General features: G+C 71.1%; 51 protein-coding genes, 1 tRNA gene and 2 pseudogenes (1 of these 54 running past the window's edge). 19 read left to right on the top strand and 35 right to left on the bottom strand.

Annotation, left to right across the window (positions count from 1 at the left end; all coding sequences use genetic code 11):
* Positions 1-551 carry the 5' portion of a helix-turn-helix domain-containing protein gene (locus tag ACWEQO_RS17885; RefSeq protein WP_452984094.1) on the bottom strand. The gene continues 301 nt to the left of window position 1, outside the view, so only the first 551 of its 852 coding nucleotides appear in the window; it begins with the start codon at positions 549-551; its stop codon lies off the left edge, out of view.
* Positions 552-776: 225 nt separating this feature from the next.
* Here ACWEQO_RS17885 and ACWEQO_RS17880 point away from each other — a divergent pair, with 225 nt between their 5' ends.
* On the top strand, positions 777-1,226 hold the full coding sequence (locus tag ACWEQO_RS17880; RefSeq protein ID WP_452984092.1) for an ATP-binding protein: 450 nt from the start codon (positions 777-779) through the stop codon (positions 1,224-1,226).
* Here the strand turns inward: ACWEQO_RS17880 and ACWEQO_RS17875 are convergent.
* The 9 genes from ACWEQO_RS17875 to ACWEQO_RS17835 form a co-directional block, all read right to left on the bottom strand.
* Positions 1,196-1,861, bottom strand: a complete 666-nt coding sequence (locus ACWEQO_RS17875; protein WP_361454742.1) for a response regulator transcription factor — start codon at positions 1,859-1,861, stop codon at positions 1,196-1,198. The two genes, ACWEQO_RS17880 and ACWEQO_RS17875, sit on opposite strands and share 31 nt — an antisense overlap.
* On the bottom strand, positions 1,858-3,222 hold the full coding sequence (locus ACWEQO_RS17870; RefSeq protein WP_452984090.1) for a sensor histidine kinase: 1,365 nt from the start codon (positions 3,220-3,222) through the stop codon (positions 1,858-1,860). The genes ACWEQO_RS17875 and ACWEQO_RS17870 overlap by 4 nt, the downstream gene beginning before the upstream one ends.
* 137 nt (positions 3,223-3,359) lie before the next feature.
* Positions 3,360-4,022, bottom strand: a complete 663-nt coding sequence (locus tag ACWEQO_RS17865) for a response regulator transcription factor (RefSeq protein WP_361454736.1) — start codon at positions 4,020-4,022, stop codon at positions 3,360-3,362.
* Positions 4,019-5,401, bottom strand: a complete 1,383-nt coding sequence (locus tag ACWEQO_RS17860) for a sensor histidine kinase (RefSeq protein WP_452984088.1) — start codon at positions 5,399-5,401, stop codon at positions 4,019-4,021. Before ACWEQO_RS17860 ends, ACWEQO_RS17865 begins: the two co-directional genes overlap by 4 nt.
* A 10-nt stretch (positions 5,402-5,411) precedes the next feature.
* On the bottom strand, positions 5,412-6,650 hold the full coding sequence (locus ACWEQO_RS17855) for an acyltransferase family protein (RefSeq protein ID WP_452984086.1): 1,239 nt from the start codon (positions 6,648-6,650) through the stop codon (positions 5,412-5,414).
* The gene (locus ACWEQO_RS17850) at positions 6,643-7,599 is read right to left on the bottom strand and encodes an alpha/beta hydrolase (protein ID WP_452984084.1); all 957 of its coding nucleotides are present in this window, start codon (positions 7,597-7,599) and stop codon (positions 6,643-6,645) included. Before ACWEQO_RS17850 ends, ACWEQO_RS17855 begins: the two co-directional genes overlap by 8 nt.
* A gap of 271 nt (positions 7,600-7,870) precedes the next feature.
* Positions 7,871-8,740 carry an alpha/beta hydrolase gene (locus tag ACWEQO_RS17845; RefSeq protein WP_452984082.1) on the bottom strand — a complete coding sequence of 290 codons (870 nt, stop codon included), beginning with the start codon at positions 8,738-8,740 and terminating at the stop codon, positions 7,871-7,873.
* Between the two features lie 224 nt (positions 8,741-8,964).
* Entirely contained in the window at positions 8,965-10,239 is a 1,275-nt protein-coding gene (gene kynU / locus ACWEQO_RS17840; RefSeq protein WP_452984080.1) for a kynureninase, read from the bottom strand.
* Entirely contained in the window at positions 10,232-11,062 is an 831-nt protein-coding gene (locus ACWEQO_RS17835; RefSeq protein WP_452984078.1) for a tryptophan 2,3-dioxygenase family protein, read from the bottom strand. Before ACWEQO_RS17835 ends, kynU begins: the two co-directional genes overlap by 8 nt.
* 170 nt (positions 11,063-11,232) lie before the next feature.
* On the opposite strand from ACWEQO_RS17835, the gene ACWEQO_RS17830 reads away from it, so the two are divergent.
* Positions 11,233-12,408, top strand: a complete 1,176-nt coding sequence (locus tag ACWEQO_RS17830; protein WP_452984076.1) for a PP2C family protein-serine/threonine phosphatase — start codon at positions 11,233-11,235, stop codon at positions 12,406-12,408.
* 16 nt (positions 12,409-12,424) lie between these two features.
* Positions 12,425-12,847 carry a DUF3151 domain-containing protein gene (locus tag ACWEQO_RS17825; RefSeq protein ID WP_452984074.1) on the top strand — a complete coding sequence of 141 codons (423 nt, stop codon included), beginning with the start codon at positions 12,425-12,427 and terminating at the stop codon, positions 12,845-12,847.
* Between the two features lie 20 nt (positions 12,848-12,867).
* Here ACWEQO_RS17825 and ACWEQO_RS17820 read toward each other — a convergent pair whose 3' ends face one another.
* The 7 genes from ACWEQO_RS17820 to ACWEQO_RS17790 all read right to left on the bottom strand — a co-directional run bounded on the left by ACWEQO_RS17820 (position 12,868) and on the right by ACWEQO_RS17790 (position 20,305).
* Positions 12,868-14,400 (bottom strand): MFS transporter, encoded by a 1,533-nt coding sequence (locus ACWEQO_RS17820; RefSeq protein ID WP_452984072.1) that lies wholly within the window; start codon positions 14,398-14,400, stop codon positions 12,868-12,870.
* 63 nt (positions 14,401-14,463) lie between these two features.
* The gene (fbaA, locus tag ACWEQO_RS17815) at positions 14,464-15,495 is read right to left on the bottom strand and encodes a class II fructose-bisphosphate aldolase (protein ID WP_361454707.1); all 1,032 of its coding nucleotides are present in this window, start codon (positions 15,493-15,495) and stop codon (positions 14,464-14,466) included.
* Positions 15,496-15,674: 179 nt separating this feature from the next.
* Entirely contained in the window at positions 15,675-16,223 is a 549-nt protein-coding gene (gene pyrE, locus ACWEQO_RS17810) for an orotate phosphoribosyltransferase (RefSeq protein ID WP_452984070.1), read from the bottom strand.
* 20 nt (positions 16,224-16,243) lie between these two features.
* Positions 16,244-17,059: an aldose epimerase family protein gene (locus ACWEQO_RS17805; RefSeq protein WP_452984068.1), complete on the bottom strand. Its 816-nt coding sequence runs from the start codon at positions 17,057-17,059 to the stop codon at positions 16,244-16,246.
* Positions 17,060-17,129: 70 nt separating this feature from the next.
* On the bottom strand, positions 17,130-18,014 hold the full coding sequence (locus tag ACWEQO_RS17800; protein WP_452984066.1) for an SRPBCC domain-containing protein: 885 nt from the start codon (positions 18,012-18,014) through the stop codon (positions 17,130-17,132).
* A gap of 60 nt (positions 18,015-18,074) precedes the next feature.
* Positions 18,075-19,685, bottom strand: coding sequence for a polyamine aminopropyltransferase (locus ACWEQO_RS17795; RefSeq protein ID WP_452984064.1), 1,611 nt, complete (start codon positions 19,683-19,685; stop codon positions 18,075-18,077).
* 101 nt (positions 19,686-19,786) lie between these two features.
* Positions 19,787-20,305 carry a DUF2617 family protein gene (locus tag ACWEQO_RS17790; RefSeq protein ID WP_361454692.1) on the bottom strand — a complete coding sequence of 173 codons (519 nt, stop codon included), beginning with the start codon at positions 20,303-20,305 and terminating at the stop codon, positions 19,787-19,789.
* A 788-nt stretch (positions 20,306-21,093) separates the two neighbouring features.
* Between ACWEQO_RS17790 and ACWEQO_RS17785 the strand changes: the two genes are divergently transcribed.
* Positions 21,094-22,284: a pyridoxal phosphate-dependent aminotransferase gene (locus ACWEQO_RS17785; protein ID WP_452984062.1), complete on the top strand. Its 1,191-nt coding sequence runs from the start codon at positions 21,094-21,096 to the stop codon at positions 22,282-22,284.
* Positions 22,285-22,380: 96 nt separating this feature from the next.
* On the opposite strand, the gene ACWEQO_RS17780 is transcribed toward ACWEQO_RS17785, so the two are convergent.
* Positions 22,381-22,761 (bottom strand): peptidase inhibitor family I36 protein, encoded by a 381-nt coding sequence (locus ACWEQO_RS17780; RefSeq protein ID WP_361454686.1) that lies wholly within the window; start codon positions 22,759-22,761, stop codon positions 22,381-22,383.
* 1,060 nt (positions 22,762-23,821) lie between these two features.
* Between ACWEQO_RS17780 and ACWEQO_RS17775 the strand changes: the two genes are divergently transcribed.
* Positions 23,822-25,000, top strand: coding sequence for a serine hydrolase domain-containing protein (locus ACWEQO_RS17775; RefSeq protein WP_452984060.1), 1,179 nt, complete (start codon positions 23,822-23,824; stop codon positions 24,998-25,000).
* Between the two features lie 118 nt (positions 25,001-25,118).
* On the opposite strand, the gene ACWEQO_RS17770 is transcribed toward ACWEQO_RS17775, so the two are convergent.
* Positions 25,119-25,646 carry a type III secretion system chaperone family protein gene (locus ACWEQO_RS17770; protein ID WP_384206977.1) on the bottom strand — a complete coding sequence of 176 codons (528 nt, stop codon included), beginning with the start codon at positions 25,644-25,646 and terminating at the stop codon, positions 25,119-25,121.
* Positions 25,647-25,832: 186 nt separating this feature from the next.
* Positions 25,833-28,430 carry an ATP-dependent chaperone ClpB gene (gene clpB, locus ACWEQO_RS17765; RefSeq protein WP_452984057.1) on the bottom strand — a complete coding sequence of 866 codons (2,598 nt, stop codon included), beginning with the start codon at positions 28,428-28,430 and terminating at the stop codon, positions 25,833-25,835.
* Between the two features lie 150 nt (positions 28,431-28,580).
* On the opposite strand from clpB, the gene ACWEQO_RS17760 reads away from it, so the two are divergent.
* Positions 28,581-28,997, top strand: coding sequence for a pyridoxamine 5'-phosphate oxidase family protein (locus ACWEQO_RS17760; RefSeq protein ID WP_452984055.1), 417 nt, complete (start codon positions 28,581-28,583; stop codon positions 28,995-28,997).
* A 186-nt stretch (positions 28,998-29,183) separates the two neighbouring features.
* Here the strand turns inward: ACWEQO_RS17760 and ACWEQO_RS17755 are convergent, their stop codons facing one another.
* Both ACWEQO_RS17755 and ACWEQO_RS17750 read right to left on the bottom strand, forming a co-directional pair.
* Positions 29,184-29,519 carry a hypothetical protein gene (locus tag ACWEQO_RS17755; RefSeq protein ID WP_279334803.1) on the bottom strand — a complete coding sequence of 112 codons (336 nt, stop codon included), beginning with the start codon at positions 29,517-29,519 and terminating at the stop codon, positions 29,184-29,186.
* Between the two features lies 1 nt (position 29,520).
* On the bottom strand, positions 29,521-29,700 hold the full coding sequence (locus tag ACWEQO_RS17750; protein ID WP_452984053.1) for a hypothetical protein: 180 nt from the start codon (positions 29,698-29,700) through the stop codon (positions 29,521-29,523).
* 158 nt (positions 29,701-29,858) lie between these two features.
* On the opposite strand from ACWEQO_RS17750, the gene ACWEQO_RS17745 reads away from it, so the two are divergent.
* Together ACWEQO_RS17745 and ACWEQO_RS17740 are read left to right on the top strand one after the other, a co-directional pair.
* On the top strand, positions 29,859-30,848 hold the full coding sequence (locus ACWEQO_RS17745; RefSeq protein WP_452984051.1) for a helix-turn-helix transcriptional regulator: 990 nt from the start codon (positions 29,859-29,861) through the stop codon (positions 30,846-30,848).
* The gene (locus ACWEQO_RS17740; protein WP_452984049.1) at positions 30,845-31,840 is read left to right on the top strand and encodes a helix-turn-helix transcriptional regulator; all 996 of its coding nucleotides are present in this window, start codon (positions 30,845-30,847) and stop codon (positions 31,838-31,840) included. The genes ACWEQO_RS17745 and ACWEQO_RS17740 overlap by 4 nt, the downstream gene beginning before the upstream one ends.
* Here the strand turns inward: ACWEQO_RS17740 and ACWEQO_RS17735 are convergent.
* From ACWEQO_RS17735 to dnaK, 6 genes are all read right to left on the bottom strand, one after another.
* On the bottom strand, positions 31,803-32,834 hold the full coding sequence (locus tag ACWEQO_RS17735) for a LuxR C-terminal-related transcriptional regulator (protein ID WP_452984047.1): 1,032 nt from the start codon (positions 32,832-32,834) through the stop codon (positions 31,803-31,805). The two genes, ACWEQO_RS17740 and ACWEQO_RS17735, sit on opposite strands and share 38 nt — an antisense overlap.
* 217 nt (positions 32,835-33,051) lie before the next feature.
* On the bottom strand, positions 33,052-34,170 hold the full coding sequence (locus ACWEQO_RS17730; protein WP_361454660.1) for a sugar ABC transporter substrate-binding protein: 1,119 nt from the start codon (positions 34,168-34,170) through the stop codon (positions 33,052-33,054).
* 365 nt (positions 34,171-34,535) lie between these two features.
* Positions 34,536-34,988, bottom strand: a complete 453-nt coding sequence (locus ACWEQO_RS17725; protein WP_361454657.1) for a heat shock protein transcriptional repressor HspR — start codon at positions 34,986-34,988, stop codon at positions 34,536-34,538.
* 5 nt (positions 34,989-34,993) lie between these two features.
* On the bottom strand, positions 34,994-36,172 hold the full coding sequence (gene dnaJ / locus ACWEQO_RS17720; RefSeq protein WP_452984044.1) for a molecular chaperone DnaJ: 1,179 nt from the start codon (positions 36,170-36,172) through the stop codon (positions 34,994-34,996).
* A 90-nt stretch (positions 36,173-36,262) separates the two neighbouring features.
* Complete coding sequence (gene grpE / locus ACWEQO_RS17715; RefSeq protein ID WP_452984042.1) at positions 36,263-36,934, bottom strand: nucleotide exchange factor GrpE; 672 nt, start codon at positions 36,932-36,934, stop codon at positions 36,263-36,265.
* Entirely contained in the window at positions 36,931-38,775 is a 1,845-nt protein-coding gene (dnaK, locus tag ACWEQO_RS17710) for a molecular chaperone DnaK (RefSeq protein WP_361454648.1), read from the bottom strand. The genes grpE and dnaK overlap by 4 nt, the downstream gene beginning before the upstream one ends.
* Positions 38,776-39,226: 451 nt before the next feature.
* On the opposite strand from dnaK, the gene ACWEQO_RS17705 reads away from it, so the two are divergent.
* Positions 39,227-41,509, top strand: coding sequence for a heterodisulfide reductase-related iron-sulfur binding cluster (locus tag ACWEQO_RS17705; RefSeq protein ID WP_452984040.1), 2,283 nt, complete (start codon positions 39,227-39,229; stop codon positions 41,507-41,509).
* Positions 41,510-41,647: 138 nt separating this feature from the next.
* On the top strand, positions 41,648-42,739 hold the full coding sequence (locus tag ACWEQO_RS17700) for a Yip1 family protein (protein WP_361454642.1): 1,092 nt from the start codon (positions 41,648-41,650) through the stop codon (positions 42,737-42,739).
* 228 nt (positions 42,740-42,967) lie between these two features.
* Here ACWEQO_RS17700 and ACWEQO_RS17695 read toward each other — a convergent pair whose 3' ends face one another.
* Together ACWEQO_RS17695 and dcd are read right to left on the bottom strand one after the other, a co-directional pair.
* On the bottom strand, positions 42,968-43,492 hold the full coding sequence (locus tag ACWEQO_RS17695; RefSeq protein WP_452984037.1) for a phosphoribosyltransferase: 525 nt from the start codon (positions 43,490-43,492) through the stop codon (positions 42,968-42,970).
* A gap of 2 nt (positions 43,493-43,494) precedes the next feature.
* Complete coding sequence (gene dcd, locus ACWEQO_RS17690) at positions 43,495-44,070, bottom strand: dCTP deaminase (protein WP_109377139.1); 576 nt, start codon at positions 44,068-44,070, stop codon at positions 43,495-43,497.
* Positions 44,071-44,602: 532 nt separating this feature from the next.
* Between dcd and ACWEQO_RS17685 the strand changes: the two genes are divergently transcribed.
* Positions 44,603-44,676 (top strand) — tRNA-Gly (locus ACWEQO_RS17685).
* A 132-nt stretch (positions 44,677-44,808) separates the two neighbouring features.
* Here the strand turns inward: ACWEQO_RS17685 and ACWEQO_RS17680 are convergent.
* The 3 genes from ACWEQO_RS17680 to ACWEQO_RS17670 all read right to left on the bottom strand — a co-directional run bounded on the left by ACWEQO_RS17680 (position 44,809) and on the right by ACWEQO_RS17670 (position 47,145).
* The gene (locus ACWEQO_RS17680) at positions 44,809-45,147 is read right to left on the bottom strand and encodes an XRE family transcriptional regulator (protein WP_452984035.1); all 339 of its coding nucleotides are present in this window, start codon (positions 45,145-45,147) and stop codon (positions 44,809-44,811) included.
* Positions 45,144-45,530, bottom strand: a complete 387-nt coding sequence (locus ACWEQO_RS17675; protein ID WP_452984033.1) for a type II toxin-antitoxin system RelE/ParE family toxin — start codon at positions 45,528-45,530, stop codon at positions 45,144-45,146. Before ACWEQO_RS17675 ends, ACWEQO_RS17680 begins: the two co-directional genes overlap by 4 nt.
* A gap of 412 nt (positions 45,531-45,942) precedes the next feature.
* Positions 45,943-47,145: an HsdM family class I SAM-dependent methyltransferase gene (locus tag ACWEQO_RS17670; RefSeq protein WP_452984207.1), complete on the bottom strand. Its 1,203-nt coding sequence runs from the start codon at positions 47,143-47,145 to the stop codon at positions 45,943-45,945.
* A 183-nt stretch (positions 47,146-47,328) separates the two neighbouring features.
* Here ACWEQO_RS17670 and ACWEQO_RS17665 point away from each other — a divergent pair, with 183 nt between their 5' ends.
* The 3 genes and pseudogenes from ACWEQO_RS17665 to ACWEQO_RS17655 form a co-directional block, all read left to right on the top strand.
* The gene (locus tag ACWEQO_RS17665; RefSeq protein WP_452984031.1) at positions 47,329-47,682 is read left to right on the top strand and encodes a hypothetical protein; all 354 of its coding nucleotides are present in this window, start codon (positions 47,329-47,331) and stop codon (positions 47,680-47,682) included.
* Between the two features lie 288 nt (positions 47,683-47,970).
* Complete coding sequence (locus ACWEQO_RS17660) at positions 47,971-48,804, top strand: PIG-L family deacetylase (RefSeq protein WP_452984029.1); 834 nt, start codon at positions 47,971-47,973, stop codon at positions 48,802-48,804.
* Positions 48,805-48,852: 48 nt separating this feature from the next.
* A pseudogene (locus tag ACWEQO_RS17655) lies at positions 48,853-48,993 on the top strand (phosphorothioated DNA-binding restriction endonuclease); the annotation flags it as partial.
* 65 nt (positions 48,994-49,058) lie between these two features.
* On the opposite strand, the gene ACWEQO_RS17650 reads toward ACWEQO_RS17655, so the two are convergent.
* Entirely contained in the window at positions 49,059-50,027 is a 969-nt protein-coding gene (locus tag ACWEQO_RS17650) for a LysR family transcriptional regulator (RefSeq protein ID WP_361454630.1), read from the bottom strand.
* Positions 50,028-50,719: 692 nt separating this feature from the next.
* On the opposite strand from ACWEQO_RS17650, the gene ACWEQO_RS17645 reads away from it, so the two are divergent.
* Both ACWEQO_RS17645 and ACWEQO_RS17640 read left to right on the top strand, forming a co-directional pair.
* Positions 50,720-51,649 carry a serine hydrolase gene (locus ACWEQO_RS17645; protein ID WP_452984027.1) on the top strand — a complete coding sequence of 310 codons (930 nt, stop codon included), beginning with the start codon at positions 50,720-50,722 and terminating at the stop codon, positions 51,647-51,649.
* 83 nt (positions 51,650-51,732) lie between these two features.
* Positions 51,733-52,755 (top strand): MBL fold metallo-hydrolase, encoded by a 1,023-nt coding sequence (locus tag ACWEQO_RS17640; RefSeq protein WP_452984025.1) that lies wholly within the window; start codon positions 51,733-51,735, stop codon positions 52,753-52,755.
* 478 nt (positions 52,756-53,233) lie between these two features.
* Here the strand turns inward: ACWEQO_RS17640 and ACWEQO_RS17635 are convergent.
* Positions 53,234-53,479, bottom strand: a pseudogene (locus ACWEQO_RS17635) (ATP-binding protein); the annotation flags it as partial.
* Positions 53,480-53,720: 241 nt separating this feature from the next.
* Here ACWEQO_RS17635 and ACWEQO_RS17630 point away from each other — a divergent pair.
* The 3 genes from ACWEQO_RS17630 to ACWEQO_RS17620 form a co-directional block, all read left to right on the top strand.
* Entirely contained in the window at positions 53,721-54,008 is a 288-nt protein-coding gene (locus tag ACWEQO_RS17630) for an anti-sigma factor family protein (RefSeq protein WP_452984023.1), read from the top strand.
* Positions 54,009-54,630: 622 nt separating this feature from the next.
* Entirely contained in the window at positions 54,631-55,131 is a 501-nt protein-coding gene (locus ACWEQO_RS17625) for a hypothetical protein (protein WP_452984021.1), read from the top strand.
* A 506-nt stretch (positions 55,132-55,637) separates the two neighbouring features.
* Positions 55,638-56,048 (top strand): hypothetical protein (locus tag ACWEQO_RS17620; RefSeq protein WP_452984019.1); only part of this gene is annotated, 411 nt, incomplete at its 3' end.

Raw genomic sequence — 56,048 nt, 5'->3', positions numbered from 1 at the left:
CGATCGACCACATGAACGCGCAGGGCGAATTCATGGATGACCGTTTCGTACGGCGTCGGGCTGTCACGCTCGATGATCACGCGTCGGTTCATCCGGTGCTCCACGCGCGCAGCCACCTCGCTCTCGGAGAGTTCTGGGCGCATGTAGCTGAAGACGGCACGCGCATAGTCCGCGGTCTGCAACAGACCGGGCACGTGCATGACCACCACTTCGCGCAGGTATGTCGCGTGGTGCTCGGCTTCGGCCGTGTCCAGGAACGCCGGCGGCAGGATCCCTCGGTACTCCTCCCACCAACCGCGCGTACGGTCAGTCGCCATGGCCACGAGTGCGTCGATCAACTCGTTGTCCATGCAGGCGCAATGGGCGGCCAAGCGGCGAACGCGCTCCGCGCTGACAGCCGCGATGCCGAGCTCTACGTGACTCATCTGACCCGAGGTCGAGTTCAGTAACGCTGCCACCTCCCGGGCCTTCAGACCGGCAGCCTCGCGCAGCCTGCGCAGTTCTGTTCCCAGGCGCACCTGTCGCGCAGTGGGATTCCTCCTCGGCGGCACGCGCCCTCCCGCTCAACGTCCCTGTAATGGCCCCACATTCGGGTGTCAGGCTACGCCAACCAGTTGCACTGGCACCAATTAGTGCCATACCGTCAGTGACGCGACGCACACGCTGTGGAACGCCGGGGTGCCGGAAGTGCACCGCTTCGTCCTGTCATGACGGCTGCGGCAATGACACCGCCCGGTGGCTGCGACGCCCCTCACCTCACCGAACGGAGTTGCCGCATGCCCGAGGACGAGCCCTGGGAGTACTCCCTGTACATCCCGAACGACCCGCGCGCCGTCACCATCAGTCGCCGTACCCTCCGGCTCGTCCTCACGATGCACGGCCTGATCCGCCTGGTCGACGTCGCCGAACTGCTGGCGACGGAGCTGGTCACCAACGCCGTGACGCACACCAAGGGGCCCGCCGCGCTGCGGGTGCGGTGGGCGGCCGGCGTGCTGCGGATCGGGGCGTGGGACACGGACCCCGAACCGCCGCTCGCTCCCGCCGGGTGGGACGGTGGCGTCACCGAGGAGGACGGCCGAGGGCTCGCCCTCGTCAGGGCCTGCTCCGACCTGTGGGGCTGGCATCCGCTCTCCCGGTTCGGCAACCGGGGCAAGTACGTGTGGTGCGAGCTCTCCGGGCAGCACGATCAGCCCGGTCAGCCCGGTGTCACCAGTCGGGCCTCGTAGGCGAAGACGGCTGCCTGGGTGCGGTCGCGGAGGCCCAGTTTCACCAGGATGCGGCTCACATGGGTCTTGATCGTCGATTCGGCGACCACCAGTCGTCCGGCGATCTCCGCGTTCGACAGGCCCTGCGCGATGAGCACCAGGACCTCCGTCTCCCGCTCGGTCAGGTCGCCGTAGGCCGCGTGCGCGGACGGCATCAGGCGCGGGGCCTCGGAGAGTTTGGAGAACTCGGTGATCAGGCGTTTGGTCACCGTGGGGGCGAGCAGCGCCTCTCCGGACGCGACGATCCTCACCCCGTCGGCGAGTTGGCGGGCCGAGGCGTCCTTGAGGAGGAAGCCGGAGGCGCCCGCGCGCAGCGCCTGGTAGACGTACTCGTCGAGGTCGAAGGTGGTCAGCACCAGCACCTTCGCGGCGCCGTCGGCGGCGACGATCTCGCGGGTCGCCTCGATGCCGTTCAGCTCGGGCATGCGGATGTCCATCAGGACGACGTCGGGGGCGAGTTCGCGGACCCGGTCCACCGCTTCCCGGCCGTTGACGGCCTCGCCGACGACCTCGATGCCCGGCATCGCGTTCAGCAGCACCGAGAAGCCCTCGCGCACCATCATCTGGTCGTCCGCGATCAGGACGCGAATGGTCATGCGTCACCTTCGTTCTCGTTCACCGAGGCGACCGGCAGGAACACCGCGACCTCGTAGCCGCCGTCGTCGGTCGGGCCGGCCGTCATCTCGCCGTTCAGCATGGAGACCCGCTCGCGCATGCCGGTGACGCCGTGCCCGGCGCCGGGCGAGGGCTTCACCAGGTTCGGTGAGGGGGCCGGGCCGTTGACCACACGCAGACCGAGGCCGCCGAGGACGTACCCGATCTCGACCCGGGCGCTCGCTCCCGGCGCGTGCCGCAGGCTGTTGCTCAGCGCCTCCTGCACGATCCTGTACGCCGACAGCTCCACGCCCTGCGGCAGCTCGCGCACCGCGCCGGTCACCACCTTCTCCACGTCCAGACCGGTGTCCCGCACGTTGGCGAGCAGGGCGTCCAGGTCGGCGAGGGTGGGCTGCGGGGCGTCGGGAGCCTCGTAGTCCTCGGCGCGGACCACGCCCAGGACCCGGCGCAGCTCGGTGAGGGCGGCCACCGCGTTCTCGCGGATGGTGGCGAAGGCGCGTTCCAGCTCGGGCGGCGGGTTCTCCACCCGGTAGGGGGCGGCCTCGGCCTGGATGGCGACCACCGACATGTGGTGCGCCACCACGTCGTGCAGCTCGCGGGCGATGGTGGTGCGCTCCTCGAGGAGCGTGCGCCGGGAGCGTTCGTGCGCGGTGACCGTTTGCTGGGCGGTCACCTCCTCCTCGGCCGTCCGTCGGATGTGCCAGACGGAGACCACGAGCAGGGCGATGGCGGAGGTCACCGTCATGGGCGCGCTGTTCGTGTAGTAGTACGGGTCGCTGAACACGACGTCCGAGAGGAAGGCGTACAGGGCGGTCAGGACCCACATCCAGGCGGCGGTGCGGGGCCGGGTGCGGAGCGCCACGACGACCAGCACCACCAGGTGGCCGATGAACGCGCCGGGCATCCACGGCCAGTCGCCCCAGCCGCCGCTCAGTACCGCGGTCACGGGGGTCGCCGCCATCGACAGCCAGAACGCTCCGACCGGCCGGATCAGGGTGGCCAGCACGGGAAGCGCGCAGATCAGGCCGGTCAGCAGGGCCAGCGGACCGCTGTCGGTACCGCCGCCCGCCGCACCGACCCACAGGACGAACAGGGCGGCCAGGGCCACCACCGTGTGCGGAAGCTGCTCCGCGGCGGACCGCAGCCGGCCGGGCAGTCGGCGGGCGATCGGCCCGGAAGCGTCCGTGCGCGGCAGCGGACGATAGGCGAAGGCATCGTGGAACAGGTCCTGGCGCAGCCCGCCCAGGGCTTTCTGGGCCAGCCGGTACTCCGGGCTGCGCGATGTCCCGGCCCCGCCCCCGGGCGGCGCGGACGGTGGCTTCAGGTGAGTCGTCTCGGTCACGCTCACACGGTAGGCCGCCCGGGTGACCGCGGTCGTCCCCGCTGAGACGGGTCCCCGGGCGTCCGTCTCAGGTACTACGCGGGCCGCGCGGACGGCCTGCCGGCCCTCTTTCGGAGGGTCAGTACCCGGATGGAGGGTCAGTACCCGGAGGGGCGGACCAGCCCCGACTCGTACGCGAAGACCGCCGCCTGGGTGCGGTCGCGCAGGCCCAGTTTCACCAGGATGCGGCCGACGTGCGTCTTCACGGTCTGTTCGGCGACCACCAGCCGCAGGGCGATCTCCGCGTTCGACAGGCCCTGCGCGATCAGCGACAGCACCTCCGTCTCGCGTTCGGTGAGGTCGCCCACGCGGTCCCTGAGCGGGGGGCGGGGCCGGGTGTCCAGCCGGGAGAACTCGGCTATCAGGCGGCGGGTGATGCCGGGCGCGAGCAGCGCGTCTCCGGATGCCACCACCCGTACCGCCTCGGCGAGTTGGTCAGAGGAGGCGTCCTTCAGCAGGAAGCCGGAGGCGCCGGCCCGCAGTGCCTCGTACACGTACTCGTCGAGGTCGAAGGTGGTCAGCACCAGCACCCGGATGTGCGGGGTGGCCGTGGTGATGCGGCGGGTGGCCTCGATGCCGCCGAGTTCGGGCATGCGGATGTCCATCAGGACGACGTCCGGGGCGAGTTCGGCGACCTGGGCGACCGCGTCCAGCCCGTCGACCGCCTGGCCGACCACCTCGATGTCGGGGTAGGTGTTCAGCAGCACGGTGAAGCCCTGCCGGACCATCTGCTGGTCGTCGGCGACGAGTACGCGGATCATGCGGGGCCGTTCTGTGGAGGGGGGTCGGAAGCGTGCGGGGCGGAGACCGGGAGGTGGGCCTCGACCTTGTAGCCGTGGCCGGTCCGGGGGCCGGCGGTGAGGGTACCGCCGAGCATCGCGGCCCGTTCCCGCATCCCGAGCAGTCCGTGCCCGGCTCCCGAGGACAGCGGTGCCTCGCGGGTGGGGCGGCTGTTGAGGACCTCGATCCGCAGCCCGTCCCGGTCGTAGGCGAGGCGGACCTGGGCGGTGGCGCCGGGTGCGTGCCGCAGGACGTTGCTCAGCGCCTCCTGCACGATCCTGTACGCCGACAGTTCCACGCCGGGCGGCAGCGGGCGCCGCTCGCCGGTGATCTCGGTGGTGACGGTGAGTCCGGCGGCGCGGGTGTTCTCCACCAGCGCCCCCAGCCGGGCCAGGGTGGGCTGCGGGGCGTGGGGAGCGTGGGGCGCGGTGGCGGAGCCGTCCGGGTGCGGGCCGGGCACGCCCTCGCGATCGCCGGTGCCGCCGGGGTGTTCGGAGCGCAGGACGCCCAGGACGCGGCGGAGTTCGGTCAGCGCGTCGACGGCGTTCTGCCGGATGCCGGCCAGGTTCTCCTTCAGCTCCTCGGACGGGTTCTCCACCAGGTGCGGGGCAACCTGGGCCTGGATGGAGATGACCGACATGTGGTGGGCCACCACGTCGTGCAGTTCGCGGGCGATCCGGCTGCGTTCCTCCAGCAGGGTGCGCCGGGAGCGTTCCTCTGCGGTGAGCGTGGTCTGCTCCACGAGTTCGGCGCGGGCCTCGCGACGGCCGCGCAGGGCGATGCCGAGCACGACCACGACGGTGGACAGGGAGGCGGCGAGCATGCCGGTGGACAAGTAGTCCGGGCCGCCCCAGAGTGCCTGGAAGACATAGGTGAACAGCAAGGTGAGCACCAGGGCCTCGACCGAGACGCGGGTCCGCACGCGCAGCGTGAGCAGCAGCAGGACCAGCAGATGGGCGACGATGCCGGCAGCGGTCCAGGGCCACTGGAAGCCGGCCGCCGGGCCGTGGAGCAGGTGATGGACCGCGACCGCCCCCAGCACCGTGGACCCCAGCGACATCCACCAGGCGGTGATCGGCCGCCACAGCCCGACGATCACGGCGCCGCCCTGTCCGACCGCGACCGCGGTCGCGAAGCCGATCTCCACGTGCCCGTGGTCCCGGAGCTGGGCGAAGCCACCCCCGAAAATCCCGAGTCCGGCCAGACACAACACCCCGTGCGGCAGCCAACGCAGCCACTTGAACGGCGGCAGCGGGTCCGCCCGCGCGGTGCACAGGTCATCGCGCAGCACACGCAGCCAACGCACCACCCGGCCCGCCACCACCCGTCCGAACACCCGCGCGACCCCCGATTCCGTCATCCGCGCCAGCCTAGACACGCCGTACTCCCTCCACCGCGCCCCGGTCCGTCAACTGCTGCTGTGTGCACACGACTTGGGGTCGCGCCCGGCCAGACGTCCGGGGCCCTCCGCACCCCCGCCCGCCCTGCTGCTCCCAGGACCGGAACGCGGCCCAGCACACAGCGAGGGCTCCGGCGAGCACCGGCAGCCAGGCCAGCCGGGCGGCGATCCAGCCGAGGTCGTCGGGGAGGGTGTGCAGGCCGGGCAGGCGGCCGAGGAGGAGTCCGGTGGCGGTGGTCGCCATCAGGGCCGTCTGGTGCCAGAGGAAGATCGTCATCGCGGAGAGGTTGACCAGTGCCACCGCCGCCCACGCGACCGGCCGCCGCATCGCGTCCCGCAGCCGCTCCCGCAGCAGCAGCGCCAGTCCGCACTGGGCGAGGCCGAAGGTGACGGCGGCCAGGGTCGGCGGGTCGAGGTTGGAGACGGCGGCGCCCGGGACGCCGACCATCGAGGCCGGGTAGCCGGCCCAGGCGACGAGCGCGGCCGTGACCGCCGTACCGCCGACGAGCAGGAGCAGGCCGGAGCGGTGGCGTTCCAGCTCGCCCCGGGTCCAGGCGGCGCCCAGGGTGTAGGGGACCAGCCAGCCGGCCGCGAGGTTGATCCAGCCGAGCCAGGCGGGGCCGTCGAGACCGAAACGCACCACGTCCACGGGGAGGACGGCGGCGAGCGGCCACAGCGGGTGGAGCCGGGCCAGCAGCGGGGTCGCGGCGGTGAGGGCGGCGAAGACCAGCAGGAACCAGAGCGGGGACAGGGCGAGTTTCACCAGCGTGCGGACGGTCGCGTACTCGGTTCCGGAGAGCAGGAGCGCGACCGCGACGGCCGTCCACAGGCTGAGGACGGCGGCGACCGGCTTGAACAGCCGGGTCAGCCGGTCCCGCAGCCAGCGGTGGTACGGGACGCCCCGGGCGCGGGCCGAGGCGTACCCGCGGGTCGCCACATGGCCGCCGACCAGGAAGAACACGGCGAGGGTCTGGAACAGCCAGGAGACGGGCGCCAGCCAGGGCAGGTGCTGGAGGGGACTGGCCGTGCGCAGGGTGCCGCCGTCCGCGACGAGGGCGGTGACCAGCCAGTGGCCGAGGACGACACCGAGGACGGCGAGGGCGCGCAGGGCGTCCACGGCGCGGTCGCGGTGGGCGGGGGTGGCGGCGTCGACGCGGTCGGCAGCCTGCCGCAGGGCGTCGCGTACGGCGTTCGGGCTCAGGTCAGTCACGGGTCACCGCCGCGGTCCGGCCGAGGACGATCCGGGTCAGGTTGGCCAGGGAGGGGGAGCCGGGGTCGAAGTAGTCGCTGTGGCCGCCGTCGCCGGCCGCGAAGACCCGGGCGCCGAACTCCGGCGTGACGGGGTCGGCGCCGAAGCCGACGGTGGTGCCGAACAGATCGGCGCTGAGGTGCGGGACGTTCGCCACCCAGTCGTCGGCGCCCCGAGCCGCCCAGATCCGGGCCCGGGTGCGCAGCGCGGCGGCGGTGTCGACGCCGGTTCCCGGACTGCCGACGAGGACGATGTCGCCGACGTCCAGGTCGGCGGCGGCACCGGCGCACACGACCGAGCCGTAGGAGTGGCAGATCAGGGAGATGCGGGCGCGCGGACCGGAGACGGCGCGCACGTCGTCGACGAGGGAACGTAGTTCGGGGGCGGCCCGGTCGGCCCGGTCGGTGGTGGCGACGGCGACGTCGACCGTGCCGGGCGTCTCGTAGCCGAGCCAGGCGACGACCGCCGTCCGGGTGCCCGCCGGGGCCTCCCGGGTGAGCCGCGCGTGCAGGGCCTCGGCGGCGGCGCGGAACCGGCCGTAGGTGTCGATGCCGGTGTCGGAACCGGGGACCAGGACGGCGATCCGGTCGGCGTGCGCGAGGTCGCCGAGCACCTCGGTCACCAGCCCGGAGCCGCGGCCGTCGAAGGCGAGCAGTTGCCGGTCGGGGTCTGCCAGGGCGCGGTCGGCCGCCGCGCGCCGCCGGTCGCCGTGGTCGGCGGCCATCCGCGCCGCCGCCTCGGCGTCGGCGCGGTGGGCGGCGTAGGCGGCGTCGAGGGTGGCCGCGGTCGGCGGGGCGAGCCCGGCGGGGGCCGGAGCGGGGACCTGGGGCCGGGCCGCGCCGGCCACGGGCAGGGTCACGGCCGAGGCGATGAGAACGGCGAGTGCGGTACGGCGCCACCGGAGCCCCATGATGTTCTTCCCCCCTGTTCGCCCGGGTCATCGGGCTTGTCAGGGAAGGAAGTTACGGATCGGCGCGGGTAGTCCGCGTCCCACCAGGGGACTCACCCGGGAGGTAGCTCTCAGGTATGACGGGGCCGACGGGCACGACCGGGTACCCAGCGGCCCAGCGACCCGGCGGCCCGGCGGCCCGGTAGCCCAGCGGCCCGGTAGCCCGGCGGCCCGGTGACCCGGTGACCCGGTGACCCAGTAGCCCGGCGGCCCGGTGACCCGGTGGCCCGGTTCACCAGGCGAGTTGGGCGATCTCCTCCGCCACCACCGCGCAGGCGTCCGCCGCCGGGTCGATCAGCGGGAAGTGGCCGGCGTCCGCCAGCAGTGTCAGCCCGACCACCTCGCCGGCCTTCGCCGCCGCCTCCGCGTAGGACTCGGCGACCGCCTGCGGGACGTCGATGTCGTCCCGGCCCTGGACGAGGACCGTGGCGATGCCGGTGGGCAGCAGCAGCGCCGGGTCGGCGTAGGGCCGGCGTTCGGCGAAGTGCTCGTCGCCGCCCAGGAACTGGCGGGTCGCGCCGCCGCAGACGTCCAGCTTGTCGGCGACCTCGAAGTCGGCGGCCGGGGCGAGCGCGACGACCCCGCGCAGCGGGGCGGGGCGGTCGGTGCGCCACGGCGCGTCGGCGGGCAGGACGTGCCGGGCGGCGGCCCACAGCGCCAGATGGCCGCCGGCCGAGTGGCCGGTGAGCACCGTGCGGCGCGGGTCGGCCGTCGGCAGGTGCTGCCGGACCAGCTCGGGCAGGGCGTCCAGCGCGGCGGCGACGTCGTCGAAGGTGTCGGGCCACCGGCCCGCGACCGGGTCCCCGCCGGTCTCCGGCTCCGCACCGCGCCGGTATTCGACGCTGGCCACGGCGAAGCCCCGCCCGGCCAGGAACGCGGCGAACGGGCTGATGTGCCGCCGGTCGTAGGGGGCGCGCCAGGCGCCGCCGTGCAGGACGGCGACGACCGGCGCGGGGCCGCCCGTGCCGCGCGGCGCGTAGAAGTCGATCAGCTGGTCCGGGTGGTCGCCGTAGGCCGCGGTGGCGTCGGGGGCGACGGGCGGGTGGGAGAAGGCCGACTCCTCCTCGGCGGCGGCCCGGGCGGCTGCGGAGTCGTCCGACATGCTCCAACCTCTCAGCGATGAAACGTACTTGGCGGACGGGAGAAGACGTCGGCCGTTGGCCGGGACGGTATCAGCCCGACGACGGGCATGGACATGGGGATATCACGCTCGGTGAACACCCTGCGGAGCGGTTCGACAGCAGACCGTGCCGCACCGGCCTCCGCTCCCGTCCACACCCCGTCCACACCCGCACCGCGCGGGCACCGTCCCGGCCGGGCCGTCTCCTAGGCCCCGGTCCCCGCGGAGGCGTCCGTCGAGGTCTCCGCCAGGACGTCCGCCAGGAGCCGCGCCGCCCGCTCCACGTCCGCGAAGCCGACGTACAGCGGGGTGAAGCCGAAGCGGAGCACGTCCGGGCGGCGGAAGTCGCCGACGACCCCGCGCTCGATCAGCCGCTTCATCACGTCACCGGCGTCCGGGCAGCTCAGGGCGATCTGGCTGCCCCGCTCCCGGTGCGCGCGCGGGGTCACGCACGCGACCCTGTCCTCGGAGACGTACGCCTCGACGCACTCCAGGAAGAAGTCCGTCAGCGCGAGGGACTTGGCCCGCACCGCCTCGACCGTGACGCCGTCCCAGACCTCCAGCGCCGCCTCCAGGGCGAGCATGGAGAGGATGTCCGGGGTGCCGACCCGCCCGCGCAGCGCGCCCGGCGCCGGTTCGTACTCCGGGCGCATCCCGAAGGGCTCCGCGTGGGAGTTCCAGCCGGGCAGCGGGGAGTCGAAGAGGTGCTGCAGGTCCTCGCGCACGTACAGGAACGCCGGGGCGCCGGGGCCGCCGTTCAGGTACTTGTAGGTGCAACCGACCGCCAGGTCCACACGGTGCTCGTCCAGTCCGACCGGCAGCGCGCCCGCGCTGTGGCACAGGTCCCACACGACGTACGCCCCCGCCGCGTGCACGGCGGCCGTGAGCGAGGGGAGGTCGTGCAGCCTGCCGGTGCGGTAGTCGACGTGGTTGAGCAGCACGGCGGCGGTACGGGCGCCGAGCGCGCCCGCCACCTCGGACGGCGGTGCCGGACGCAGGGTGCAGCCGGTCATCCGGGCCGCCGACTCGGCGATGTAGCCGTCCGTGGGGAACGTGGTCGCGTCGACCACGATCTCGTCCCGCCCCGGATCCGTCCGCCGCGCCATCCGCACCGCGGCCACCAGCGCCTTGAACACGTTGACGCTGGTGGAGTCGCCGACCACGATCTGCCCGGCCGCCGCGCCGACCAGCGGCGCGATGCGGTCGCCGATCCGCTCGGGCGCCGTCCACCAGCCTTCTTCCGTCCAGGACCGGATGCGCAGCTCGCCCCACTCCCGGCGGACCACGTCCTCGATCCGGCCGGGGACGGCGGCGGGCAGCGCGCCCAGCGAGTTGCCGTCGAGGTAGACGGTCTCGCCGTCCTCCTCCAGCACGAACGCGGCCCGATGGACGGCCAGTTCGTCGGCCGCGTCCAATTTCAGGGCTTCCTCGGCCTTTACAGCTTTCACGGCTTCCTCGGCTTTCCCGACCGGTTCAGACATGGGATCGCGCCGTCCACAGCTCGGGGAACACGTTCTTCTGCGCCCGCTTCTCCAGCCAGGCCACCCCGGCGGAGCCTCCGGTGCCCGCCTTGGCGCCCATCGCGCGGCGGGTGGCGACCAGGTGGTCGTTGCGCCAGCGCCACACTAGTTCGGCGACATCGGTCAGCGCCTCGCCGAGGCGGGCCGTCTCGTCCCGCTCGTCACCCGAGTAGACGGCCGTCCAGACCGCCTCCACCTCCGGTGACGGCTCGTACCGCCGGGACACGTCGCGCCGCAGCACGTCCTCGGGGATCGCGTGCCCGCGCCGAGCGAGGAAGCGCAGCACCTCGTCGTACAGGCTCGGCTCGTGCAGCGCCTTCTCCAGCTCGGCGTGCGCCCGGGGCGCGCCCCGGTGCGGGACCAGCATGGACGCGGACTTGTCGCCGAGCAGGAACTCCAGGCGCCGGTACATCGCCGACTGGAAGCCGGAGCCCTCGCCGAGCGCGCCGCGGTAGGCGTTGAACTGGGCGGGAGTGAGCTGTCCGAGTGGTTTCCAGGAGGCGTTCAGCGCCTCCAGTTCCCGCACGGACCGCTTCAGCGCGTCGATCGCGGTCGGTACGTCGTCACCCCGCAGCGCGTTCGCCGCCGTCTCCCACTCGTGCACGATGACGGTGAACCACAGCTCCATCACCTGGGTCGTGACCAGGAAGACCATCTCTCCGGGATCGTCGGAGAGGGTGTGCTGGAGGTGGGTGAGGACATCCGCCCTGACGTAGTCCTCGTAGGGGGTCGTGCCCTCGAAGTCGAGATGCGGGGTCTCCGGCTCAAAAGCCTCGTGGGACATCGCTGTCTCCTGAAATGTACTCCGGGTAGCGGTCCGCCCCTGCCGTTACCGACACGGGGGCCCCGGTCCCCACGGTGCATCCTGCTCATGGTCACCCACGACCGCAAGGTCCGCCCGGTGTGAACATCGCCGGGCCTGCCGGGGGCCCGATTCCCTGAGACGATCGGGTCATGGGCCGCGGAGCGCGCAACGGCCGCAAGGAGTCGAGCGGCCACGAGGAGCCGACGGGAAGGGGGCGTCGGCTGCGCGGGCTGCCCGCCGCGATCATCGTGGCCGCACTCGTCCTCAGCTTCTTCACCCGAGGGGGTCTCAACACGTTCCCCCTGCTCGTGGCAGCCCCGGTGGCGGCCGCGCCGCTTCTCTCCCTGCGCGGGACGATCGCCACCGGCGTGGCGGCGAACCTCGTGGGGCTCGGCCTCGTGTTCCTGAGAAGAGAGCCGACCCCCGACGAGCTCGTCCCGTTCAGCAGCCTGGTCGTTCTCACCGTCGTCGCGGCGTTCCTCAACGTGCTGCTGACCCGCGACCGGGCGGACCTGAGAACGAGCCGCGAGGTGGCGGCCGTGCTGCAGCGGGCGGTGCTCCCGGACCTGCCCGACCGGGTGGGGCGGCTGGCCGTGGCCACCCGGTACGAGGTCGCCCACAAGGAGGCCTCCATCGGCGGTGACCTCTTCGCGGTCCACGAGACGCCCCACGGCATCCGGATGCTCATCGCCGACGTGCGCGGCAAGGGGGTCGAGGCGGCCCGTACCGTCAACGCCCTGCTCGGCTCGTTCCACGAGGCCAGCGACCACCGACCGGATCTGCCGGGCGTCGTCCGGCAGCTGGAGGACCGGATGCAGTCGGGCATCAGACACGCGAGCGGAGCGGAAGCCGAGTCGTTCGCCACGGCCGTCGTCGCGGAGCTTCCCCCCGACTACTCCGTGCTCCGCGTCGCCAACCGGGGCCACGAGGCGCCCCTGCTGGTCCACGAGGGCAAGGCGCTCCTGCTGGAACCGACCGCGCCGGCGCTGCCCCTGGGCCTCGACCTCCTCGACGCCGACGACGAGATCCCGGTCGACCTGTTCGACCTGCCCGTCGGGGCCACCCTGGTGCTGTACACCGACGGCATCAACGAGGCCCGCGACGCGGACGGGACCTTCTTCGACCCCGTTCCGGCACTCTCCCGGCACTTTCCGCCCGACCCGGACGCGGTACTCGACGCCGTCCTCTCCGCCGTCTCCCGGCACACCGGGGGGAATCTCCAGGACGACGCCGCCCTCCTCGCCGTCACCCTGGACCCGCCCGCGTCGACCGCCTCGGACACGTCGGGCGCCACCGCACGGCCCCGGGAGGGCGCCTCGCCGTAGATGGCAGACTGGCGGCATGACCACTCAGAAGAACCTGCTCGGTGGCCCGGACCCCACGCACCTGCCGGAGAACGAGGAGGCGTACCGCCTGCTCGCCGAGGACTCCCTGCCTCCGGCCGAGGTGGTGGCGAAGTTCCCCACGTTCTCGCTGGCCTGGGCCATGCTCGCCGACGACGCCTTCGAGGCGGGGCGAGTGGTGGAGTCGTACGCGTACGCCCGGACGGGTTACCACCGGGGGCTCGACGCGCTGCGCCGGGCCGGCTGGAAGGGCCACGGCCCGATCCCCTGGAGCCACCGCGCCAACCGCGGCTTCCTGCGCTGCCTCGCCGCCCTCGCCCGCGCCGCCGAGGCGATCGAGGAGAAGGACGAGGCGGAGCGGTGCCGCCAGTTCCTCCAGGACAGCAGCGCCGAGGCGTACGAGGAGCTGAAGCGGGCTTAGAGTCCCGGACTCCCGGGCACCTAGGTTCCGGGCATCCGGGGCCCGGGCGGCGGTGGTGTTTCACGTGAAACACCACCTTTCCGCCCCGTCCCGGGCTCGAGTTCGGTCTCGGCCTCCAGCGGGGGCACGGCCACGCTGCCGTGGGTACGGCATTCGGGGCGCCGGCAGCCCGGCGCGGGACGCCGTACGGTCGCGAAGGCGAGGGCCGAGCCGACCACCAGGACCCCGGCGCACAGCACCATCGCCTGCCGGAACGCCTCGTTGAAGGCGTCCGGCTCCCGGTACGCCTCCGGCCCCATCCCGACCAGCAGCGGCAGCGCGGCCACCGCCACCAGGCCGGCCGCGCGGGCCGCCGCGTTGTTGATGCCGCTGGCCAGGCCCGCTCGCGCGGTCTCCACGGCGGCGAGGACGGTCGCGGTCAGCGGCGCCACCAGGGTGACCATGCCGAGGCCCAGCACCAGCAGCGCCGGCAGCACATCGGTGAGGTACGAGGCGCCCGGCCCGACCCGCGTCATCAGCAGCATCCCGGCGGCACACAGCAGCGGTCCGACGGTGAGCGGGATGCGCGGCCCGATGCGGTCGCCGAGCTCGCCGGAGCGGGCCGAGAGCAGCAGCATCATCGCGGTCGTGGGCAGCAGGGCCGTGCCGGCGGCGAGCGCGGACCAGCCGACGGCGACCTGGAGCTGGAGCGCGGCGAGGAAGAAGAAACCGCCGAAGGCCGCGTACACGCACAGCGTGACGACGTTGACCGCCGTGAACTGGCGGGAGGCGAAGACGTCCAGCGGCATCATCGGGTGCTCGCGGTGTTTCTCCACGGCCACGAAGGCGACGGCGGCGGCCAGTCCGGCGACGGCGGCGACCGCGACCACCGGAGAGCCCCCACCGGCCTCGATCAGCGCGTACGTCACCAGGGCGAGGGCGAGCGCGCCGAGGACCGCGCCGAGCACGTCGAAGCGGCCGGTGGCCTGCTGCCCGCCGTCCGACTCCGGTACGTGGCGCACGGCGATCGGGGCGCACACCACGGCCAGCGGCACATTGATCAGGAACACCCAGCGCCAGCCCGGCCCGTCCACCAGCCAGCCGCCGAGGAACGGGCCGACCGCCGCGCCGATCCCGCCGAAGCCGGACCACAGGCCCACCGCCCGGCCCCGGTCGTCGGGATGGAAGGACGCCTGGATCAGGGCGAGCGAGCCGGGCGTGAGCAGCGCGCCGCCGACGCCCTGCAGGGCGCGGGCGGCGATCAGCACACCGGCGTTCGGGGCGATACCGCACAGCAGGGAGGCCGTCGCGAACCACAGCACCCCGACGACGAACACCTTCCGGCGGCCGAACCGGTCCCCCAGCGCCCCGCCCAGCAGGATCAGCCCGGCCAGCGTGACCATGTACGCGTTGACCGTCCACTGCAGGGCGGCGAGGTCCGCGTCGAGGTCGCGGCCGATGCGCGGGAGGGCGACGTTGACGACGGTGGAGTCCAGCAGGGCCATGCTGGAACCGAGCACCGTGGTCAGCAGGATCCACTTGCCCTGCGGGGAGGCCAGCCGGACATCGGGCATACGGGGAGCATACGGAAGAGCCCGGCACCTGGGCAGGTGCCGGGCTCGACGCGTACGAGCGGGTTACTTGATCCGGGTGCCCGTGGAGCGCAGGTTCCGGCAGGCCTCGACGATGCGCGCGGACATCGACGCCTCGGCCAGCTTGCCCCAGGTGCGCGGGTCGTAGGTCTTCTTGGAGCCGACCTCGCCGTCGACCTTCAGGACACCGTCGTAGTTCTTGAACATGTGGTCGACGACCGGACGCGTGAAGGCGTACTGCGTGTCCGTGTCGATGTTCATCTTGACCACGCCGTTCTCCAGGGCGGTCAGGATCTCCTGCTCGCTGGAGCCCGAGCCGCCGTGGAAGACGAAGTCGAACGGCTGCGAGCCGGCCGGCTTGCCGTACTTGGCGGCGGTGCCCTCGTTGAGCTCCTTCAGCAGCTCGGGACGGAGGACCACGTTGCCCGGCTTGTACACGCCGTGCACGTTGCCGAAGGACGCGGCCAGCAGGTAGCGGCCCTTCTCGCCGAGGCCGAGCGCCTCCGCCGTGCGGATCGCGTCGTCGACCGTGGTGTAGAGGGAGTCGTTGATCTCGTGCGAGACGCCGTCCTCCTCACCGCCGGTCGGGGTGATCTCGACCTCGAGGATGATCTTCGCGGCGCGGGCGCGCTCCAGCAGCTCCTGGGCGATGCTCAGGTTGTCGGCGAGCGTCTCGGCGGAGCCGTCCCACATGTGGGACTGGAACAGCGGGTTGCGGCCGGCCTTGACCCGCTCCTCCGAGACGGCGAGCAGCGGACGGACGTACCCGTCGAGCTTGTCCTTCGGGCAGTGGTCCGTGTGCAGGGCGATGTTGACGTCGTACTTCTCGGCGACGATGTGCGCGAACTCGGCCAGGGCGACCGCGCCGGTCACCATCTCCTTCTTGTGCTGGCCGCCCAGGAACTCGGCGCCGCCCGTGGAGATCTGGACGATGCCGTCGCTCTCCGCCTCGGCGAAGCCGCGCAGTGCCGCGTGCAGGGTCTGGGACGAGGTGACGTTGATGGCCGGGTAGGCGAACTTTCCTGCCTTCGCCCGGTCCAGCATCTCGTTGTAGACCTCGGGAGTTGCGATGGGCATCTGTCCGCTCCTTATGCGTGCGGTGTGGCGTACTGGGTGCTGTCGGCCCTGACCTGGAACCTTGGATGCGACGTCATTGTCGGCCCCATCCTCCCAGACGTGCCCGGCTGGTCGACGGCGCAGGTCAAGTCGTTATGTCGGAGCTTGTCGGACGGAGGACCGGCCGGTCGGCCGCGATCTCAGTCCAGACCGAGCTGGTCCTTGCCGAAGGCGAACAGGTACGGCACCCCGGCGCCCTCCTGGATCTTCTCGGCGGCGCCGGTCGCCCGGTCGACGATGGTCGCGACGGCCACCACCTCGGCGCCGGCCTCGCGCACGGCCTCGACGGCGGTGAGCGGGGAGCCGCCGGTGGTGGAGGTGTCCTCGACGACCAGGACCCGGCGGCCCTTGACGTCCGGGCCCTCCACGCGCCGCTGCAGGCCGTGCGCCTTGGCCGCCTTGCGGACCACGAAGGCGTCCAGCCTCCGGCCGCGCGCGGCGGCGGCGTGCAGCATGGCGGCGGCCACCGGGTCGGCGCCCATGGTCAGCCCGCCGACCGCGTCGAACTCCAGCCCGTCGGTGAGGTCCAGCAGCACCTGGCCGACCAGCGGGGCGGCCTCGCCGTCCAGGGTGACGCGGCGCAGATCGACGTAGTAGTCGGCCTCGAGACCCGAGGAGAGGGTCACCTTGCCGTGCACCACGGCCTTGTCCTTGATCTGCTGCAGCAGCGCGCTGCGTACCTCGCTCATGGCAGCCAGGGTAGACGGCCTCAGAGCCCGCGCCAGGTCCAGGTGGTCGTGGCCTCCAGCGGTTCCAGTGGGGTGACCAGGCGCGGGTGGCTGTTCAGCCCGTCGGGCGGACCGGTCTGTGGCTCCACGCAGACGGCCTCGCGCTGCTCGTCGTAGACCACCACCCACTCCTCGCGGCTGGTCACCTTCAGCTCCAGCCGCCCCGGCCAGGTGAGGGTGACGTCGACGCCGCCCGGCATGCCGAAGCAGTCGTCCCAGGGGCCCGGCCTCGGGTCGATCCGCCGGCCGGTGGGCAGGTGGTCGTCGCCGCGCTCCTCCTGCCACGCGGGCGTGAAGTCGATGCGTACGTCCGCTGCGTCTGCTGCGCCTGCCGTGTCCGTGCCGTCGAGGGCGCGGTTGAACCAGGGGTGCCAGCCGACCTGCGCGGGGAAGGAGGACTCGTACGTCTCGACGGCCATGGCCAGGGTCAGCGAGTCCGCACCGAGCGTGATCACCTGCGTCACCCGCCCGGAGTACGGCCAGGGCTCCCCGAGGTCGTACGTGATCACGGCCTCGTCCCGGCTCGCCCGGGCGGTACGCCAGACGGCGTCGCGGGCGGTGCCGTGGATGGCGTTCGGCGGGGCGTTCAGCGGCATCCGGTGGACGGTGGCGCCGTTCCGGAACCGGCCGTCCCGGATCCGCCCGCACCAGGGAACCATCGGGAAGCACCCGTAGCGGTCGCCCTGGCGCAGCAGCTCGACGCCCCCGACCCGCAGTCCCGAGACCCGCCCGCCGTTTTCCGGCCGCACGGTGACCTCCGCGTCGCCCGCGGTCAGAGTGATGTCCTTGTTGCTCACGGGACGACCCTACTGGGGTGATCAAGAGGGCATCCCGGGTTTCGGGCCGGGCCCGCGCCCCGGATCGGGGTCAGCGGCGTCTGCGCAGTGCCCGCACGGCGACGATCGCCGAGGCCACCGCCAGGGCGGCCGCCGGGGCGGCCCAGCGCAGGGGGGTGACCGTGGAGACGGTCTGCGGGGCGGGGACGGGTGCGTAACGGCCCCGGGGCGGGGCGTGGTCCACCTCCTCGGCACTGCGGCCGATCATCGTGCGCCGCGCGTGCGCCGCCTCGGCGACGGTGTCGTCGGCGCCGTCAAGGTCGTCGAGGTCGTCGAGGTCGTCGACACCGTCGATGCCGTCGATGCCGTCGAACGCATCCACATCGTCCGTGACGTCCGCGAGATCCGTGTCGTCCACATCGCCTGTGAAATCTGCAGCGTCCACGTCACCCCCGATGTCGTCCTCGGTCTCCTCCCGGGGCGCGGGGTCGAGGGGCGGCGGGGGGACGGCCTCCGGGTCGAAGACGGGGGCCGGTGCGGGGGCCGGAGGCTCGTCCGCCGCCGTTCCCAGGTTCTCCGCGAAACGGTTCAGGAGGCGGGCCACCGCCGACGCCACCGCGTCCGCCGGGAGCTCCGTGACCCGGCCGTCGGCCGTCGCCGTGCCGTCGACGGTGAGCGTGGCGCCGCCCTCCGCGGCCAGCGGGCGCAGCCGCAGCGCCAGTTTCACCGCACCGGTGCCGCGCGTCTCGACGGCGTCGCCCTCGACGGCGTAGGAACCGTCCTCGTGCCGGGAGAGCCGTACGGAGCCCCGGTAGGTGATGGAGTGGCTGCCGACGCGGAACTTCAGCCGGCCGGCGACCGGATCCGTCCCGGCGTCGTGCTGGAGCCCCGGCACCGCGCGGGCGACCCGCGCGGGGTCGTCCAGCGCCTCCCTGAGCCGCTCCACCGGAACCGGAACAAACACCTCGTGCTCCATGACTGCGGAGCCTACCCACGGCGGCGCCGGGCTGTATCCCCGTCGGCGCGAAAGAGCGGCTCAGCGGGCGTACCTGGGGTGCAGCAGCGTCGACGGCGGCAGGTCGGGGACCCGGGTGCGCGCGGCGGCTCGCGCACCGGCCGCGAGGGAGCCGTCGGTGAGGGTGCGCGGACGGGGACCGGACGGGTCCAGGCGCAGCTCGGGGACGGAGCGGGCGGCCAGGACGAAGCCCCGGTCGCCCCTGCTGTACGGGCGGGTGCGGAAGCCGGCCGAGCGGACCGTCGACTCCACCGTCCAGAACGTCCGGGGCCGGGACACCACCGGCCCGGCGTGCACCACGAGCCGCCCGCCGGGCGCCAGGACGCGCCGGGCCAGACCGTAGAACTCCTGCGAGTACAGCTTGGTGCTCTCGGTGGCCTCCGGGCGCGGCAGGTCGGAGACCACCACGTCGTACGTCGCCGGGGGTGCCCGGCGCAGCCAGTCGAAGGCGTCCGCGGTGCTGACGCGGACGCGCGGGTCGTCCAGGGCGTGGTCGTTCAGCTCGGACAGGGCCGGGTCGCGGCGGGCCAGCCGCACGACGCCCGCGTCGAGCGCGACGACGTCGACCCGCCGCACACCGCGGTGGCGCAGCACCTCGCGGGCGGCCAGTCCGTCACCGCCGCCGAGGACGAGCACGCGCGCCTGCGGGCCGGTCATCGCGGGGTGCGCGAGCGCCTCGTGGTAGCGGAGTTCGTCCCGGCTGCCGGCCCGCAGCCGGCCGTCCAGGAACAGGTCCAGGGGCCGGCCGTCGAGGCCGCCGGTGAGCACCACTTCCTGCGCGTCGGTCTGCAGGGCGACCCGGACGTCCGAGCCGTACATGGCGTGGCGGGCGGCCCGCTCGAAGTCGTCGGCGAGCAGGACGGCCGAGCCGAGGACGGCCAGCACGCAGAGGTTGGCGATCAGCAGCAGCCGGCGGGCACGGCGGGTCAGGTCCTGCCGGAAGAGGCCGAGCACCAGCGCGCCGCCGACCACCGTGTTGACCGCGCCGGTGATCAGCGTCCCCGTCAACTGGCCCAGGAACGGCAGGAGGAGGAAGGGGAAGGCGAGCCCGCCGACGAGAGCGCCGACGTAGTCCGCGGCGAACAGGTCGGCCACCGCGCCGCCCGCGTCCTGGCGGCGGATCCGCTGGATCAGCTCCATCAGCAGCGGCACCTCGGCCCCGATCAGCAGGCCGACGGCGAGGGAGAAGGCGACCAGCAGGACGTGCGGGCCGTGGACCCACGGCCCGCCCCAGGAACCGGTCCAGGCGAAGACGGCGTACAGGGCCATCGCGCTGCACCCGCCGACCAGGGCGAGCACGGCCTCGACGGCGCCGAAACCGGCCGCCGCGTGCCGGCGCAGCCGCTTGGCGGCCAGCGAGCCGATCCCCATGGCGAAGACCATGACGGACAGCACGACGGACGCCTGGGTCACCGAGTCGCCCATCAGGTACGAGGCCAGTGCCACGAGCTCGAGCTCGTACACGAGTCCGCAGGCCGCGCAGACGAACACCCCGGCGAGGACCAGGAACCGGCCGGTGCCCTGCCGCACCGGCAGCTTCAGCTGGCTGTCCGAAGGGCCGCCGCCGCTGCCGCCCGGCCTGTCCCGGGGTTGCGTGGGACGGGTCGGGGCGAGGGCCTGCGGTTCGATCACCCCTGCGACGTTACGTTACGCCTCCGGTGCGGACCGTCACCCACACGTGTGGTGTTTGTTTCACGCTGACGGAGCCGCTGACGGAACCTCCGCGACGCCCCTCAGACGGCCGCCTTCACCCGTACGCCCACCCTCGTCCGGGTCATCACCAGCTGGCCGTCCTGGGGATAGGCGTGCCAGGTCCGCCAGTGGACCTGGTTCTCGTGGCGCTGGGCGAGCATCGCGGTGAACGCGTGCGGACTCCCGGGGAACACCCCGGCGAGGCCCTGGGGATGGTCGGAGACCAGGGCGAGCAACTCCTGCGCGCGCCCCCCGAAGGAACCGGGGGAGAGCATCTCCACCCGGGCGGCGAACTCGTACTCCCAGTCGCCCACCTGTTCGGCGACACCCAGCGGAAGGGGCGTGCTGCTGCCCGGAAGGCAGGCCACCGTCTCCGAGCAGACCCCCCGGTCCTCTTCCAGCAGCACCTGGTGGGACGCGCCGAGGAGCCTCAACTGGACCTTGGCTCCGGTCAGTTCGAGGTCGAGCGTGGCCAGCGCGGGGAGCGGCTCGCGCCCCAGGGCCCAGGCGAGGTCGGCCGCGCGCGTGTCGGTGTAGGAGGTGGTCAGAGTCGTGAGCATGAATCGGCTCCGCAAGCGGACAAGGAGGGGCAGGAGAGGGAGACGGAGGCACCGCCGCACCCCGGTGGCGCCGGGGAGTTCGGCCCGTCAGCCCGTTCGGCCGTTCGGCCGGTCGGAAAGGGGATCCGCAGGGCGTCGGAGGGCTGTGCCGGTGATTTAGAGGGAATCACGAACTGTGCTGCTGCCACAGCGTTTTTACCCAACTTCGTGGGCTTTCCATCCCCCCGGGGGCTCTCCAGATCACCTGTTCAACCCAGCGCACACCTGACGCATACGCGGGCGCGTACGCGGGCGCACAGCACGGTGGGGCCCGCACCGGGCGCGGACCCCACCGTCGCGGACGCGTCACCCCCGTACGGAGGCAGGCCCCCCGTCAGCTGCCTCCACCGCATCCGCCGCCGCCCCCGCACGACGACCCGCCCCCGCAGGACGAACCGCCGGAGGACGAGTCACTCCCACAGGACACCCCGCCGTGACTCCCCCCTGCCCCGACGGAGTTGCCCCCCGAATCCCCGGCCCACCAACTGCCGCGCCGGCTCCTGGACGCCCCCGTCCGGCGACCGGAACGGCGTCCCGGCGCCGCCGCGAACGCCTTGTACAGCACGAAGACCAGCGCGAAGAGCAGAACCAAGGTGATGCCGATGACCATGACGCCACCGTCCTTTCGTCCCCCGTGAATCCCCCGAAGCAGCCCCCCGTGGGTGCCTCGCTCACGCGTGTGGACGGGAGATGCCCGCCGCCCGCACAAGCCAAAGCAGACTTGAGGAACTCCAGAGGTTCGGCGCAGGATGGCCGGTATGACCTCCAGCGCGCGGCCCCTCCTGAACCGTCGGCTCGCCGAGTTCGGGACCACGATCTTCGCGGAGATGTCCGCCCTGGCCCTGCGGACCGGTTCCCTCAACCTCGGCCAGGGCTTCCCCGACACCGACGGCCCCGAGGAGATCAGGGAGGCGGCGGTGCGGGCGCTGCGCGACGGCCGCGGCAACCAGTACCCGCCCGGCCCCGGCGTCCCCGAGCTGCGCACCGCGATCGCCGCACACCAGCAGCGCCGCTACGGCCTGTCCCACGACCCCGACACGGAGGTCCTGGTCACCGCCGGCGCCACCGAGGCGATCGCCGCCGCCCTGCTCGCGCTGCTGGAGCCCGGCGACGAGGTGATCGCCCTGGAGCCGTACTACGACTCCTACGCGGCCTGCATCGCCATGGCGGGCGCCACTCGCGTGCCGGTCACCCTGCGCCCACGCGGGGGCCGTTTCCGCCTCGACCTCGACGAGCTGCGCGACGCCGTCACCGACCGCACCCGCCTGCTGCTGATCAACACCCCGCACAACCCGACCGGCACCGTCCTCACCCGCGAGGAGCTGTCCGCGATCGCCGCGCTGGCCGTCGAACGCGACCTGCTGGTGATCACCGACGAGGTCTACGAGCACCTGGTCTTCGACGACGCCGAACACATCCCCCTGGCCACCTTCCCCGGCATGCGGGAGCGCACGGTGACCATCTCCAGCGCGGGCAAGACCTTCTCCTTCACCGGCTGGAAGGTCGGCTGGGTGACGGGCGCCCCCGCCCTGGTCACCGCGGTCCGCTCGGCCAAGCAGTTCCTGACCTACGTCTCCGCGGGCCCCTTCCAGTACGCCGTCGCCGAGGCCCTCGCCCTGCCGGACGCGTACTTCGACGACTTCCGCACCGACCACCAGCGCAAGCGCGACCTGCTGGCGAAGGGTCTGAGCGCCGCCGGCTTCGAGGTCTACCGCCCCCAGGGCACGTACTTCATCACCACCGACATCGCCCCCTTCGGCGAGAAGGACGCCCACGCCTTCTGCCGCGCCCTCCCCGAACGCTGCGGCGTCGTCGCCGTCCCCAACTCCGTCTTCTACGACGACCCGGAAGCCGGCCGCAGCCAGGTCCGCTTCGCCTTCTGCAAGAAGGACGACGTCCTCCACGAGGCCGCCGGCCGCCTGCAACACCTGGCGCCCTGACATCGCGCCCCCAGCCCGGTCCGGGCTGGGGGCGCGTCGGGCTCACGGGGCGCTCACTGCTTCGGTTCCATGAACGCCGCCGTCCTCCGGGTGGTGTCAGCAGCCGCTGCCGACGCGGAGGGACGTCATCTTGTCGTTGAAGTGCGAGGCCACGGCCGCGTCGGAGCCGCCCGGCGGGACCGTGAACATGCACCCGACGTAGTTGGAGTGCTCGTAGACGCTGACCGTCTTACCGGTGCGGTTCCAGTACGAGGTCATGCGGTCGTTCATGTAGTCGCCCACATTGGGGTTCGACGAGGTGTAGTGCCTGAAGTCGCCCCGGTAGCTCGACTGCTCCCACACGCAGAAGGACCCGGACGGACACTGGCTGGAGTCGGCTGCCGCCGGACTCGCGGTCAGGAAGGCGGTTCCCGCGGTGAGTGCCAGGGCCGCCGCGGCGGTCCATAAGCGCGAGGAGGTGCTTCCGATTCGAGACATGCTTTTCCCCTTTTTGTTTTGCGGTCGACTGCACAGTACCGCAGCCGCAGCCGACGCGATCGGCACTTCGACAAATGGCTGGACGGGATATGCCGCATGGCCGAATCGCCGGTATTTCCAAACCCGTGAGCACCGGACCTGCCATGAGGTATGGGCGATCTCCACCTGCGGCTTTCGGCGGGATGTCGGGGGCGTTTCCCTCACGGGTCTTCCTCATGTCAGGCCGTGGAGCCGCCGCATCGGCCGTTTCCGATCGGTGCTCCGTTCAATTTCCGCCGAGTCCCCCGGGCCGGAGTCGGCTCCGCTCGGCATCGCGGACACGATGCCGGATACGGGCCGGGCTTGAGCACGCTGGGGCTCCGTAGTGCAGATCCCGTCATCGGTGGGCGCCGGGCAGGGCGCCCGATATCACTCCGCATCACTCCGCCTTCCGGTGAAAATGAAGCATCGGAGTCCATTCGGTGTCCATCGGATGTCGCGTGGAGACGTGCACCAGGATTACGGTCGAGGTCTCCGGGCCGACCGAATAGCAACCCCGGCCACCACTGGCGATTTCGCATTCCCACTACTCCGGTTCGAATCACTTCCATTCCTTGGTCGCACACCTGCCGCACATCCGGTGTCGACGGTTCCAGCTGCCACGCGACAGCGAATGACATTCCAGCCACTCAGCGGCGGGACGCTCGCCCGGTCTCTCTTCCCGGACTCATTCACACACCTCGACCGGGCCGAAGTCCACGTCACCGAGCGGGCGGAGTGCTGACCCGAGCCGGTCGTGGTCAGCGTTGATGCGGGCGGCAGTCGCCCGCCACGAAACGATCGCTCGGCGCGCAGCCTCCTTGGCGCCCCATGGATGGCCGTGGCCGGCAGCATCATGTCGGGCGCGTCCCGGTGTATGACGCGCGGACCCCCGGAGCAGCAGCCCCGGCCGCCAGGGCCTTCGGGTTCCGGGACAGGACGACTCCGGTTTCTTCCGGGCACGTGTCCATCCCGGTGGCACCCGATGCGGCGGGGGGTCGGCCGGATGGGCGGTGGGGCGGGTTGTTCATAGCCTCGGGGGATGGTTCTTCGTCGATTGTCCTTGTCCGCCGCTGTTCTGGCACTGGCCGTGTCGGCCGTCCCGCCCGCCGTGGCCTCGCCGTCCGTGCCGCGTCCTTCCCCCGTGGAGCGGTCCGTGCAGCAGGGCGCGGACGCGCTGCGCGATGCCGGGGTCACGGGGGTCGCGGTCCGTCTGGAGACTCCCCGCGGGACCGTCACCGCCCGGTCCGGTGTGGGGGACCTGGTCAGTGGCCGTCCGGTTCCCGAGGACGGCCATCTGCGCCTGGGCAGTGTCACCAAGACGTTCGTCGCGACCGTCGTGCTGCAACTGGTGGACGAAGGGCGGCTGTCGCTCGACCGGACGGTGGAGCGATTACTGCCCGGAGTGGTGACCGGCGCCGGCAACGACGGCCGTGCGATCACGCTCCGCGACCTGCTGCAGCACACCAGCGGACTGTACGACTACACGGCCGACGTGTTCCCCGAGCACAGCGCCGCGACGTACTACGCCCACCGGTGGCACGTCCACCGGCCCGCGCGGCTGGTCGCCCTGGCCATGCGCCACGAGCCCGCCTTCCCGCCGGGAACGGACTGGGAGTACTCCAACACGAACTACGTCCTCGCCGGGATGATCATCGAGAAGGTCACCGGCCGCTCCTGGGAGCAGGAGGTCCGCGACCGCGTCCTGCGTCCCCTCGGGCTGCGGCACACGGACATCCCCGGCCTCCGGCCCTTCCTGCCGCAGCCGCACGCGGCCGACTACCAGCAGTTCGCCCCGGACGGCCCGATGGTCGACACCACGATCCCCTACCGTCCCTTCGACCTCGGGGCCGACGGAGCGATGACCGGCACGGCCCGCGACCTCAACCGCTTCCTCACCGCCCTGGTCCGCGGACGGCTGCTGGAACCCGCCACCCTCGCCGCCATGCGGACCACCGTCCCGATGCCACGGGACAGTGATCACCCCGCGGGCACCCGAAGCGGCCTGGGGCTGTTCTTCACTCCCCTGTCCTGCGGCGGCGGTTACCTCGGTCACGGGGGAAGCGGCTTCGGCTACCTCGTCCGGGCCGCCACCACGACGGACGGCCGTCGCAGCGTCACCGTCTCCGTCCACAGCCGGCCGGGAGACCCGGGCACAGCGGACCGCCAGGAGAACATCCTGCGCGACCTCGTCGACCGCGCCCTCTGCCGTCCCATGTGAGAAGCGGCCGGACGGCGCCGGTCCGGCGGGGAGACCGAAGGAGCCCGGCTCCGGGGTGACCGTGGGGTCGCCCCGGGGCCGGGCTCCTTCGCGCGTACGCGCGGGGATGAAGGGCTCCCTACTCGTCGTCGTCGGGCTTCTCCGCGTCGTCGATCTCCTGCTCCAGGCCGAGCTGCTCGACGAGCCACTTGTCGAACTCGATCGCGGCCCGCACCCAGCTGACCGTCGAGGAGACGAAGTGCTCCAGGCTGACGCCCATGCCGATCAGCGTCTGGGCCTCACCGATGAGACGAACGGTGCCGTCGTCGTGGGTGTGGGTGTAGACCTTGGGCCACAGCGTGCGGCGGTTCCAGTCGTCGATCGACTCGAGCAGCTGCTGCTTCTCCTCGATCTGGTGCGGGCGGTCGTAGAAGGTCCGCACGGAGAAGATCTGCTGGTCGTCCTCCCCACGGAACATGAAGTAGGTGCGGAACTGCTCCCACGGCGCCGCGAGGTCACCTTCGTCGTCGACGACGTACTTGAGCTCCATCTGGTCGAGGAGCTGCTTCACGAGGTCCTGATCCGGGACGACGGGGCCCGCCGGTCCTTGGGGCTGCGGCTCGGGCTGGCCCCCGAAATTGGGAATCGAGGACGGGTCGATGGACATGCTGGGATACTCCTGCGGTCGTCTGGCGTCCGGCCGTGGATGTGGGACCAGACGTATTCCCCACCCTCTCTCTCTTGGCCCGTGCCGGGCAACCTGCCTGGCCGAAAGGCTTCCCGCGAGCGACGGTTTCCATGATCACAGTCGGGATCACAGCTCGGTGACCATGGAGACCGTCGCCCGGGGGTACTACAGGGTCTTGCCCGTGGCCGGGCCCACCAGGAGGCCCTCGCCGAAGCGGTCCACGCGGACCGTGTCGCCGTCCTTGATCTCGCCGGAGAGGATCTCCTTGGCGAGCCGGTCCCCGATGGCCGTCTGCACCAGCCGGCGCAGCGGACGGGCGCCGTAGGCCGGGTCCATGCCCTCCTCCGCCAGCCAGGCCAGCGCCTCGGGGGTGATGTCCAGGGTGAGCCGGCGCTCGGCGAGGCGCTTGGCCAGCCGGTCGAGCTGCAGTGCGGCGATGCGCTCCAGCTCGGCCTTGGTCAGCGCGGAGAAGACGACCAGGTCGTCGAGCCGGTTGAGGAACTCCGGCTTGAAGGAGGACCGGACCACTTCCAGGACCTGTTCCCTCTTCTGCTCCTCGGTGCTGATCGGGTCGACCAGGAACTGGCTGCCCAGGTTGGACGTGAGCACCAGGATCGTGTTGCGGAAGTCGACCGTGCGGCCCTGGCCGTCGGTGAGCCGTCCGTCGTCGAGGACCTGGAGCAGGATGTCGAAGACCTCGTGGTGGGCCTTCTCCACCTCGTCGAGGAGCACCACGCTGTACGGGCGGCGGCGCACGGCCTCGGTGAGCTGGCCGCCCTCCTCGTAGCCGACGTAGCCGGGCGGGGCGCCGACCAGGCGGGCCACGCTGTGCTTCTCGCTGTACTCCGACATGTCGATGCGGACCATCGCCCGCTCGTCGTCGAAGAGGAAGTCGGCGAGCGCCTTGGCCAGTTCGGTCTTGCCGACGCCGGTGGGGCCGAGGAAGAGGAAGGAACCGGTGGGCCGGTCCGGGTCGGCGATCCCGGCGCGGCTGCGGCGCACGGCGTCGGAGACCGCCCGTACGGCCTCGAGCTGGCCGATGAGCCGCTTGCCCAGCTCGTCCTCCATGCGCAGCAGCTTCTGCGTCTCGCCCTCCAGCAGGCGGCCGGCGGGGATGCCGGTCCAGGAGGCGACGACGTCGGCGATGTCGTCGGCGCCGACCTCCTCCTTGACCATGGTGTCCTTGGCGACCTCTTCCTCGGCCTCGGAGGCGGCCTCCAGGTCGCGCTCCAGGGCCGGGATCTCGCCGTAGAGGAGCTTGGAGGCGGTGTCGAAGTCGCCTTCGCGCTGGGCCCGTTCGGCCTGGCCGCGCAGGTCGTCGAGCTTCTCCTTCAGTTCGCCGACGCGGTTGAGGGACTGCTTCTCCTTCTCCCAGCGGGCGGTGAGGTGGCGTAGTTCCTCCTCCCTGTCGGCGAGGTCGCGGCGCAGCTTCTCCAGGCGCTCGCGGGAGGCGGCGTCGGTCTCCTTGCCGATCGCCAGCTCCTCCATGCGCAGGCGGTCGACGGAGCGCTGGAGTTCGTCGATCTCGACGGGCGAGGAGTCGATCTCCATACGGAGGCGGGAGGCCGCCTCGTCGACGAGGTCGATGGCCTTGTCGGGCAGGAAGCGGGAGGTGATGTAGCGGTCGGAGAGGGTCGCCGCCGCGACCAGGGCGCTGTCGGCGATCTGCACCTTGTGGTGGGCCTCGTAGCGGCCCTTCAGGCCGCGCAGGATGGCGATGGAGTCCTCGACGGACGGTTCGGCGACCAGCACCTGCTGGAAGCGCCGCTCCAGCGCCGGGTCCTTCTCGATCCGCTCGCGGTACTCGTCGAGGGTGGTGGCGCCGACCATGCGCAGTTCACCGCGGGCGAGCATCGGCTTGAGCATGTTGCCGGCGTCCATGGCGGAGTCGCCGCCGGCGCCCGCGCCGACGACCGTGTGCAGTTCGTCGATGAAGGTGATGATCCGCCCGTCGGATTCCTTGATCTCGGCGAGGACGGTCTTCAGCCGCTCCTCGAACTCGCCGCGGTACTTGGCCCCGGCGACCATCGCCCCCAGGTCGAGCGCGACGAGCCGCTTGTCCTTCAGCGACTCGGGCACGTCGCCCTTGACGATCCGCTGGGCGAGCCCCTCGACGACGGCGGTCTTGCCGACGCCGGGCTCACCGATGAGGACCGGGTTGTTCTTGGTGCGGCGGGACAGCACCTGCACGACCCGCCGGATCTCCTGGTCCCGGCCGATGACCGGGTCGAGCCTGCCCTCGCGGGCGGCTTCCGTGAGGTCGGTCCCGAACTTCTCCAGGGCCTTGTACTGGCCCTCCGGGTCGGCTGTCGTCACCCGGCGTGCTCCTCTCGCCTGCTGAAAGGCATCCTGCAGTTTCTTCGCGGTGGCGCCCTGCCCCGTCAGCACCTCGCCGGCGGCGCCGCCCTTCGCGGCGATGCCGAGGAGCAGGTGCTCGGTGGAGAGGTACTCGTCCCCCAGGTCGCGCGCACGGGCCTGGGCGTCGGCGATGACGGCGAGCAGTTCGCGGTTCGGCTGGGGCGGCGCGACGGTGGACCCGGTGACGCTCGGCAGGCCGGCGAGGACGCGCTCGGCTCCGGCCCGCACGGCCGCCTGGTCGGCGTCGACCGCGGCGAGCAGGTCCGTGATGTTCTCGTTGTCCTGGCCCTGCAGCAGGGCGAGGAGCAGATGGGCGGGGGTGAGGTCGGGGTGCCCCTCGGTCACGGCCCGGTTGCCGGCGGCGTTGATCGCGTCCCGGCTCCGGTTGGTCAGCTCGGCGTCCACGTGTCCGTTCTCCTCCTTGCGACGACCGTACGGCGGTCCTCATGGCCGGCTCGGCAGCCCGGCCTGGCTGACTCTGTCAGCGTACACAAACTTGAGCCTATTCCACTCAAGGCGAGGGCGGGAGTGCGGCAGGGGCTAGGTTCCGGGGTCATGACCCACACGTACTCGGTGGATCCGGGCAATCCGGACGCCCCGTATCTCAGCTTCTGGCGCGAACGGCACCTGTGCACGCTGACCACCATCCGCCCGGACGGCACCCCGCACCTGGTGCCCGTCGGAGTGACATACGACCCCGGGGCACGACTTGCTCGGGTGATCACGAACAGGACGAGCGCGAAGGTGCGCCACGTGCTGGCGGCGGGAGCGGAGGGCGCGGCCGTCGCGGTCTGCCAGGTGGACGGCCGGCGGTGGGCGACGCTGGAGGGGCGGGCCGTGGTCCGCGCCGAGCGGGAGCACGTCGAGGAGGCGGAGCGGCGGTACGCGGAACGCTACGGACGGCAGCCGTCGCCGAACCCGGACCGGGTCGCCATCGAGATCACGCTCACCCGTGCGATGGGGCGCGGATGACGCAGAGGGGCGAGCGGGCAAGCGGGGGGCCGCCCGGACCGCCGGGCGTCGAGTTCCGGCCATCGGGCGATCGTCCGATACCCGTGGATGTCCCCTGAAACTGCAGTGGCGTCACCGTGTTCAGGTCACGGTGACGCCACTGCGGGGGGAAGCACCTGCGCGATCTTTTACGACGGGGGAATCGCGTCAGGCACTGCGGGGGGTGGCCGAGACGGTCCGGTGGGCAGGGGAGTCGGACTCCATCTGCTCATGGTCCCGCTGGTCGAGGTTCACAAAGATCATTCCGTACCGGATGGCACATCGCACGGGCTGCGGCGCCCCCCGAGGGCGCCGCAGGCACCGGTACGCCCGCACGTCCCCGTCCTCGTCCCGCGTGACGACGACCGGTTCACCGAACACGGTCACCATCAGCGAGTCACCGCTGTGGGGGATGGCGGTGACCAGGTCGATGAAGTGCCAGCCGGACCGGTAGGCGGTGGCCATCTCGCGGCGGAAGGAACGGTCGTCGGGTGGAGTAGTCATGTCACGCCCACACGCTGTCATCCGGGTGCGCGGGGCCGGCGGCCCACACACTGTCGCCCATCACCGTGTTCTTGGCGACGATGGACTGCCGCACACTGTCCGCCCGGACGTCCGCCTTCGTCTCGGAAAGGCCGCCCATCACCCCGAAGACCACACCGGCGGAGAAGGCGGCGACAAGCACCGAGCGAAGCATTTTCTTACCCATAGTCGGCTTCGTCCTCACTTGAAGGTCCCCTCTTCCCCCGTCAAGTACGACGATGGCTCATTCAGGCACGTCATGGCCACACGATCGGTGCATCATGTTCCTGCATATTCAGGACCCTGGGGGGTGGAGATTCGATGACGAACCAGACCAATGCGACACATCCTCACACGGTGACTGAGCTGTGCGGGGAGGGGGCGCGACTGTACGCGAATGCACTGCGCGCAGGACGTATCGCCCGCGTGGACGCAGAGGCCGCGCCCTGCTTGGTGGACTTCGCCCTTCTCCACCCGGATCCCGACGATGCGCAGTGGTTGCGTCCGGTGCCTCCGTCGATCGCACTTGCGCAGCGGTTGAGCCCGATAGAGCGGGAAATCACCGAGCGCAGGCGGCTGTCGATAGAGCTCGCTGATGTTTTCGAGCCGTTCATGTCCCTGAGCGCCCAGGAGATCACCCCGGCCCACTCGATCACGGTGCTCGAGGGCAACGAGCGCATCAACAGCGCGCTGGACCTGGCCACCGCCCAGTGCCGGACGGAGATGCTCACCGTTCAACCGAGCGGCCACCGGCCCGAACGCAGTCTGCTCCAGGGATTCGAGCGCGACCGGCTGCTCATCGAGCGCGGCGTGCGCATACGGACCCTCTACCAGCACACGGCCCGGTTCAATCCGGAGCGCCTGTCCTACGTCGAACAGTTCGCCAACGGCCGGGCGGAGTACCGCACCATCGACGAGCTGGTGGAACGCCTCATCATCTGCGACGAGACGGTCGCCTTCATCCCCGTGCGCGACGACCGCCAAGTGGCGTTGGAGCTGCGGCACACGGGCCTGGTCCGCTATCTGGTCAAGGTCTTCGAGTTCATGTGGAGCCGCGCGGTCCCCCTGACCGCCGGCACCCCCTACGAAACCGCCCCGGACGGCATACCGGAGATACAGCACTCCATCGCCAAACTCCTGGTGGAAGGCCATGTGGACGAGGCCATCGCCCGCCGTCTCGGCATGAACGTACGGACATGCCGGGCCCACATCGCCAAGCTCGCCGCGACCCTCGGCAGCGGCAGCCGGGCACAACTCGGCTACCTCATCGCCGAGTCGGGAATCCTCAACCAGGAGGGAGCACCGGAGTGACCTCGGTGGCGCACACGGAGCACGGGGCGGGGGAACTGTGCACGGCGGGCACCAGACTGTACGAAAGGGCCCTGCACGAGGGACTCCTGACCGCCCGGGAGGCGCGGGAAGCCCCCTGCGCGCTGGACCTCGGACTGCTGCGCCCCGCCGTCGACGACCCGAGCCGGCTCGAGCCCGTCGCGCCCACCGTCGCCCTCCAGCGGCTGCTGCGCTACTCCGGGGAACGCATCGTCGAGGAACGGCGCCGGGAGGAACGGCTGGCCGAGACCTTCCAGGCGCTCATGCGGGCGGGTGAACAGCCCACGAAGGAGGAGAGCACTCCCGCACTCGGCGTTCTCGGCGTTCTCGGCGGCAAGGAACGGATCAACCAGACCATTGCCGAGGAACTGACCGAGGCCACGGACGAGGTCCTGGCCATCCATCCGCACAGTGGCCACAACGGTCCACTCACCGCGGTCCACCAGCTCGCCCTGCGACGGGACCAGGAGTTCCTCGACCGCGGCGGCCGCATCCGCACCCTCTACCAGCACACGCTGCGTCACTCCCCGACCGTGCTCGCCCGCTACGCGCATCTGTCGGGCGACGTGGAGGCACGAACGCTGAACGAGGTCACCGAGCGCCTCATCCTCTTCGACCGCAAGGTCGCCTTCATACCGGCGAACGAGGACCGCACCCTCGCCCTCGAAGTCCGCCACCCCGCCCTGATCGCCTTCTTCGTCACCGCCTTCGACCGCCTCTGGCACCTGGCGACCCCCATGCACCCCCGAGCCGTTCAGCCGCCGTCGCCGGGCGGGATCAGCCACCGTCAGCGCTCCATCGCCCGCCTCCTGACCGAGGGGCACACCGATGCCGTCATCGCAGACCGCCTCGGCATGAACATACGCACCGCCCGCGAGCACATCGCCAAGCTCGCCGCGGCCCTGGGCAGCGGCAGCCGTGCTCAGCTCGGGTTCCTCATCGCACGCTCGGGGATCCTCGACCGGGCGGAGTGACCACCCGGCCCCGCGTCCCGTCCAGGCCCGCCTGCGCGATCCGCACCCCCAGCTGCGTACGGCTCACCGCCCCCAGCGTCTCCGAGAGGCGGGCGATGTGCGCCCGGCAGGTACGGACGCTGATGCCCAGCCGCTCCGCGATCACCGCGTCCTGGTGCCCCTCCGCCAGCAGCGCCGCGATGGACTGCTCACGGTGCGAGATGCCCTCGATCCCGGTGTCGGGCAGCGGGGCGGTCAGCGGGATGGCGAGCCGCCACAGCCGCTCGAAGACCGTGCCCAGGTACTCCACCAGCGCCGGGTGGCGCAGCTCCAGCGCCATGGTGCGCTCGGAGTTGGCGGGGATGAAGGCGACCATGCGGTCGAAGAGGATCAGCCTCTCGGTCACCTCGTCCAGCGTGCGCGCCTGAACCGCGTCGCCCATCAGCTCCAGATAGGACAGCAGTCCGTGCCCGTGCCGGGCGACATGCGTGTACAGGTCCCGCATGCGTACGCCCCGGCCGCGCAGCGCGGTCGCCCGGTGCAGGCCCTCCGACAGCTCCGCCTCGCGCCGGATGCCTCCGGGCTGGACGGTCAGCACCTCGGTCCTACAGGCCTCCGTCGCCTCGTCCATCGCGGCCTGGATGCGCCCGAGTCCGTCCAGCACCCGGATCGCCGGGCCCTCCGGCTCGGAGCGTGCGGTGGACAGCTGGGCGCCCAGGCCGGCGTACCGCTCGAAGGCCGAGACGACGGAGCCGACCCGGCGCCGGCTCGCGCTGACCTCCTCGTACATCCCGCGCAGCAGCCGCGTCATGACCTCCTGCGGGGCGGTCGGCACCAGCCAGTCCATGTCGTCCGGGTCCGGGTGCAGCAGGGCGAGTTCCAGCAGGCAGGGCACCGGCTCCGCGTCCCGGCGCGGTACCCGGCCGCGCCGTACGGCCCGGGAGTACACGCGGTCCCCGGAGTCGCACAGCCGGTCAGCACCGTGCGGATGCTCCTCCGTCCCGTGCCCGGCCATCGCCCCGTCCCACCCCCTGGTCCGCCACTTTCCGATGCGCCACTATGCGCGGCCGCACCCGGCTCCGCAACACGGCTCCCGTCGGGGCGGCAGGCGAGGACCCGGGCGACGGCGGTATCCGGGGCGGTGGCGGAACAACACCGCCGGGGAGCACGGTGATCCGTGCTCCCCGGCGGAACGTCCACGCACCCCGGGCTGAAGACCCGGCGGCCGACGGCTACTTCAGGCCAACCGCGGCGCACGCCTCCTTGTACTGCGCCGTGCAGATGTCCGCCACCTTGTAGAACCCGTCGGAGATGACCGTGTCCTTGATGTTGTCCTTCGTCAGGGCCACCACGGGCACGAGCTGCGCCGGGATGTCCTTGTCCGTGGGGCTGTCGACCCGCTCGCGGGTCAGCGCGTCGAACTGGATGCCCTTGCCCTGCACCCGCGCCACGGCCATCTCCGCGGCGTTCTCGGCCTCCAGCGGGTAGGACTTGTAGACGCTCATGAACTGCTCGCCCGCGATGATCCGCTGCACTCCGGCCAGTTCGGCGTCCTGGCCGGTGATCGGGGGCAGCTCGGTCACACCGGCGTTCTTGAGCGCCTTGACGATGGCGCCCGCCATGGTGTCGTTGGCCGAGTAGACGGCGGCGACGTTGTCCTTGCCGATCGCGTTGATCGCCTCGACCATGTTGGCCTCGGCGTTCTCCGGCGCCCAGTCCTTGGTGTCGTAGGACTTGGCGATGGTGACCTTGCCCTTGAGCTCCGACAGCGCGCCCGCCTTGAACTGCTTGGCGTTCGGGTCGGTCGGGGAGCCGTTCATCATGACGATCTTGCTGGTGGCCGCCTTGTCGCCGCCGAGCTTCTCCAGCAGGGAACGGCCCTGGACCTCGCCGACCAGCTCGTTGTCGAAGGAGATGTACGCGTCGATCGGGCCCTCGGCCAGCCGGTCGTAGGCGATGACCGGGATGCCCGCGTCCTTGGCCTTCTTCACGTCCTCGGCGATGGCCTTCGAGTCGACCGCGTCCAGCACGATGACGTCGACCCTGTCGTCGATCATCTGCTGCATCTGGCTCGACTGCTTGCCGGCGTCCGCCTCGGCGTTGGCGTAGGTGACCTTCCCCTTGTCGTTGGTGAGCGACTCCACCTTCTTCTTGAAGATGGGGTAGTCGAACTGCTCGTACCGGGTGTTGGCCTTCTCCGGGAGCAGGAGTCCGACCGTGATGTCGTTCCCCTTGGTGGGGCTCGCGTCGGCACTGCTCCCTGTCGCGTTGATCATTCCGCAACCGGCAAGCATGACGGACATCGAGGCAACGGCCACTGATATGGAGATACGACGCATGCGAGGGCTCACTTCAGGTGCGTTTTGGACGTGGGCACAACATTGCGGCCCATGTGACTGAAAAGCCAACGCTTCAGCTACCACCGGCGTCAAGAGCAACTACTTAACGAGATGAACACAACACGGTGCGCTGAAGTCGTGAGGGGCCGGCGAAAGACTCGCACAGATCTCCTGGAGAAGCACACATCCGCTGATCACAGGGGTGCGCGGGGCACATGGAACGGAAAGTGAGGAGCTGTCAGCCGTGCGCACACGAGTAAAGGGCTTGAAGGTTCGGACGAACCTCCAAGCCCTTCAGGGCACTTCACTTTTCGGCCAAACGGAACTTACCCGTCAGCCGGACCGACCGGTCGGGTCAGCCGGTCGGGTCAGCCGGGTCAGTCGGGCTGCTGCTGACGCTTCGGCCGCCACACCACCAGCGCGCTGGTCTGCTGCACTTCCTGATACGGCACCAGGTCCCGGCGGTACGACGCGTGCACCGCGGCCTCGCGCTGCCGCATGGTCGCCGCCGCGCCGTCCAGCGCGCCCTCCAGCTCCGCCACCCTGGACTGCAGCGCGGCGACCTGGTTCTCCAGTTCGATGATGCGCTTGATGCCGGCCAGGTTGATGCCCTCCGCCTGCGACAGCTGCTGCACCTGACGGAGCAGCTCGATGTCACGGGCCGAGTAGCGGCGGCCCCGGCCTGCGGCACGGTCCGGCGAGACCAGCCCCAGCCGGTCGTACTGGCGCAGGGTCTGCGGATGCAGACCGGAGAGCTGAGCCGCCACCGAAATGACGTAGACCGGTGTGTCCTGCGTCAGTTCGTACGGGTTTCGTCGACGGCCGTCCATCTCCATCAAGCTCCCTTCGCGGCCTGGAACAGCTCCGCCCGCGGATCCTCACCCGCGGTCGCCTCGCGATACGCCTCCAGTGCGTCACGAGCCTTCCCCGGCAGGTCCTTGGGAACACTCACCTCCACGGTGACCAGCAGGTCGCCGCGCGAGCCGTCCTTGCGGACCGCCCCCTTGCCGCGGGCCCGCATGGTCCGCCCGTTGGGCGTGCCCGGGGGCAGCTTCAGCGTGACCGGCGGACCGCCGAGCGTCGGGACGCGGATCTCCCCGCCGAGCGCCGCCTCCGGGTAGGTGACCGGCACGGTGACGGTGAGATTGTCGTCCCGGCGGCCGAACACCGGATGGCTGCCGACGTGCACGACGACGTACAGGTCGCCCGCCGGGCCACCGCGCTCGCCCGGCGCGCCCTTGCCGCGCAGCCGGATCCGCTGGCCGTCGCTGACGCCCGCGGGGATGCGGACCTGCATCGTCCGCGAGGACTTGGCCCGGCCGCTGCCCTTGCAGATGTCGCAGGGGTTCTCCGCGATCAGGCCGCGGCCCTTGCAGTCCGGGCACGGGTCGGTGAGCGAGAAACCCCCGCCGCTGCCCCGGGCCACCTGTCCGGTGCCGACGCAGGTCGGGCACACCCGCGGGGTGCCGTTCTTGTCGCCCGTGCCCGAGCAGCCCTTGCAGGCCTGCTGGGAGGACATCCGCAGCGGGACCGTCGCCCCCTCGATGGCCTCGGTGAAGCTCAGGGTGACCTCGGACTCGATGTCCTGGCCGCGCCGGGGCTGGGTGCGCGTGGTGCCGGCGCCGCCGCGGTTGAACAGCCCGCCGAAGACGTCGCCGATCCCGCCGCCGAACCCGCCGGCGCCGCCCTGCCCTCCCTGGCCGCCCCCGAAGAGGTCGCCCAGGTCGAAGTTGAACGATCCGGCGCCGCCCGCCCCCGGACCGGGCCGGAAGCCGCCGCCGAAGAGCGACCGGGCCTCGTCGTACTCCTTGCGCTTCTTGGGGTCGCCGAGGACGTCGTTCGCCTCGGAGATCTCCTTGAACCGCTCCTCCGCCTTGGCGTTGCCCTTGTTGGCGTCCGGGTGGTACTCGCGGGCGAGCTTCCGGTACGCCTTCTTGATCTCGGCCTCGGTGGCGTCCTGAGGCACGCCGAGGACCTTGTAGTAGTCCTTCTCGATGAAGTCCTTGGTGCTCATCCCCGACGTCCCTCCTTCCTCACCCGCCGGGGCGGCCCGGCAGGTCCTGCCTGCCCGGCCCGCCCCGGCTTCCTCACGCCCGCTGAGGCGTCAGCCCTCCTGAGGGCCACCGGTCTCCTTTTCGTCCGCGGCCGCCTCGGTCTCCTCCTCGGCCGGCTTGCCCGGCTGAGCGCCCGGCTGCGGCTCGGCCACGGCCACCCGCGCGGGGCGGATGGTGCGCTCACCGATGCGGTACCCGGGCTGCAGGATCGCCACGCACGTCGTCTCGGTGACGTCCGGGGCGTAGGAGTGCATCAGGGCCTCGTGGATCGTCGGGTCGAAGGGCTCGCCCTCCTTGCCGAACTGCTGCAGGCCCATCTTCGCCACGGTCGACTCCAGCGACTCGGCGACGGACTTGAACCCGCCGACCAGTTCGCCGTGCTCCCGTGCGCGGCCGACGTCGTCGAGCACGGGCAGGAGCTCGGTCATGAGGTTCACCACGGCGACCTCCTTGACCGCGATCCGGTCGCGCTCGACCCGGCGGCGGTAGTTCTGATACTCGGCCTGGAGCCGCTGGAGGTCCGCGGTGCGCTCACCGAGCGCCGTACGCACCTGGTCCAGCTGGGCCACCAGTCCGGCATCGGGACCCGAGTCCCCGGCCGGGGCCGCCGCCTCCTCCGCGGAGGGGGTGGCGGCCTTCGGCTCGGCGTCATCGGCCGGAACGCCTGAGGGGACGTCGGGCTGCTGCGACTGCTCGTCGAAGCCCGGGGTCTCCTCGGTCACGCCGCACCGTCCTTACGTTCGTCGTCCACGATCTCGGCGTCGACCACGTCGTCGTCCGCCCTGGCCCCGCCGGCACCCGCGTCGGCTCCGCCCGCGGCCTGGGCCGCCTGGGCGTCGGCGTACATGGCCTGGCCCAGCTTCTGGGAGACGGCCGCGACCTTCTCCGTGGCGGTGCGGATCTCGGCGCTGTCCTCGCCCTTGAGCTTCTCCTTCAGCTCGGCGACGGCGCCCTCGACCTCGGTCTTGATCTCGCCGGGGACCTTGTCCGCGTTGTCCGCGAGGAACTTCTCGGTCTGGTAGACGAGCTGCTCGCCCTGGTTGCGGGACTCGGCGGCCTCGCGGCGCTGGTGGTCCTCCTCCGCGTACCGCTCGGCCTCCTCACGCATGCGGTCGACCTCGTCCTTCGGCAGCGAGGAGCCGCCGGTGACGGTCATCTTCTGCTCCTTGCCGGTGCCGAGGTCCTTCGCCGTGACGTGCATGATGCCGTTGGCGTCGATGTCGAAGGAGACCTCGATCTGCGGGACGCCGCGCGGCGCCGGCGGCAGACCGGTCAGCTCGAACATGCCGAGCTTCTTGTTGTACGCCGCGATCTCGCGCTCGCCCTGGTAGACCTGGATCTGCACCGACGGCTGGTTGTCCTCGGCCGTCGTGAAGATCTCGGAGCGCTTCGTCGGGATCGTGGTGTTGCGCTCGATCAGCTTGGTCATGATGCCGCCCTTGGTCTCGATGCCGAGGGACAGCGGGGTGACGTCGAGCAGCAGGACGTCCTTGACCTCGCCCTTGAGGACACCGGCCTGGAGCGCGGCGCCGATCGAGACGACCTCGTCCGGGTTGACGCCCTTGTTGGCCTCCTTGCCGCCGGTCATCTCCTTGACGAGCTCGGCGACGGCGGGCATCCGGGTGGAGCCACCGACGAGGACGACGTGGTCGATCTCGGACAGCGCGATGCCGGCGTCCTTGACGACGTTGTTGAACGGCGTCTTGCAGCGCTCCAGCAGGTCCGCGGTCAGCTGCTGGAACTGGGCGCGGGTCAGCTTCTCGTCGAGGTGCAGGGGGCCCTCGGCGGAGGCGGTGATGTAGGGGAGGTTGATCGTGGTCTCGGTGGACGCGGACAGCTCGATCTTGGCCTTCTCGGCGGCCTCACGCAGGCGCTGGAGCGCCATCTTGTCCTTGCCCAGGTCCACGCCGTGCCCGGACTGGAACTGCTTGACCAGGTAGTCGACGACGCGCTGGTCCCAGTCGTCACCACCGAGGTTGTTGTCACCGTTGGTGGCCTTCACCTCGACGACGCCGTCGCCGATCTCCAGCAGCGAGACGTCGAACGTACCGCCACCGAGGTCGAAGACCAGGATGACCTGCTCGTCCTTGTCGAGGCCGTACGCCAGGGCGGCGGCCGTCGGCTCGTTGACGATGCGCAGCACGTTCAGACCGGCGATCTCGCCGGCCTCCTTGGTCGCCTGGCGCTCCGCGTCGTTGAAGTACGCCGGGACGGTGATGACCGCGTCGGTCACCTTCTCGCCCAGGTATGCCTCGGCGTCCCGCTTCAGCTTCTGGAGCACGAAGGCGCTCATCTGCTGCGGGTTGAAGTCCTTGCCGTCCAGGTTGATCTTCCAGTCGGTGCCCATGTGGCGCTTGACCGACCGGATGGTCCTGTCGACGTTGGTCACGGCCTGGCGCTTGGCCACCTCACCGACCAGCACCTCGCCGTTCTTCGCGAAGGCGACGACGGAAGGCGTGGTCCTGGCGCCCTCAGCGTTGGTGATGACGGTGGGCTCACCGCCCTCCAGAACGCTGACGACGGAGTTAGTCGTGCCCAGGTCGATGCCGACCGCACGTGCCATTTCGATTCCTCCAGCTGACTTGAGTGGAACAGACTCAAGCATGCCCGAGGTCCGGCGCGGGGTCAACAGAGCTGAGTCGATCAGACTCAACTCTTATCCGCTCCTTACACGCAAGGAAGGGCCGGCCCGCACGCTCCGGATCATCGGCGCCCGCACGGGAACGGCGGCACGGCGGGCGGGCACGGAGCCTCGGGCGGACGGCCTACGGACACAAGTGTGCGGCACGGATATAAGTTAGTGACGTATGCCCTGATTTATGGGGCGCGACGTGGTCACCTCCAGGGCGCCCCCCAAGGCAACCCTCAGCGACTCAGATCACCCCGTACCCGACTACAGTGCGGCCGGAGATAGGGGTAGTCTCAGACGGACTGCATAAGTTACCGCTTAGTAATGTCGGGAATCCCGTGGCAGGAGCCCCCCGACCAAACCCTCGCAGGCCCGAGGAGCCCCCATGCAACTCGCCGCGATCATCGTGTCGCTGGCCCTGGCCGTGGTCGGCGCTGCCCTGCTCGCACGCGCGATCGGCCAGTTCGTCCGGCACTTCAAGCTGGGCCAGCCGGTCCCGGCCGGCACCCGGACCGACAACCCCTACCAGCGCAGCGTGACCCTGGTGCGGGAGTTCCTCGGCCACACGCGCATGAACCGGTGGGGCGTCGTCGGCATCGCCCACTGGTTCGTGGCCATCGGCTTCCTGACGCTGCCGCCGACCCTCGCCCAGGCGTTCGGCCAGCTCTTCCAAGCCGACTGGACGCTGCCGGTGCTCGGCGGCTTCCTGCCGTTCGAGATGTACATCGAGTTCATCGGCGTGATGACGGTGCTGGGCATCCTGGTGCTCATGGCGATCCGGCTGCTCAACCTGCCCGGCCGCCCCGGGCGCAAGTCCCGGTTCACCGGCTCGAAGATGGGCCAGGCCTACTTCGTCGAGTACGTCATCCTCACCATCGGCCTCGCCATCTACGTGCTGCGCGGCCTGGAGGGCGCCCTGCACCAGGTGGACGGCTACCAGGCGGCGTACTTCGCCTCCTACCCGCTGGTGCTCGCCTTCGACGGCCTGGACGTCGGCACGCTGCAGAACCTGGTCTACCTGGCCGCCATGATCAAGATCGGGACCTCGTTCGTCTGGATGATCGTGGTCTCGCTCAACACGAACATGGGGGTGGCCTGGCACCGCTTCCTGGCCTTCCCGAACATCTGGTTCAAGCGCGAGGCCGACGGCGGCACCGCGCTGGGCGCCCTGCAGCCGATGACCTCGGGCGGCAAGCCGATCGACTTCACCGACCCCGGTGACGACGACGTCTTCGGCGTCTCCCAGGTCGAGCAGTTCTCCTGGAAGGGCCTGCTGGACTTCTCCACCTGCACCGAGTGCGGCCGCTGCCAGTCGCAGTGCCCCGCCTGGAACACCGGCAAGCCCCTCTCGCCCAAGCTGCTGATCATGTCGCTGCGCGACCACGCGCACGCCAAGGCCCCCTACCTGCTGGCCGGCGGCGGCAAGACCATGGAGGGCGAGGAGAAGGCCTCCGCCGAGCAGCTGGCGGACGTGCCCGCGGCGGCGCTGGCGGAGGCCGAGCGCCCGCTGGTCGGCACCCTGGAGGAGAACGGCGTCATCGACCCGGACGTCCTGTGGTCCTGCACCACCTGCGGCGCCTGCGTCGAGCAGTGCCCGGTCGACATCGAGCACGTCGACCACATCGTCGACATGCGCCGCTACCAGGTCATGATCGAGTCCAGCTTCCCCTCGGAGGCGGGCACGATGCTCAAGAACCTGGAGAAGAAGGGCAACCCCTGGGGCCTGGCCAAGAAGCAGCGCCTTCAGTGGACCAAGGAGGTCGACTTCGAGGTCCCGGTCGTCGGCAAGGACATCGAGGACCTGTCCGAGGTCGAGTACCTGTACTGGGTCGGCTGCGCCGGCGCCCTGGAGGACCGCGCCAAGAAGACCACCCAGGCCTTCGCCGAGCTGCTGCACATCGCGGGCGTCAAGTTCGCGATCATGGGCGGCGACGAGAAGTGCACCGGTGACTCCGCCCGCCGCCTGGGCAACGAGCCCCTGTTCCAGGAGCTCGGCATGGAGAACGTCTCCGCGCTGAACACGGCGTTCGGCGAGGAGACGGACGACGAGGGCAACGTCACCGCCGAGTCGCGGAAGCCGAAGTCGGCGAAGAAGATCGTCGCCACCTGCCCGCACTGCCTCAACACCCTCGGCAACGAGTACCCGCAGCTCGGCGGCGACTACGAGGTCATCCACCACACCCAGCTGCTCCAGCACCTGGTCGACGAGGGCAGGCTGATCCCGGTGACCCCGGTCGAGGGCCTGATCACCTACCACGACCCGTGCTACCTGGGCCGGCACAACAAGATCTACACGCCGCCGCGCGAGATCATCGCCAACGTGCCGGGCCTCAGGAACGAGGAGATGCACCGCCACAAGGAGCGCGGCTTCTGCTGCGGCGCCGGCGGCGCGCGGATGTGGATGGAGGAGCGGATCGGCAAGCGCGTCAACGACGAGCGCGTCGACGAGGCCCTCGCCCTGAACCCGGACATCGTCTCCACCGCCTGCCCGTTCTGCCTGGTCATGCTGACCGACTCGGTCAACGGCAAGAAGAACGACGGCAAGGCCAAGGAGTCCGTCCAGGTCGTCGACGTCGCCCAGCTGCTGCTGGAGTCGGTCAAGACGCCGCTCGACCCGACGGACGAGGCGGAGGCGGAGAACGCCCCGGAGCCGGAGCCGGTGAAGTAGGCGCGAGGCACGTACGCGCGCAGGCACGAAGGGGCCGTCCGACAGGGCGGCCCCTTCGCCATGTTCACGTACGCTCCGTCCTGCGGAGGAGACTGCCCCTCCGCAGGACGGAGAGCGGAGCTGACTCCCCCTTAGGGGATGTCACATCTCGGCCGCAAAGGCGGCCCGAGAACCCCCGGCCCGGCCCACCACACCCCCGGAGCAGGTACGTTCGTTGACGTGGCTGGATTCAGGATCGGACGCGGCCGGGACAACAACGGCGCTCCTCACGCGCGACCGCAACAACCCCCGTACGGACAGCAGACGCCGCCGGGGCCGTCGTACGGCTCCCCGCAGGCGCCTCAGCCGTACCCGCCCCAGCAGCCGCCCTACGGCAGAGGCGGCCACAGCGGCGGCGGCACCGGCGGCGGCTGGCCACAGGTGAACCGCGGTCCGGGCGGTCCGGGCGGCTACGGCGGCCACCACCGCCCTGGCCCCGGCGGCCGCCACGGCGAGCCCGAGTACTTCGGCGACGGCGGCGCCTACCCTCCCGGCCCGCACGCCCCGCACTCCCCCCACGCCCCGCACGACCCGTACGCGGCCAACAACCCGGGCCACACCCAGGCCTTCTCGGTCAGCGACGACCCCTACCTGCAGGGCGGCGGGACGCACCACGGCGGCGCCCCCGAGCCCGTACCCGGCCCGGTCGGTCCGCCCCTGCCCTGGAAGGCCCTGCTCAAGGGCATCGTCACCGCCCCCGACCCGACCTTCCTGAGGATGCGCGACTACACGATGTGGGGCCCCGCCCTCACCGTGACCTTCCTCTACGGCCTGCTGGCGATCTTCGGCTTCGACGGCGCCCGCGAAGAGGCGATCGACGCCACCATCACCACCGCCATACCCGTCGTGCTGATGACCGGTGTGGCCATGGTGATCAGCTTCCTCGTCCTGGGCGTGGTCACCCACTCCCTGGCCCGCCAGCTCGGCGGCAACGGCGCCTGGCAGCCCACCGTCGGCCTGTCCATGCTGATCATGACCCTCACGGACGCCCCCCGCCTGATCCTCGCGATGTTCGCGAGCGGCGACGCCACCTTCGTGCAGATCGTCGGCTGGATCACCTGGGTCGCGGGCGGCGCGCTGCTCACCCTGATGGTCAGCCGCTCCCACGACCTCCCCTGGCCGAAGGCCCTGGGCGCGTCCGCGATCCAGCTCCTGGCCCTGCTCTCCCTGGTGAAGCTGGGCACGCTGTAACAGCCGGCGGCACACGCGACACGGCATGAAGGGGCTTCCCGTCCGGGGAGCCCCTTCTCCGTCCCGGCTTTCCTCCCCCGGCCCGAGCGCATGGCGTGTCCGGGCTGGCCTGCCGGTCCCGTGGAACGACGCGCCCCTGCCCGTACGGCTCCTCGCCGCAGCGGGCGTGCTCGCCGCCCACTGACCACGGCCCCCGGCCCCAGCGCCGGCAGGCCGTCCGCCAGGCGGCTACGGCGCCTCTTCCGGGGGCCCGGCCGGCTCGCCCGCCCTGCGCACCGGCGGCAGCACGCTCCACGGGAAGTCGATCCAGTCGTCGGTCCGCTTCCAGACGTACTCGCACTTCACCAGCGACTGCGACTTCTCGTAGATCACGGCGCTGCGCACCTCGGCGACGGCGTCGAGGCAGAAATCACGCACCAGCTTGAGCGTCCTGCCGGTGTCGGCGACGTCGTCGGCGATCAGCACCTTCTTGTCGGTGAAGTCGACGACGTCGGGCACGGGCGCGAGCATGACCGGCATCTCGAGCGTGGTGCCCACCCCGGTGTAGAACTCGACGTTCACCAGGTGGATGTTCTTGCAGTCGAGGGCGTAGGCGAGCCCGCCGGCGACGAAGACACCGCCGCGCGCGATGCTGAGCACGACGTCCGGCCGGTACCCGTCGTCCACGACGGCCTGCGCGAGCTCCCGCACGGCCACACCGAACTGCTCGTAGCCGAGGTTCTCCCGCCGCGGACGGCTCTCCTGCCCGCCCATGCCTACACCTGGGTGCGGTGGAAGTTGAGGAAGGCCCGCGAGGCCGTGGGCCCGCGCTGCCCCTGGTACCGGGAGCCGTACCGCTCACTGCCGTACGGGGCCTCGGCCGGTGAGCTGAGCCGGAACAGGCACAGCTGGCCGATCTTCATCCCGGGCCACAGCTTGATCGGCAGCGTCGCGAGGTTCGACAGCTCCAGGGTGACGTGCCCGGAGAACCCGGGGTCGATGAACCCGGCGGTCGAGTGCGTGACCAGCCCGAGCCGCCCCAGCGAACTCTTCCCCTCCAGCCGCGACGCGAGGTCGTCGGGCAGCGAGATGACCTCGTACGTACTGGCCAGCACGAACTCGCCCGGATGCAGGATGAACGGTTCGTCCCCCTCCGGCTCCACGAGCCGGGTGAGCTCCGCCTGCTCGACGGACGGGTCGATGTGCGGGTACCGGTGGTTCTCGAACACCCGGAAGAAGCGGTCGAGGCGCACGTCGACGCTGGACGGCTGCACCATGGATTCGTCGTAGGGATCGATCCGTACCCGCCCGGCGTCGATCTCGGCCCGGATGTCCCTGTCTGAGAGAAGCACGCCCTGAGGATACGCAAGGCGCGCGGACCGGCCACAATCGCCGCCCCACGCGCCCACGCCCTGCTGTCCCTGCCGGCTCTCCCCCGTGCCCTCGCTACCTCTTCTGGTGAGCGACCGGAACGACGCTGCGGAGCCGCGCACAGCGCGGACACCGCAAGAGCCGACCGGGGCCGAGTCGCTCGGCCTGCTGCATCGGGAACGAGGCGGCGGTAAACACGTGCCCATCGGCACAGCGGACGACGGTGCGCTCCATCAAGTCCAAGAGTCCCTTCCCCAAGAGCCGCGCCTGGCTTCCTGCCCTGACGCCGAACGGCACATTACGGGATCAAAGAGACAACCCTCCAGGCGGCACCCCGCCCCCGCCCAGCCCTTCACCGGCACCCCCACCGTACGCCCCAACTCCGGCCCCCCGTACCCACTTCCGCCCTTGAAACGCCATCAGGCCCCCGGGAGCCGAAACACCGGGGACCTGCCATGGGGTAGAGTGAGCGAGCATCCGGTCACCGATCGATTCCCGTGGCCCGGATAACACGCGGGTGTAGTTTAATGGTAGAACATCAGCTTCCCAAGCTGAGAGCGCGAGTTCGATTCTCGTCACCCGCTCCACGACAAAGGCCCAGGTCACAGACCTGGGCCTTGTTCGCCGTCAAGGGCTTTCCCTACCCGCGCGGGTGCTTCCACGGGTTCTGGAGCGTGCCGAAGAGCTGCCCATGCCGGGGGTCAAGAACGGCAGCCGGCTCAGGCGACGGTGTACTCCGCGTCTCCGAAGTCCGCGACCACCCGCAGCCGACCGCCCAGCGCTTCCACATAGGCTCGGAGTGTCGCCACCTCGGCCCGGTCCAGCTCGCCGTGCTCGATCGCGGAGACGCGAGGTGCCGAGACCCCCATGGATGCGGCGACCTGGCGCTGGGTCAGCGCCTGCTCACGTCGGACCTCTGCGAGCTTGTGGGCGCGCACCTCCGCGACCAGCCTGTCCATGGCCGCCTGCTTCTCCTGAGCCGAACGCACCGGCAGCCCGGCGGCCTCGCGCCGCTCGCGTGCCTTGCGCCTGGTCTCCTCCCAGCCGACCGTGCTCATTCGTACTCCCTGGTCTCGAGATCGGTCACATGCGCCCGGTAGCGCTCCTCGGCGATCGGGACGTTGACGTCGTACCAGCGCTGCCAGTTTCCGGCCTTGTCGCCGGCCACCAGCAGCACCGCCCTACGCACCGGGTCGAAAGCGAAGAGGATCCGGATCTCGCTGCTCCCGGACGATCCCGGTCTCAGCTCCTTCAAGTGGTGGTTGCCGGCACCCTTGATCCGGTCGACCAGCGGACGACCGAGCGTCGGACCCGTGGCCACCAGCATGTCGATGGCGTCTTCCACATGTTCGACGCTGTCCCAGTCCTCCTCGGCCAGCGCCTCGAACCACGCCGCAACCTCCGCGACGAGAACCACTTCCCATTGAGCCCCGGGCCCCATGTTAATGCAAGCGTTAACATGGCTGGCTCGAAAAGGTCGGCGACTGGAAGCCGCCACGGCAGTCCAGGGGGAACCCGACCAACCCGTCGGCACCCGTTCACGGACTCGCCCCCCGAAATCGTCCGAACCGCACAGCGACTGAAAGCGCCCGCCCTGTGCGGTTGCGATGGTCGGCTCCAAGGCGCTCCCGCGACAAGGCACCGAGCTCGCCGTGATCCGCCGAGCGCCGCTTGCGGCTCGGCGCCCCTGAAGCGTGCCCACAGCATGCCCGTAAGAGCGGACAGCCACGGTGAACAACGGCGTGATCCGGTACGCCGACGGCCCGCTATCAGCCACGTATGACCAGGTCAGAGGCAACATGGTCTGACAGGCGCCGTCGCTTCCCAAGCTGAGAGCGCGAGTTCGATTCTCGTCACCCGCTCCACGTGAAACCCCAGGTCAGCGGCCTGGGGTTTGTGTTTTGCCGCTGACTCTTCGGTGCGTTCCGCACCATCGTGCACTCGAAGATGGGGCACGCGGACGGCACGGGCGCTTGGTCGAGACCGGCCAACCACTGCTCCTCACGCCAGTGCGTTCCCGTGCGTTCCCCTGCTGGTAGGCGGGTGTACGACGGACCGGCCTGGATCTCGCACAGGTCCTCGAGAACTGCCTCGTTCCAGTCGACGGGTCCCGGACCCGTGCGGTAGCCGCTGTTCGTTCCCCCCGCCCGCTGCTCCAGCAGGCGAAGCATGTCCGTACTCCTTGCTGCCGCGTCACTGGCTTCGCGCAGCTGGGCCGCAACGGGAGCAGCACCGTGATTTCCGCCTCCCAGGTAATCGGCGGGGCGCAGCGAACACTCCTCGTCAAGGACTTCCGCGCGTGCCGCGACGACAGCCGAGAAGCCCCGGTCGAGAGCACTCACCGCGTACTCCTCGCCGTCTGGGCACTGCTCTCCGTCGAGCCACGGGCGGACCACAGCCGTGATCGCGTCGCGGTCCGTGTCCCGCAGCACTCGCCGACGCCGGACCTTCAACCCCAGCTCCTGGGCGTCGACGAACAGGATGTCTTCTCGCACGGGATGCTCGGTGCGTCGCAGCAACCACAGGGAAACCGGCACGGGTGTCGCGGAGAACAGATGCGACGGCAGCGTGATGACGCGTTCCACGGCTCCCCTGCGGACAAGGGCGCGGCGGATCTCGCGCTCGGCGGTGTTCACCGAGTTGCCTGCCTTCACCGGCATGACCATCACTGCTCGGCCGCCGGGTACCAGCGCACCGAGGACGTACTGCACCCAGGCGAAATTGTCATTGCCCTGGGGCGGTGGTCCGTACGGCCAGTTTCCCGTCCGGCGCCCGGGACCAGGTGCGTCGCTCATATTGAACGGGGGGTTCGTCAGCACGACGGCAGCGCCGTGCTCGTGGTTCGGCGGCCATCGGTCGGACCGGGTGCTGGTCAGCTTGGGCCGCACGCCGAGGTGCAGAAGGTACAGACTCGCGACCGCCTGCAGCCGACCGTCGAGAGTCTCGCCGTACACGGTCCCGCGTGCGTCTCCGATGTGCCGGTACGCAGCCGCCAGCATCTCTCCGCCCCTTGTGTAGGGGTCCAGCACCGTCGCCTTCTGCCCCGGGGCCGGCACGAGTTCCGCGGCCAATGCGGCAGGCCCACCGGGCTGCAGAACTCCGAGCTCTGCAGCCCTTCCCGGGCGCTGAACGACTCCCACACGAGCTGGAATGCGCCAACGCCCGTGCCTGCCGCCGTCCGTACTGCCGTGGTGAGGTCGTCCCAGCTCCGCGGTTCCAGTTGCAGCAAGCTGCTCCGCATGTCGGTGCGGTCGCCGTTCCGGCGCAACACGGAACTCCGCAAGCTCACGGGCAACGCTTCCGGCTGCGTGGCGGAAACGGTCGCCCGCCGGATCCGGCGCCTGACCGAGCCAGGCCGTCGGGCTCCCGCAGCCACCCTCACCGACACGGAGAGCGCCGGCCACGATCCGGCGGGGGCTGCCGAACGGCGGGAGCCGGGCACCGCCGACTCGATCGGTGACGTGCCGGTGTGGCGGCTGCGCCGCCTGGCCGACCTGCTCGCCGATGCCACCACGACGCCCGACCACGCCCTCTGCCGGCGTGCTGTCTCGCCTGCCCCGAGCCGGGACGATCGGCCCCGCAGGATGCGGTGATGCAGCACATGCGCCGGCGCCGGACGGAAGTCGGAGCCGACGTGGCGCTGAGATGTGCGGGGCGTGTCTGTATCCCGTTCGCGTTGAAACGCCGACGTGTGGGCCGTGCGGCCGTGCCGGGAACAGCCGGTCCGGGCGGTGCTGTTGCATCGACCGAGGCACCGGCACCGCGGGCGGGGGACACGGAGACCACAAGGTCGTCCGCCCCACCGGGATCCGGGCCCCGGAATCGCGGTACGCCCGCCACGCCACTGGGACCAAGACGTATCTCTGCAGGAGGACTGCTTCATGACCGACCGGCCCTTGACGCTCATGGCAGTACACGCCCACCCCGACGACGAGGCCACCGGAACCGGAGGGGTCCTCGCGCGGTACGCGGCGGAAGGCGTCCGCACCGTTCTCGTGACGTGTACCGACGGCGGTTGCGGTGACGGACCGGGGGGCGTCAAGCCGGGTGATCCCGGGCATGATCCGGCGGCGGTCGCCTTGATGCGCCGTCGCGAACTCGAGGCGAGCTGTGACGTCCTGAAGGTCAGCGAGCTGGAGATGCTGGACTACGCCGACTCCGGGATGATGGGCTGGCCGAGCAACGACGCCCCCGGATCCTTCTGGCAGACCCCCGTCGAGGAAAGCGCCGCCCGACTCGCGGAACTCATGCGGCACTACCGACCCGATGTGGTCGTCACCTACGACGAGAACGGCTTCTACGGCCACCCCGACCACATCCAGGCCCACCGCATCACGATGGCGGCGCTGGAGATGACCGCGCTGACACCGAAGGTGTACTGGACCACGGTGCCCCGCTCGGGGATGCAGCGGTTCGGCGAGATCATGCGCGAGTTCCATGAGGACATGCCGGAGCCGGATCCTGCCGAGGCCGCCGCGATGGCCGAGATCGGCCTCCCTGACGAGGAGATCACCACCTGGGTGGACACCACCGCGTTCAGCGGCCAGAAGTTCGATGCGCTGGCCGCGCACGCCAGTCAGGGCGAGAACATCTTCTTCCTCAAGATGGGCAAGGAGAAGTTCGGCGAGTTGATGGGCACGGAGACCTTCGTACGTGTCCAGGACGCCACCGGCGCCGCCGTACCCGAGAACGATCTCTTCGCCGGACTGCGCTGATCCACCCGTCCGACCGACGGCCGGGAAGACTCATCGGCCGCCGACACCGCACGGCGCAGTCGAGCGGCACTCGCGGGCCGTCCGCTCGTCGGCCCGCAGCCGGGCGCACGCTGTGCCGCGGCCGGCCACCGCGCACGGCACACCCGCCAGGTCTTCCGGGGTGCCCCGCGCCCTGCCGCGCCGGCCTGACGGATCCGCCACCGCCCCTGGCTCATCCTCTGGACGTCAGTGCCTCGTGCGGCGCAACAGCACACCTAGCCGTAGACCACCGACCAGGGGCGGGGGGAATCGTCCGGGAGGCGTGGGACGTCCTCGCGTCTCGGGGTTGCCGTGTGGTCGCGGGCCAGGACGTCGGCCGCGAGTTCCGCGAAGCGACGGGCGGCCGGGTGGGCTCCGCGACCGACGGGCCAGGCGCCGCTGATGCGCAGGGTGAGAGGGCGGTCGGCCAGTGGCCGCCAGGCGACGCGGGGCTCCTTGCGGGCCACCGGCCCCTGGTCGAAGGCGACTCCGCGGCCCGCCGTCACGAGGGCGAGCAGGAACTCCGGGTTGGACGCGTGCCGAAGCCGGCCGGGTACGAAGCCTTCGGTGCGGCACACGTCGAGGATCCGGTCGTACCAGCCGGGTGCGTGTGCCCGCGGGAAGAGCACCAGGTCGTGGCCCGAGAGCTCACCGAGCGACACCTCCGGCATCTGGACCAGCGGCGAGGTACGCGGCAGGACGATGCCCAGGTCCAGCAAGATCTCGGGGCCGAGTCGCAGTTCGGTGGCGTCGACGGGGTGGTGCACGAGCCCGACGTCCAGCCCGCCGGAGGAGAGCAGCCGCACCTGTTCCTCGGTGGTGACCTCCTGCAGGTCGACGGAGAGCCCCGGAGCGTGCTCCGCGCAGGCGGTCAGCAGTGCGGACAGCACGGCGGCCGTGGTGTCGGGCGGTACGCCAGCGCGGAGTGTGCCGAGGCTGCCGTCGGTGGCACGGCGGGCCAGCGCGCGCAGCCTCTCCTCCCGGACGAGGAGTTCGTGGGCCTCCTCCAGCAGTGCCGCCCCGGCGGCGCTCAACTGGACGCCGCGCTGCGAGCGGTCGAACAGCTCTGCACCGAGCTCCTTCTCCAGCCGACGTATCGCCTGGCTGAGCGGCGGCTGCGCCATGCCCAGCCGCTCGGCGGCCCGACTGAAGTGCAGCTCGTCGGCCACGGTGACGAAAAGACGCAGGTGGCGCAAGAGATCCACGGTCAGGATCGTACGCGAGGCCGCTGTGAGGGGGCTCCATGATGATTTGTTCGCCCGATCATGTGGCTGCCCTGTGCCCCAAGGCGTTGCCGCAGACGTGGGACGGGCGATCCGACGAATGCCGGGTGGGAGCGGCAGCGGCCATTCCTGCCCGTCGGTAACGGCCGTCGTGGCAGGTGGAGGAAGCACCGGTAGGTGATCGACAGGATCCCGCACCTGGGTGCGCCAGGGACAACGGCGGGGTCCTCCCCATCGGTGCGCACCGTGGAGGACCCCGCACAAAAGCACCGGCTGTGGTCGGCCGACGACACCTGGGAGCGTCCGCCGGAGCACCCCTGGTCCTCCGGCTCCGTTCATGAAGAGCTCCGGCGGTCCGGGAGCCGGGGCACTCCGAGCAGGACGTCGACTCGTTCCCAGGGGACGGACCCACCCGGTGAGCAGCTCGATTCCTCCTGCTCACCGCTCCAGCCGAACTCAAGGCTGTGAACACCTCCGTCACCACGTACCGCACCCCACCTCCCGGCAGGCGTCGTCGCCCGGGAGAAAGTCAGGGGGCGAGAGCCTGGCGGTAGGAACGTCATCCGCCGTACTCGTCGATCACTGAGGACTCCCGTGATCGTCCGGACAACACCTGGCTGGTCAGGCCGACCACAATCCGATGATCGGAACGAATCGACGGCAAGGGGTAAACAGTGATCGAGGAACGGATCCGGCAGGTCTTCGCCGGTGCGGGCGCCGAAGGGCAGCTGCACGTCCTCCCCATTCACGTGCGCGCGGGGGCCGCTGGGGAGGCCGGCGCGGAGCCGGGTGCCCGTGAAGTCGCCGTGGGCGCCGACGCCCCCGTCGTGATCGCCTCGATCTTCAAGGTGCTGCTGGCACTGGAGTTCGCCCGGCAGGTTGTCGCCGGCCAGCTCGACCCTCGGGAGCGGGTGCGGGTGACCGCGGCCGACCGGCTCGGCGGCTGGGGCACTGCCGGCTGTCTGGACGACGTCGAACTGTCACTGCGCGACCTGGCCCACTTCGCGATGTCGGTCAGTGACAACACGGCGGCCGACCTGTTGCTGGCCCGCGTCGGCCTGGACACCGTACGACTGCTCGCGAAGGAGCTCGGGCTGGAACGGACCCGGATCGTGGGCGGCCCGCGCGACCTGCTGGAGTCGATGCTCGCGGAGGTCGGGGCGCGCGACGAGCGCGAGTTCGCCGTCCGCTACCCCGCCCTGCCGGATGACCGCAAGAGACGGCTGGCCGTACTGGACCCCCGCCACACCACGGCGAGCACACCCCGCGAAATCACCCGGTTGCTCCAGCTCATCTGGAGCAATGCCGCCGGCCCGCCGGAAGCCTGCGCGTTCGTAAGGGACTTGATGGGGCGCCAAGTATTCCGGCACCGTCTGGTGTCGGGCTTCCCGGACGACGTCACGGTCGCGGCCAAAACCGGAACCCTGCCGGGGCTGCACATGGAGGCGGGCGTCGCCCGCTACCCCGACGGCGCGCACTACGCGATCGCCGTCTTCGCCCACACCCACGACCTGGCCGCCTCCCGCCCCACGGTGGACACCGCGATAGGGGGAGCCGCAGGAATCGCGGTCGGCTTCCTCCGGGAAAGCGGCGACGGCCGGTGACCAGGCCACATATGCGTTCGCGTATCACTCGAGCCGAATTCTGGTCTTGGACAAGGGAGTTCACGCCCTGATCTCCTGACGCCATGACCCGGAACACACATGTCACGGACAGGTCGGACGTACCCTCCAACCGCGGGCTCGACCGTCGTACGGTGCTGCGCGGCGCCGCGCTCGGCGCGGCCTCCCCGCTGATCCCGGCCACGACCGCCACCGCCTCGGCCGGGGACGGCGGCCGAGGCGGTGGCCCGGCCGCCGGTTCGGCGTCGTTCCGCTGGCTCGGCACCGCCGGCTGGCGTATCGACGTGGGTGACCGGACCGTACTCTTCGATCCGTATCTCACCCGCTTCCCCACGGGCCTGTTCAACGGCGTTTTCGACCCGCGGACCCCCCTGCGGACCCGGCCGGAGATCGTGGACGCGCACATCGGCCGCCCCGAACTCGTCCTGGTCAGCCACTCCCACTGGGACCACCTCGCCGACGTGCCTCACATCGCCAGGACCACCGGCGCCCGCGTGGTCGGCACCGAGACCACGTACCACCTGCTGGTCTCCCTGGGGGTGGACGCGGGACAGATCTCCGTGGTGAAGGGCGGCGAGGTGCTGGACTTCGGGGGGATCACCGTCGAGGTCGTGCCGAGCCTGCACAGCCGCAACAAAAAGTTCTCCTACTTCGCCCCAGGCACGCTGAACGCCCCGCCCACGACGGTCCCGAGCACCATCGCGGACCTGCCCGAGGGCGACACGCTCGCCTTCCAGGTGACCGCCGGGGCCGGCGGCCCGTCGGCGTTCCTCATGGGAGCCAGTGACTTCTCCGAGCGGGCAGTGCGTGGCCTGTCCCCCGACCTCGCGATGATCGCCGTGCCCTCCAGCACGGTCACTCCCCGCTACGTGCCCCGACTGCTGCGTGCGCTGGACACCCCCGGCGTCGTCGTACCCGTCCACTGGGACAACTTCGAAGTACCTCTGAGCGGTTCACCCGTACGGGATCCGGCGATGGATCTGGACGCGTTCCTCGCCCAGGTCGAGAAGGTGTCCCCGGCAGCGCGAGTCGTCCTTCCGGACTACCGGACCGTGTACGGCAGCGACATGCGCCCCGCAGGGGGATAGCAGGCCGGTACGCCATGCATGCGTACAGTTGCAACGGCACCGCTCAGCCGGTCTGCGAGCCGAGATGCCCCAAGCACTGTGGGGGGCCACACCGACACCGTGCTCCTCAACTTCAACTTCGCGGCGCCGTGCCCACAGCGTGCCCGTAAGAGCGGACAACCACGGTCGACAGCGGCGCGATCCGGCCCGAGCGACCGCACCAAGAAGAGATATGGGGACAGGTCAGAACCGCTGAACCCCTGGAAGCGCCATCGCTTCCCGAGCTGAGAGCGCAAGTGCGGTTCTCGTCACCCGCTCCATGAGGAAGGCCCAGGTCGAAGACCCGGTCCTTTCCGCTGTGCGGTGGTCGGCCGGCGCGTGCCGGATCCGCGTCGGAAGGCTCGTCGCCCGCTTCCCCGGTCGCGCCGGTCAGGCATGCGCGACGACGACGCCGGGCGGGCCACACCGTCTTCCCGTGCCGTCCGCCACCCAAGCCCTCTCAGGCCGGCCAGGCGTCCGCCATCACGAAGGAGACGGCCGTCCCCCCGAACCGACTCGGGCCGAAGCGCCAGGAGGCGGCGAGGGAGTCGACCAGGAGCAGCCCGCGTCCGTGCGCGTCGTCGGCCTTCGGCCGGCGGAGGCGCACACGCGCCGGGCATCCCGGGCTGTGCACCTCCACACGCAGCGAGGTCCCCTCCCGGAACCACTCGACCCGCACGGCCCACGCCTCGTCCGACCGCCCGTGACCGGGCCCGGCTGGTGGTCATCGCCTACCAGCGCGGCGTGGTCAGTCCGACGCCGGCGCCCCGCCCCCGGTGACCGGCTGAAGGCCGGTGCGCCGGATACCGCGGCCGTGGTAGCCGGGAATTGCTGCGCGGGGACGACGTGCCGGGGGTCGTGTCCGGGCGATGGTGGGGGCAGGAAACGGGGCCGTGCACCGGCCCCGTCGACGGGGTGAGGTTCGCCCCCGCACGAAGGGACCCGCCATGTTCACTGCCGCCCGGGATTGCCGCACCATCGGCGACCTGCTCGAAGGACACGCCCTCAACGTCCTGGACCCCGGCGAGGCGAGCGCGGTCCGTGCCCACCTGGCGGGCTGCCCCGGCTGCCGGGAGGAGCATGACTGCCTCGCGGCCGTGGCCGCGCACCTGTCCGGTCTGCGCCGGGCCCTGGCAGACGAGCCCGGCCGACGGGGCCGGCACGCGGCCCGCGGGGCCCCGGCCGCCTCGCTCACGCTGGCCCAGTGGGTGAGCCGGCTGGCCCGCGTCGGGTGAGTGACCGCCCGGGCGCGCCGGTGCGGGGGCTCGCCGGTGCGGGGGCTCGCCGGCTCGCCGGTGCGGAAACTCGCCGGCGCGCCTCGGCAAACGCCGCCGGCGGTCTCCGGCGGCGGACCCCGGCGGCGGACACGACCGGGAGGAATCCCGCCCATGCCCGCCGCCGGGCCCCGACGCCTCTTCGGGCTGCCGCGACGGGCGGTGGCCGCCCTTCTCACGGGTGGCCGGGAGGCGCGACGAGCGGCCGGCGACCCGGCCGGAGCAGCCGGCAGCACTGCCGGGCGATCAGGGTCGGCTCGGGCGTGGGGCGGCGGGTCTGATGCTGAAGGCTTCGGTGAGGAGGTCGGCGGGCGGCCTCTGCGGCCGCCCGCCGAGGTCCACACCGGCATGCCGCCCGCCGTCGACGACGTGGATGGCGGGATGTCCACGCCGTCCGCTCGGACCGGTGCAGATGCCGGTGAAGGGAGCGGATGGGTGAGCAGAGAAGCACGAAGGGGCCCGGCATCGGACACGCCACCCCGTGTGCCCGCGATCGGCCCGCGGCGACAGGCATCATGTCCCTGGCCTGCTCGCGCGGTGGCGCGTGGGACCTGTTGACCAGAAATCGAGCACGGGATGGATCATGTTGGACAGTCCTGCCTCCACCCCGCACGGCCGTGCGGAGCACGGCGGGGCGCGCGTTGTGGCCGGAGCTCTTCTCCTGGCCGATGCCGGGATCCACGTCTATGAGGTCACCGACGCGGACGTACCCTTCCTCATCGGCGGTTTCATCGCCACCGCGGTCGGCGCCACTGTGAGCGCCCTTCTCCTTTTGACCCGCGGACCGCGGCTGGGCTGGGTCGTGGGAGGACTCACCGCGTTGCTGACCACCGCCGGCTACATCGTCACCCGTGCCACGCCCATTCCCACCGACGAGGCCGACTACGGCAACTGGCTGGAACCCCTGGGCGTCTGCTCGTTGGTCATCCAGGGCATCATCGTCGTCATGGCCGCCGTGGCTCTGAGCGGGCCCGCCCCGGTACGGCCGGGCCACCTCGTCCAGGAGGCGAGGTCGATGGCACCCCGCCTCCGGCCCGACGACCCGGGTTCCGGTCCGCCGGACGAGCCGCCCACATCACCGTGAACAGAGCCCGCTGCGGGCGGCGGACACGCCTCCAGGACACTCGCATGGACCCGCCGTCCGGCCTCAGGTGCGCAGTGATGCCCGCCTGAGGCCGACGTCAGGTCTTCGCCTTCATCGAGACGTTCCGGGGGAACGTCGCTCTGCGGACGGCAACACATCACGTCACGGGCCTGCCCACGCGCTCGAGCGCCCCGCCCGTCACCCGGCGGCACGACGGAAATACCGGTTCGACCCGATGTGTCAACGAACGACACGCCGCGCCTGAGGGTGAGCAGGTGTCGGAAAAGTCCCCCGGACAGCGTATCGCCGCGTCAAGTCCACTACAGAAAAAGCAATCTGATTACACGTCAGCACGCCATGACACGTCACACGAGCGCCCTTTGTGACCTGATCGGAGTCAATCTGCCGACTTCCCCTCATGTCCCGATATGACAGATGTGAGGAGCTGTCAGTACGTTCATCACAAGTCGGCTGACCGGCCGATTCCCCGAGATCAGGAGAAGCACGTGAGGACCACTCGTTCCACCGTCGTCACCGCGGCCGTCGCGGCCGCCGCGGCCCTGGCTGCCACCGGCATCACCTACGCCTCGGCGTCCGCCTACGAACCGGCCCAGGCCGCCCCGGCAGTCCAGCAGGCGGCCGCCCCCGCCGCGGCCCCCCTGGGCGGCGACTCCGGCAAGGACAACGAAAGCAAGGGCAACGAAGGCAAGGACAAGGACTACGAGGACAAGGACTACGGGGACAAGGACCACGAAGGCCGAGGCTTCGAAGGCCGGATCCACATCAACGAGCGTTCCTACTCGGCCCACCCGGGCGACTGCATCACCATCGTGAGCGGCCTGGGCTCCCGCAGCCTGAACATCCGCAACGACAGCAAGCGGACCGTCGAGGTCTTCCGCGGAGCCACCTGCGACAAC

It is taken from the genome of Streptomyces sp. NPDC004051 (assembly GCF_053604275.1).
This window is presented reverse-complemented; position numbering and strand designations above follow the sequence as displayed.

What these genes read in the sequence shown, in the direction of transcription:
- ACWEQO_RS17880 (WP_452984092.1), top strand. Translation starts at nt 777, where the DNA reads ATGCCCGAGGACGAGCCCTGGGAGTACTCCCTGTACATCCCGAACGAC.
- ACWEQO_RS17875 (WP_361454742.1), bottom strand. Translation starts at nt 1,861, where the DNA reads ATGACCATTCGCGTCCTGATCGCGGACGACCAGATGATGGTGCGCGAG.
- ACWEQO_RS17865 (WP_361454736.1), bottom strand. Translation starts at nt 4,022, where the DNA reads ATGATCCGCGTACTCGTCGCCGACGACCAGCAGATGGTCCGGCAGGGC.
- ACWEQO_RS17860 (WP_452984088.1), bottom strand. Translation starts at nt 5,401, where the DNA reads ATGACGGAATCGGGGGTCGCGCGGGTGTTCGGACGGGTGGTGGCGGGC.
- ACWEQO_RS17850 (WP_452984084.1), bottom strand. Translation starts at nt 7,599, where the DNA reads ATGGGGCTCCGGTGGCGCCGTACCGCACTCGCCGTTCTCATCGCCTCG.
- ACWEQO_RS17845 (WP_452984082.1), bottom strand. Translation starts at nt 8,740, where the DNA reads ATGTCGGACGACTCCGCAGCCGCCCGGGCCGCCGCCGAGGAGGAGTCG.
- kynU (WP_452984080.1), bottom strand. Translation starts at nt 10,239, where the DNA reads ATGTCTGAACCGGTCGGGAAAGCCGAGGAAGCCGTGAAAGCTGTAAAG.
- ACWEQO_RS17835 (WP_452984078.1), bottom strand. Translation starts at nt 11,062, where the DNA reads ATGTCCCACGAGGCTTTTGAGCCGGAGACCCCGCATCTCGACTTCGAG.
- ACWEQO_RS17830 (WP_452984076.1), top strand. Translation starts at nt 11,233, where the DNA reads ATGGGCCGCGGAGCGCGCAACGGCCGCAAGGAGTCGAGCGGCCACGAG.
- ACWEQO_RS17825 (WP_452984074.1), top strand. Translation starts at nt 12,425, where the DNA reads ATGACCACTCAGAAGAACCTGCTCGGTGGCCCGGACCCCACGCACCTG.
- ACWEQO_RS17820 (WP_452984072.1), bottom strand. Translation starts at nt 14,400, where the DNA reads ATGCCCGATGTCCGGCTGGCCTCCCCGCAGGGCAAGTGGATCCTGCTG.
- fbaA (WP_361454707.1), bottom strand. Translation starts at nt 15,495, where the DNA reads ATGCCCATCGCAACTCCCGAGGTCTACAACGAGATGCTGGACCGGGCG.
- pyrE (WP_452984070.1), bottom strand. Translation starts at nt 16,223, where the DNA reads ATGAGCGAGGTACGCAGCGCGCTGCTGCAGCAGATCAAGGACAAGGCC.
- ACWEQO_RS17800 (WP_452984066.1), bottom strand. Translation starts at nt 18,014, where the DNA reads ATGGAGCACGAGGTGTTTGTTCCGGTTCCGGTGGAGCGGCTCAGGGAG.
- ACWEQO_RS17790 (WP_361454692.1), bottom strand. Translation starts at nt 20,305, where the DNA reads ATGCTCACGACTCTGACCACCTCCTACACCGACACGCGCGCGGCCGAC.
- ACWEQO_RS17785 (WP_452984062.1), top strand. Translation starts at nt 21,094, where the DNA reads ATGGCCGGTATGACCTCCAGCGCGCGGCCCCTCCTGAACCGTCGGCTC.
- ACWEQO_RS17780 (WP_361454686.1), bottom strand. Translation starts at nt 22,761, where the DNA reads ATGTCTCGAATCGGAAGCACCTCCTCGCGCTTATGGACCGCCGCGGCG.
- ACWEQO_RS17775 (WP_452984060.1), top strand. Translation starts at nt 23,822, where the DNA reads ATGGTTCTTCGTCGATTGTCCTTGTCCGCCGCTGTTCTGGCACTGGCC.
- ACWEQO_RS17770 (WP_384206977.1), bottom strand. Translation starts at nt 25,646, where the DNA reads ATGTCCATCGACCCGTCCTCGATTCCCAATTTCGGGGGCCAGCCCGAG.
- ACWEQO_RS17760 (WP_452984055.1), top strand. Translation starts at nt 28,581, where the DNA reads ATGACCCACACGTACTCGGTGGATCCGGGCAATCCGGACGCCCCGTAT.
- ACWEQO_RS17755 (WP_279334803.1), bottom strand. Translation starts at nt 29,519, where the DNA reads ATGACTACTCCACCCGACGACCGTTCCTTCCGCCGCGAGATGGCCACC.
- ACWEQO_RS17745 (WP_452984051.1), top strand. Translation starts at nt 29,859, where the DNA reads ATGACGAACCAGACCAATGCGACACATCCTCACACGGTGACTGAGCTG.
- ACWEQO_RS17735 (WP_452984047.1), bottom strand. Translation starts at nt 32,834, where the DNA reads ATGGCCGGGCACGGGACGGAGGAGCATCCGCACGGTGCTGACCGGCTG.
- ACWEQO_RS17725 (WP_361454657.1), bottom strand. Translation starts at nt 34,988, where the DNA reads ATGGACGGCCGTCGACGAAACCCGTACGAACTGACGCAGGACACACCG.
- dnaJ (WP_452984044.1), bottom strand. Translation starts at nt 36,172, where the DNA reads ATGAGCACCAAGGACTTCATCGAGAAGGACTACTACAAGGTCCTCGGC.
- dnaK (WP_361454648.1), bottom strand. Translation starts at nt 38,775, where the DNA reads ATGGCACGTGCGGTCGGCATCGACCTGGGCACGACTAACTCCGTCGTC.
- ACWEQO_RS17705 (WP_452984040.1), top strand. Translation starts at nt 39,227, where the DNA reads ATGCAACTCGCCGCGATCATCGTGTCGCTGGCCCTGGCCGTGGTCGGC.
- ACWEQO_RS17700 (WP_361454642.1), top strand. Translation starts at nt 41,648, where the DNA reads ATGTCACATCTCGGCCGCAAAGGCGGCCCGAGAACCCCCGGCCCGGCC.
- ACWEQO_RS17695 (WP_452984037.1), bottom strand. Translation starts at nt 43,492, where the DNA reads ATGGGCGGGCAGGAGAGCCGTCCGCGGCGGGAGAACCTCGGCTACGAG.
- ACWEQO_RS17680 (WP_452984035.1), bottom strand. Translation starts at nt 45,147, where the DNA reads ATGAGCACGGTCGGCTGGGAGGAGACCAGGCGCAAGGCACGCGAGCGG.
- ACWEQO_RS17675 (WP_452984033.1), bottom strand. Translation starts at nt 45,530, where the DNA reads ATGGGGCCCGGGGCTCAATGGGAAGTGGTTCTCGTCGCGGAGGTTGCG.
- ACWEQO_RS17665 (WP_452984031.1), top strand. Translation starts at nt 47,329, where the DNA reads ATGTCGGTGCGGTCGCCGTTCCGGCGCAACACGGAACTCCGCAAGCTC.
- ACWEQO_RS17660 (WP_452984029.1), top strand. Translation starts at nt 47,971, where the DNA reads ATGACCGACCGGCCCTTGACGCTCATGGCAGTACACGCCCACCCCGAC.
- ACWEQO_RS17640 (WP_452984025.1), top strand. Translation starts at nt 51,733, where the DNA reads ATGACCCGGAACACACATGTCACGGACAGGTCGGACGTACCCTCCAAC.
- ACWEQO_RS17630 (WP_452984023.1), top strand. Translation starts at nt 53,721, where the DNA reads ATGTTCACTGCCGCCCGGGATTGCCGCACCATCGGCGACCTGCTCGAA.
- ACWEQO_RS17625 (WP_452984021.1), top strand. Translation starts at nt 54,631, where the DNA reads ATGTTGGACAGTCCTGCCTCCACCCCGCACGGCCGTGCGGAGCACGGC.